62 protein-coding genes (2 of these 62 running past the window's edge) are annotated in these 54,274 nt (G+C 61.5%); 23 read left to right on the top strand and 39 right to left on the bottom strand.

The window, feature by feature from the left end; genetic code table 11:
• A protein-coding gene (locus AADW23_RS05080) for a DUF4175 domain-containing protein (protein ID WP_341863444.1) crosses the window boundary here: on the top strand, positions 1-352 show its 3' end. Its footprint begins 2,213 nt before the window's first position; the window shows 352 of its 2,565 coding nt (coding positions 2,214-2,565); the start codon falls outside the window, past its left edge; it ends in the stop codon at positions 350-352.
• A gap of 28 nt (positions 353-380) precedes the next feature.
• Here the strand turns inward: AADW23_RS05080 and AADW23_RS05075 are convergent, their stop codons facing one another.
• Positions 381-1,175 (bottom strand): zinc-ribbon domain-containing protein, encoded by a 795-nt coding sequence (locus AADW23_RS05075; protein WP_341863443.1) that lies wholly within the window; start codon positions 1,173-1,175, stop codon positions 381-383.
• Between the two features lie 242 nt (positions 1,176-1,417).
• Here AADW23_RS05075 and AADW23_RS05070 point away from each other — a divergent pair, with 242 nt between their 5' ends.
• Genes AADW23_RS05070 through AADW23_RS05050 form a run of 5 tightly spaced genes read left to right on the top strand, consistent with a single transcriptional unit; the run spans position 1,418 to position 4,527 of the window.
• Complete coding sequence (locus AADW23_RS05070) at positions 1,418-2,095, top strand: ATP-binding cassette domain-containing protein (RefSeq protein WP_341863442.1); 678 nt, start codon at positions 1,418-1,420, stop codon at positions 2,093-2,095.
• Positions 2,092-2,994 carry an FtsX-like permease family protein gene (locus AADW23_RS05065; protein ID WP_341863441.1) on the top strand — a complete coding sequence of 301 codons (903 nt, stop codon included), beginning with the start codon at positions 2,092-2,094 and terminating at the stop codon, positions 2,992-2,994. The genes AADW23_RS05070 and AADW23_RS05065 overlap by 4 nt, the downstream gene beginning before the upstream one ends.
• Positions 2,994-3,719 carry a lysophospholipid acyltransferase family protein gene (locus tag AADW23_RS05060; RefSeq protein WP_341864277.1) on the top strand — a complete coding sequence of 242 codons (726 nt, stop codon included), beginning with the start codon at positions 2,994-2,996 and terminating at the stop codon, positions 3,717-3,719. Before AADW23_RS05065 ends, AADW23_RS05060 begins: the two co-directional genes overlap by 1 nt.
• Positions 3,716-4,315 (top strand): pyridoxamine 5'-phosphate oxidase family protein, encoded by a 600-nt coding sequence (locus tag AADW23_RS05055; RefSeq protein WP_341863440.1) that lies wholly within the window; start codon positions 3,716-3,718, stop codon positions 4,313-4,315. Before AADW23_RS05060 ends, AADW23_RS05055 begins: the two co-directional genes overlap by 4 nt.
• Positions 4,312-4,527: a hypothetical protein gene (locus AADW23_RS05050; protein ID WP_341863439.1), complete on the top strand. Its 216-nt coding sequence runs from the start codon at positions 4,312-4,314 to the stop codon at positions 4,525-4,527. The genes AADW23_RS05055 and AADW23_RS05050 overlap by 4 nt, the downstream gene beginning before the upstream one ends.
• 5 nt (positions 4,528-4,532) lie before the next feature.
• Here AADW23_RS05050 and AADW23_RS05045 read toward each other — a convergent pair whose 3' ends face one another.
• The 8 genes from AADW23_RS05045 to def (AADW23_RS05010) form a co-directional block, all read right to left on the bottom strand.
• Positions 4,533-5,492 (bottom strand): acetyl-CoA carboxylase carboxyltransferase subunit alpha, encoded by a 960-nt coding sequence (locus AADW23_RS05045; protein WP_341863438.1) that lies wholly within the window; start codon positions 5,490-5,492, stop codon positions 4,533-4,535.
• 80 nt (positions 5,493-5,572) lie between these two features.
• Positions 5,573-6,754 carry a LytS/YhcK type 5TM receptor domain-containing protein gene (locus tag AADW23_RS05040; protein ID WP_341863437.1) on the bottom strand — a complete coding sequence of 394 codons (1,182 nt, stop codon included), beginning with the start codon at positions 6,752-6,754 and terminating at the stop codon, positions 5,573-5,575.
• Positions 6,755-6,825: 71 nt separating this feature from the next.
• Entirely contained in the window at positions 6,826-7,782 is a 957-nt protein-coding gene (locus AADW23_RS05035) for an L-malyl-CoA/beta-methylmalyl-CoA lyase (RefSeq protein ID WP_341863436.1), read from the bottom strand.
• Positions 7,783-7,915: 133 nt separating this feature from the next.
• Complete coding sequence (locus AADW23_RS05030) at positions 7,916-8,200, bottom strand: hypothetical protein (protein ID WP_341863435.1); 285 nt, start codon at positions 8,198-8,200, stop codon at positions 7,916-7,918.
• A 59-nt stretch (positions 8,201-8,259) separates the two neighbouring features.
• Positions 8,260-9,165: a methionyl-tRNA formyltransferase gene (gene fmt, locus AADW23_RS05025; protein ID WP_341863434.1), complete on the bottom strand. Its 906-nt coding sequence runs from the start codon at positions 9,163-9,165 to the stop codon at positions 8,260-8,262.
• The gene (def, locus tag AADW23_RS05020; protein ID WP_341863433.1) at positions 9,165-9,659 is read right to left on the bottom strand and encodes a peptide deformylase; all 495 of its coding nucleotides are present in this window, start codon (positions 9,657-9,659) and stop codon (positions 9,165-9,167) included. The genes fmt and def (AADW23_RS05020) overlap by 1 nt, the downstream gene beginning before the upstream one ends.
• Positions 9,649-10,134, bottom strand: a complete 486-nt coding sequence (gene def, locus AADW23_RS05015; protein ID WP_341863432.1) for a peptide deformylase — start codon at positions 10,132-10,134, stop codon at positions 9,649-9,651. The genes def (AADW23_RS05020) and def (AADW23_RS05015) overlap by 11 nt, the downstream gene beginning before the upstream one ends.
• Entirely contained in the window at positions 10,131-10,655 is a 525-nt protein-coding gene (gene def, locus AADW23_RS05010) for a peptide deformylase (protein ID WP_341863431.1), read from the bottom strand. The genes def (AADW23_RS05015) and def (AADW23_RS05010) overlap by 4 nt, the downstream gene beginning before the upstream one ends.
• Positions 10,656-10,834: 179 nt before the next feature.
• Between def (AADW23_RS05010) and AADW23_RS05005 the strand changes: the two genes are divergently transcribed.
• Positions 10,835-12,004 (top strand): MalY/PatB family protein, encoded by a 1,170-nt coding sequence (locus tag AADW23_RS05005; RefSeq protein WP_341863430.1) that lies wholly within the window; start codon positions 10,835-10,837, stop codon positions 12,002-12,004.
• Positions 12,005-12,091: 87 nt separating this feature from the next.
• Here AADW23_RS05005 and mobA read toward each other — a convergent pair whose 3' ends face one another.
• On the bottom strand, positions 12,092-12,682 hold the full coding sequence (gene mobA, locus AADW23_RS05000; protein ID WP_341863429.1) for a molybdenum cofactor guanylyltransferase MobA: 591 nt from the start codon (positions 12,680-12,682) through the stop codon (positions 12,092-12,094).
• A gap of 53 nt (positions 12,683-12,735) precedes the next feature.
• Between mobA and AADW23_RS04995 the strand changes: the two genes are divergently transcribed.
• Both AADW23_RS04995 and AADW23_RS04990 read left to right on the top strand, forming a co-directional pair.
• A complete protein-coding gene (locus AADW23_RS04995; RefSeq protein WP_341863428.1) occupies positions 12,736-13,461 on the top strand; it encodes an AzlC family ABC transporter permease in 726 nt (241 codons plus the stop codon).
• Positions 13,458-13,799, top strand: a complete 342-nt coding sequence (locus tag AADW23_RS04990; protein WP_341863427.1) for an AzlD domain-containing protein — start codon at positions 13,458-13,460, stop codon at positions 13,797-13,799. The genes AADW23_RS04995 and AADW23_RS04990 overlap by 4 nt, the downstream gene beginning before the upstream one ends.
• An 85-nt stretch (positions 13,800-13,884) precedes the next feature.
• Here AADW23_RS04990 and AADW23_RS04985 read toward each other — a convergent pair whose 3' ends face one another.
• Positions 13,885-14,367 carry an Lrp/AsnC family transcriptional regulator gene (locus AADW23_RS04985; protein ID WP_341863426.1) on the bottom strand — a complete coding sequence of 161 codons (483 nt, stop codon included), beginning with the start codon at positions 14,365-14,367 and terminating at the stop codon, positions 13,885-13,887.
• A gap of 121 nt (positions 14,368-14,488) precedes the next feature.
• Between AADW23_RS04985 and ald the strand changes: the two genes are divergently transcribed.
• Positions 14,489-15,607, top strand: a complete 1,119-nt coding sequence (gene ald / locus AADW23_RS04980) for an alanine dehydrogenase (protein WP_341863425.1) — start codon at positions 14,489-14,491, stop codon at positions 15,605-15,607.
• Positions 15,608-15,807: 200 nt separating this feature from the next.
• Here the strand turns inward: ald and mscL are convergent, their stop codons facing one another.
• Complete coding sequence (gene mscL, locus AADW23_RS04975; protein WP_341863424.1) at positions 15,808-16,239, bottom strand: large conductance mechanosensitive channel protein MscL; 432 nt, start codon at positions 16,237-16,239, stop codon at positions 15,808-15,810.
• A 158-nt stretch (positions 16,240-16,397) separates the two neighbouring features.
• Here mscL and AADW23_RS04970 point away from each other — a divergent pair, with 158 nt between their 5' ends.
• On the top strand, positions 16,398-17,099 hold the full coding sequence (locus AADW23_RS04970) for a glutathione S-transferase N-terminal domain-containing protein (RefSeq protein ID WP_341863423.1): 702 nt from the start codon (positions 16,398-16,400) through the stop codon (positions 17,097-17,099).
• Positions 17,100-17,170: 71 nt separating this feature from the next.
• Here the strand turns inward: AADW23_RS04970 and AADW23_RS04965 are convergent, their stop codons facing one another.
• From AADW23_RS04965 to pheS, 3 genes are all read right to left on the bottom strand, one after another.
• Positions 17,171-17,620, bottom strand: coding sequence for a YtoQ family protein (locus AADW23_RS04965; protein ID WP_341863422.1), 450 nt, complete (start codon positions 17,618-17,620; stop codon positions 17,171-17,173).
• A gap of 122 nt (positions 17,621-17,742) precedes the next feature.
• On the bottom strand, positions 17,743-20,145 hold the full coding sequence (pheT, locus tag AADW23_RS04960; protein WP_341863421.1) for a phenylalanine--tRNA ligase subunit beta: 2,403 nt from the start codon (positions 20,143-20,145) through the stop codon (positions 17,743-17,745).
• Positions 20,146-20,767: 622 nt separating this feature from the next.
• A complete protein-coding gene (gene pheS / locus AADW23_RS04955; protein ID WP_341864276.1) occupies positions 20,768-21,832 on the bottom strand; it encodes a phenylalanine--tRNA ligase subunit alpha in 1,065 nt (354 codons plus the stop codon).
• A gap of 554 nt (positions 21,833-22,386) precedes the next feature.
• Here pheS and AADW23_RS04950 point away from each other — a divergent pair.
• Both AADW23_RS04950 and AADW23_RS04945 read left to right on the top strand, forming a co-directional pair.
• The gene (locus tag AADW23_RS04950) at positions 22,387-23,217 is read left to right on the top strand and encodes an OmpA family protein (RefSeq protein WP_341863420.1); all 831 of its coding nucleotides are present in this window, start codon (positions 22,387-22,389) and stop codon (positions 23,215-23,217) included.
• Positions 23,218-23,235: 18 nt separating this feature from the next.
• Entirely contained in the window at positions 23,236-23,679 is a 444-nt protein-coding gene (locus AADW23_RS04945) for a hypothetical protein (RefSeq protein ID WP_341863419.1), read from the top strand.
• A 112-nt stretch (positions 23,680-23,791) separates the two neighbouring features.
• On the opposite strand, the gene rplT is transcribed toward AADW23_RS04945, so the two are convergent.
• The 4 genes from rplT to pyk all read right to left on the bottom strand — a co-directional run bounded on the left by rplT (position 23,792) and on the right by pyk (position 26,214).
• Positions 23,792-24,151 (bottom strand): 50S ribosomal protein L20, encoded by a 360-nt coding sequence (gene rplT, locus AADW23_RS04940; RefSeq protein WP_011453577.1) that lies wholly within the window; start codon positions 24,149-24,151, stop codon positions 23,792-23,794.
• Between the two features lie 12 nt (positions 24,152-24,163).
• Positions 24,164-24,364: a 50S ribosomal protein L35 gene (rpmI, locus tag AADW23_RS04935; RefSeq protein WP_341863418.1), complete on the bottom strand. Its 201-nt coding sequence runs from the start codon at positions 24,362-24,364 to the stop codon at positions 24,164-24,166.
• Positions 24,365-24,532: 168 nt separating this feature from the next.
• Complete coding sequence (locus tag AADW23_RS04930) at positions 24,533-24,769, bottom strand: hypothetical protein (RefSeq protein WP_341863417.1); 237 nt, start codon at positions 24,767-24,769, stop codon at positions 24,533-24,535.
• Positions 24,766-26,214 (bottom strand): pyruvate kinase, encoded by a 1,449-nt coding sequence (gene pyk / locus AADW23_RS04925; protein ID WP_341863416.1) that lies wholly within the window; start codon positions 26,212-26,214, stop codon positions 24,766-24,768. The genes AADW23_RS04930 and pyk overlap by 4 nt, the downstream gene beginning before the upstream one ends.
• 177 nt (positions 26,215-26,391) lie before the next feature.
• Here pyk and AADW23_RS04920 point away from each other — a divergent pair, with 177 nt between their 5' ends.
• On the top strand, positions 26,392-27,129 hold the full coding sequence (locus AADW23_RS04920) for an N-formylglutamate amidohydrolase (protein ID WP_341863415.1): 738 nt from the start codon (positions 26,392-26,394) through the stop codon (positions 27,127-27,129).
• 22 nt (positions 27,130-27,151) lie between these two features.
• Entirely contained in the window at positions 27,152-27,448 is a 297-nt protein-coding gene (locus AADW23_RS04915; RefSeq protein WP_341863414.1) for a DUF1244 domain-containing protein, read from the top strand.
• 75 nt (positions 27,449-27,523) lie between these two features.
• Here AADW23_RS04915 and yaaA read toward each other — a convergent pair whose 3' ends face one another.
• From yaaA to AADW23_RS04890, 5 genes are all read right to left on the bottom strand, one after another.
• Positions 27,524-28,300 (bottom strand): peroxide stress protein YaaA, encoded by a 777-nt coding sequence (gene yaaA, locus AADW23_RS04910; protein ID WP_341863413.1) that lies wholly within the window; start codon positions 28,298-28,300, stop codon positions 27,524-27,526.
• Between the two features lie 45 nt (positions 28,301-28,345).
• Entirely contained in the window at positions 28,346-30,403 is a 2,058-nt protein-coding gene (gene recQ / locus AADW23_RS04905) for a DNA helicase RecQ (protein ID WP_341863412.1), read from the bottom strand.
• A 103-nt stretch (positions 30,404-30,506) separates the two neighbouring features.
• A complete protein-coding gene (locus AADW23_RS04900; RefSeq protein ID WP_341863411.1) occupies positions 30,507-31,163 on the bottom strand; it encodes an HAD family phosphatase in 657 nt (218 codons plus the stop codon).
• A 1-nt stretch (position 31,164) separates the two neighbouring features.
• A complete protein-coding gene (gene rsmD / locus AADW23_RS04895) occupies positions 31,165-31,728 on the bottom strand; it encodes a 16S rRNA (guanine(966)-N(2))-methyltransferase RsmD (protein ID WP_341863410.1) in 564 nt (187 codons plus the stop codon).
• Positions 31,729-31,752: 24 nt separating this feature from the next.
• Positions 31,753-32,961, bottom strand: a complete 1,209-nt coding sequence (locus AADW23_RS04890; RefSeq protein WP_341863409.1) for an FAD-dependent oxidoreductase — start codon at positions 32,959-32,961, stop codon at positions 31,753-31,755.
• Between the two features lie 81 nt (positions 32,962-33,042).
• Between AADW23_RS04890 and AADW23_RS04885 the strand changes: the two genes are divergently transcribed.
• Positions 33,043-33,531 (top strand): peroxiredoxin, encoded by a 489-nt coding sequence (locus AADW23_RS04885; protein WP_341863408.1) that lies wholly within the window; start codon positions 33,043-33,045, stop codon positions 33,529-33,531.
• A 66-nt stretch (positions 33,532-33,597) separates the two neighbouring features.
• Here the strand turns inward: AADW23_RS04885 and AADW23_RS04880 are convergent, their stop codons facing one another.
• The 7 genes from AADW23_RS04880 to AADW23_RS04850 form a co-directional block, all read right to left on the bottom strand.
• Positions 33,598-34,446, bottom strand: coding sequence for a mechanosensitive ion channel family protein (locus tag AADW23_RS04880; protein ID WP_341863407.1), 849 nt, complete (start codon positions 34,444-34,446; stop codon positions 33,598-33,600).
• 15 nt (positions 34,447-34,461) lie between these two features.
• The gene (locus tag AADW23_RS04875; RefSeq protein WP_341863406.1) at positions 34,462-34,761 is read right to left on the bottom strand and encodes a 4a-hydroxytetrahydrobiopterin dehydratase; all 300 of its coding nucleotides are present in this window, start codon (positions 34,759-34,761) and stop codon (positions 34,462-34,464) included.
• Positions 34,758-35,939, bottom strand: a complete 1,182-nt coding sequence (locus AADW23_RS04870; protein WP_341863405.1) for a GNAT family N-acetyltransferase — start codon at positions 35,937-35,939, stop codon at positions 34,758-34,760. The genes AADW23_RS04875 and AADW23_RS04870 overlap by 4 nt, the downstream gene beginning before the upstream one ends.
• A 106-nt stretch (positions 35,940-36,045) precedes the next feature.
• On the bottom strand, positions 36,046-36,816 hold the full coding sequence (locus AADW23_RS04865) for a glycerophosphodiester phosphodiesterase family protein (protein ID WP_341863404.1): 771 nt from the start codon (positions 36,814-36,816) through the stop codon (positions 36,046-36,048).
• Positions 36,813-37,280 carry a RidA family protein gene (locus AADW23_RS04860; protein WP_341863403.1) on the bottom strand — a complete coding sequence of 156 codons (468 nt, stop codon included), beginning with the start codon at positions 37,278-37,280 and terminating at the stop codon, positions 36,813-36,815. Before AADW23_RS04860 ends, AADW23_RS04865 begins: the two co-directional genes overlap by 4 nt.
• Before the next feature lie 180 nt (positions 37,281-37,460).
• Positions 37,461-38,657 (bottom strand): HlyD family type I secretion periplasmic adaptor subunit, encoded by a 1,197-nt coding sequence (locus tag AADW23_RS04855; RefSeq protein ID WP_341863402.1) that lies wholly within the window; start codon positions 38,655-38,657, stop codon positions 37,461-37,463.
• A complete protein-coding gene (locus AADW23_RS04850; protein WP_341864275.1) occupies positions 38,654-40,372 on the bottom strand; it encodes a type I secretion system permease/ATPase in 1,719 nt (572 codons plus the stop codon). The genes AADW23_RS04855 and AADW23_RS04850 overlap by 4 nt, the downstream gene beginning before the upstream one ends.
• 173 nt (positions 40,373-40,545) lie before the next feature.
• On the opposite strand from AADW23_RS04850, the gene AADW23_RS04845 reads away from it, so the two are divergent.
• Together AADW23_RS04845 and AADW23_RS04840 are read left to right on the top strand one after the other, a co-directional pair.
• On the top strand, positions 40,546-41,373 hold the full coding sequence (locus AADW23_RS04845; protein WP_341863401.1) for a VacJ family lipoprotein: 828 nt from the start codon (positions 40,546-40,548) through the stop codon (positions 41,371-41,373).
• Positions 41,363-41,989: an ABC transporter substrate-binding protein gene (locus tag AADW23_RS04840; protein ID WP_341863400.1), complete on the top strand. Its 627-nt coding sequence runs from the start codon at positions 41,363-41,365 to the stop codon at positions 41,987-41,989. The genes AADW23_RS04845 and AADW23_RS04840 overlap by 11 nt, the downstream gene beginning before the upstream one ends.
• A gap of 66 nt (positions 41,990-42,055) precedes the next feature.
• On the opposite strand, the gene hspQ is transcribed toward AADW23_RS04840, so the two are convergent.
• Positions 42,056-42,382, bottom strand: coding sequence for a heat shock protein HspQ (hspQ, locus tag AADW23_RS04835; protein ID WP_341863399.1), 327 nt, complete (start codon positions 42,380-42,382; stop codon positions 42,056-42,058).
• Positions 42,383-42,470: 88 nt separating this feature from the next.
• Here hspQ and AADW23_RS04830 point away from each other — a divergent pair, with 88 nt between their 5' ends.
• Together AADW23_RS04830 and AADW23_RS04825 are read left to right on the top strand one after the other, a co-directional pair.
• Entirely contained in the window at positions 42,471-43,358 is an 888-nt protein-coding gene (locus tag AADW23_RS04830; protein ID WP_341863398.1) for an AEC family transporter, read from the top strand.
• A 92-nt stretch (positions 43,359-43,450) separates the two neighbouring features.
• Complete coding sequence (locus AADW23_RS04825) at positions 43,451-44,026, top strand: lytic transglycosylase (RefSeq protein WP_341863397.1); 576 nt, start codon at positions 43,451-43,453, stop codon at positions 44,024-44,026.
• Between the two features lie 31 nt (positions 44,027-44,057).
• On the opposite strand, the gene AADW23_RS04820 is transcribed toward AADW23_RS04825, so the two are convergent.
• The 5 genes from AADW23_RS04820 to AADW23_RS04800 all read right to left on the bottom strand — a co-directional run bounded on the left by AADW23_RS04820 (position 44,058) and on the right by AADW23_RS04800 (position 51,382).
• Complete coding sequence (locus AADW23_RS04820; protein ID WP_341863396.1) at positions 44,058-44,669, bottom strand: outer membrane lipoprotein carrier protein LolA; 612 nt, start codon at positions 44,667-44,669, stop codon at positions 44,058-44,060.
• A gap of 153 nt (positions 44,670-44,822) precedes the next feature.
• Positions 44,823-45,641, bottom strand: coding sequence for a universal stress protein (locus tag AADW23_RS04815; protein ID WP_341863395.1), 819 nt, complete (start codon positions 45,639-45,641; stop codon positions 44,823-44,825).
• Positions 45,642-45,823: 182 nt separating this feature from the next.
• A complete protein-coding gene (locus AADW23_RS04810; RefSeq protein WP_341863394.1) occupies positions 45,824-48,760 on the bottom strand; it encodes a DNA translocase FtsK 4TM domain-containing protein in 2,937 nt (978 codons plus the stop codon).
• A gap of 12 nt (positions 48,761-48,772) precedes the next feature.
• Entirely contained in the window at positions 48,773-49,954 is a 1,182-nt protein-coding gene (locus tag AADW23_RS04805) for an aminotransferase class I/II-fold pyridoxal phosphate-dependent enzyme (protein WP_341863393.1), read from the bottom strand.
• 105 nt (positions 49,955-50,059) lie between these two features.
• Positions 50,060-51,382, bottom strand: a complete 1,323-nt coding sequence (locus AADW23_RS04800; protein ID WP_341863392.1) for an amidase family protein — start codon at positions 51,380-51,382, stop codon at positions 50,060-50,062.
• Positions 51,383-51,430: 48 nt separating this feature from the next.
• On the opposite strand from AADW23_RS04800, the gene AADW23_RS04795 reads away from it, so the two are divergent.
• The 3 genes from AADW23_RS04795 (at position 51,431) to AADW23_RS04785 (ending at position 53,632) form a co-directional block, all read left to right on the top strand.
• On the top strand, positions 51,431-52,693 hold the full coding sequence (locus AADW23_RS04795) for an FAD-dependent monooxygenase (RefSeq protein WP_341863391.1): 1,263 nt from the start codon (positions 51,431-51,433) through the stop codon (positions 52,691-52,693).
• A gap of 79 nt (positions 52,694-52,772) precedes the next feature.
• Positions 52,773-53,207, top strand: coding sequence for a hypothetical protein (locus AADW23_RS04790; protein ID WP_341863390.1), 435 nt, complete (start codon positions 52,773-52,775; stop codon positions 53,205-53,207).
• Positions 53,204-53,632: a hypothetical protein gene (locus AADW23_RS04785; protein WP_341863389.1), complete on the top strand. Its 429-nt coding sequence runs from the start codon at positions 53,204-53,206 to the stop codon at positions 53,630-53,632. Before AADW23_RS04790 ends, AADW23_RS04785 begins: the two co-directional genes overlap by 4 nt.
• Here the strand turns inward: AADW23_RS04785 and AADW23_RS04780 are convergent.
• Together AADW23_RS04780 and AADW23_RS04775 are read right to left on the bottom strand one after the other, a co-directional pair.
• Positions 53,629-53,823, bottom strand: a complete 195-nt coding sequence (locus AADW23_RS04780) for a Trm112 family protein (protein ID WP_341863388.1) — start codon at positions 53,821-53,823, stop codon at positions 53,629-53,631. The two genes, AADW23_RS04785 and AADW23_RS04780, sit on opposite strands and share 4 nt — an antisense overlap.
• A protein-coding gene (locus AADW23_RS04775) for an LON peptidase substrate-binding domain-containing protein (RefSeq protein WP_341864274.1) crosses the window boundary here: on the bottom strand, positions 53,820-54,274 show its 3' portion. Its footprint extends 190 nt past the window's final position; only the last 455 of its 645 coding nucleotides appear in the window; its start codon lies beyond the right edge, outside the window — the gene reads right to left on this strand; it ends in the stop codon at positions 53,820-53,822. The genes AADW23_RS04780 and AADW23_RS04775 overlap by 4 nt, the downstream gene beginning before the upstream one ends.

Raw genomic sequence — 54,274 nt, 5'->3', positions numbered from 1 at the left:
GCTGGAACGCGGCGACATTGCCGAGGCGCTTGATCTGCAATCCGAAGCGATGGAAGCCCTGCGAGAAGGCATGACTCAACTGGGCGAGGCGTTGGCCCAGGAACAGGGCGCAGAGCCGGGACAGGGCCAAGCCGAAGGCAACCGCGCCGAAGGCCAGCCGCTGCAAGACCCACTGGGTCGCCAAGCCGGCAACAACGGCGCTTATGGGTCGGATGACAGCGGGCTAGGCGACGGTGAAGACGCGCAACAACGGGCGCGGGAATTGCTGGACCTGCTGCGCGATCGTGCGGCAGAGCAAGCCCGGCCAGAACTTGAACGGGATTACCTGCGCCGCTTGCTCGACCAGTTTTAAAGAGAGGCCCCTAGGCCCGTGAGAGGCCCTAGGCCCCTGCGTCACCCGCAAGGGACCGGGCCATATCATCCAACCAGAACCGGGCGCTGTTCACCGCCTCGACATAGCTATCGAGCACTTGGGCGACCTGCGGCACCGTCTCTTTGATCAATGGCGCGTAGACGTAGATGCCCGCAGCAATTGCCGCCAGAACAAGCACCAACAAAAAGCCCCGTCGGGCAGAGCCGCGACGGCGGCTTGGGCCTGCGATGGTATCCACATCGGTGGCGCTGGCCTCTTCTTCCCTACGGTCTCCGGTCGCCCTCAGGGTGGAGTTTATTTCCTCGATGTCGGGGAATTCCTCGCGCCGGGACGCGGCGGCGGCGCTGGCAACGGCGGCGCTGATCTGCTCGGTCTCAAAGGCGTCTTCAGCATTCTCAAGCTCTGCGATGCGGCGTTCCCGGTGGGACAGCTGATCTTCGGGCAGAGACATTTCTTCTTGCTGAGGGGCCATTTCAGGCGCGGCTTCGGCGCGGCGCAAACGGGCCTCCCGCTCCGCTTCTTCGCGTAGGATGTCGGAAACGCTGGCGTCCACGGGGCGCCGCTCTGGCTGCACGGGTTCTTCAGCGGCCTCACCGCCTACGGCAGGCGCTTCTTCCTCTTGCGGGGTATCTTCTACAGGTTCCTCGGGGGCTGCGGGCGCGACAGGCGCTTCCGGTACACGGCGGCCCGGCTGAAACCAGGTCTGCGAACAATTGGAACACTGCACATCGCGCCCACCGGGGGGAACCATGGCTTCATCAACTTCATATCGTGCGCTGCAATTGGGGCAGGTTAACCGCATGGGAACTGATCTCTGTTCTTGGGCGCGAAAATACGGGCCTTCAGGCAGCCGAGCCTTCGACTGATTGCGTTCTTCTACAGAAGGTTAACAACACAAAGGCATCTTTCCAATCCCCGTAAGATTCCACGGGTGCAAGCCGTTGCAACAACGACTCAGTCGCAAGCTAAGCGAATTGCCTGCGATTGCAGTGGGGCGGTAACAATGCGAAACAAGTCGCAAGCAAGGGTAAGGTGCTATTTCCAATGATCGAGATGCAAGACGCCGCCTATGGCTACGGGGCTGAGCCGCTTCTGTCGGGCCTTTCGCTGAACCTTGTGCCGGGCTCGTTTCACTTCCTGACGGGGCCTTCAGGCGCAGGGAAAACCACGTTTCTCAAGCTCTGCTACGCAGAGTTGCTGCCAACCGGCGGCAACATCAGCTTGTTCGGACATACGGCCACGGGCCTGACCCGCGACGGCATCGCCGATTTGCGACAGCGCATTGGAGTGGTGCATCAGGATTGTAAATTCCTCGACCATCTTCCCTTGATCGACAATCTCGCCCTGCCCCTGACGGTGACCGGAAAGGGCAATATGGTGCAGGAAAGCAATCTGACCGAGCTGATCGGTTGGGTCGGTCTTTCGGCCCGAGCCAACGCCACCCCGCCGGAGCTGTCAGGAGGGGAGCGTCAGCGGGCGGCCTTGGCCCGCGCGATCATCATGGACCCGGACCTGATCCTTGCCGATGAGCCGACGGGTAACGTCGATTGGGAAATGTCCCTGCGGTTGCTGAACCTACTGGTCGAGTTGAACAAGCTTGGCAAAACGGTGGTGATTGCCACCCATGATCTGGCGCTGATCCGTGCCGCCAAGCAAAGGGTGCAAGCCCGTGTGCTGCGCATTCAAGGCGGGCAGATCATCTCGGCGGGGGCGGACCTATGAGCTTGGGGGCAGATGTTTTCGCTTTGATCAGCAGGGATTCCCAAGCCGACCGGGTGGTGCCGCGCAGTGGGCAATCGGCACGGCTCACGCTGGCCACCTCTGCGGCGATGGCATTTCTGGCGGTGTTTGCCATGGCGCTTTCGATGGCATCGGGGCGCTTGGCCGATCGCTGGTCGGACGCCTTGGCGCAATCCTCTACCATTCGCATTTCCGCCCCAGAGGCCGAGTTGGAAGCGCAGACATGGGCGGTGCTGACAGTGTTGGAGCAAACACCGGGTATTGAAAGCGCGCGTGCCCTGTCTGATGAGGATCAGCAGGCGCTGCTGTCGCCCTGGTTCGGCCCCGACTTGCCGCTGGATGACCTTCCCATTCCGCGCCTGATCGAGATTATCGAAACCCCCGAGGGCTATGACCCAGACGGCCTGCGTCAACGCTTGGCCGCAGAAGCCCCGGGCGCCGTGCTGGACGACCACGACCGCTGGCGCCGCCCCCTGGCCGATGCTGCCAGCCGCTTGCGATTACTGGGGGGGCTGGCGCTGGTGCTGATCCTTGGGGCCACGGCGGCGATGGTCACCCTTGCCGCACAAGCGGCCCTGTCTGCCAATGAACAGGTCATTCGCGTCCTGCGCCTTGTGGGTGCGCGCGACAGCTACATCGCCCGCGCCTTTGTGCGCCGCTTCACCCTACGCGCCCTGACAGGGGCCGCGATGGGCACGGGCATCGGTGTGCTGGCGGTGCTGATCTTGCCCTCGGCCCGCGATACGGCGGCGATCCTGACGGGCCTCAGCTTTTCCGGCGCGGGGTGGCTCTGGCCCCTGCTGATTCCGATCCTTGCGGCCACGACGGCGTTTTTCGCCACACGCTTCGCCGCGTTCCGCACGTTGCGAGGGCTTCAATGATGCAAACGATCCGATCCTTTGTTCACATCGTGCAGATGTATGCGGCGATGGCAATCATTGCTGTGGTGTTCTTTCCCTGGGCCCTGTTCAGCGCCAAGGGCGCCCATGCCGCTTGCCACACCTATTGTGCTTGGGTGTTCTGGACGTTGAAATGGATGGTGGGCCTGGAGATCGAGGTCCGCGGCACGCCCCCCACCGACGAAGTTCTGGTCGCCGCAAAGCACCAGAGCTTTCTCGATGTCATGGCGATTTATCATGCGGTTCCGCGCGGCAAGTTCATTATGAAAAGCGAGCTGCGTTTCGCGCCCTTCATCGGCCAATACGCATTGCGCATCGGCTGTGTGCCGGTGAACCGAGGCAAGCGCGGTGCGGCGATCAAGAAGATGCTCGACGATGTGCGCAGCGGAAAGCAGAGGGGCGGGCAGTTGATTATCTACCCCCAAGGCACGCGTATCGCGCCCGGCGTGTCCGCCCCCTACAAGGCGGGCAGTGGCGCGCTTTATGGGCAGATGGGCCAGCCCTGCGTGCCGGTGGCAACGAACATCGGCGTCTTCTGGCCCAAGACCGGCATCACCCGGAAACCCGGCGTTGCGGTGGTCGAGTTCTTGCCTGCGATCGAGCCGGGCTTGGATCCGAAACCGTTTCTAAGGCGGCTGGAAACGGAGATTGAGACGGCCAGCGATGCGCTTCTGGATGAAGTGGGTTTCGCGCGGGGCACTCCGTGAAGATCGTGACAGACATCGCTGCGCTGGAAGCCCTCTATGATGCCGCGGTGCCGACATCCTTGCAGAAGGTCTGGCCGAAGCTGACGCCGCTCTATCGGCAATGGATCGAGGCCGCTCGCTTCGTCGTGCTGTCCACGGTCGGGCCTGAGGGCACCGATGCCAGCCCGCGCGGAGACGATGGCGCGGTGGTACGGATCGTGGACAATGAAACGCTGATGATGCCCGATTGGCGCGGCAACAACCGCATCGACAGCCTGCGCAACATTGTCCGCGATGGGCGCGTGTCGCTGATGTTCATGGTGCCGGGATCAGCCAACGTGGTTCGGGTAAATGGAACCGCGCTTTTGACCGATGATCTGGCGGTGACCCAGACGTTCGAGCAGCGCGGGAAACACCCCAAAACGGTGATCGTGGTCCAGACCCGCGAGGTCTATTTCCAATGCGCCAAGGCGATCATGCGGTCGGGCCTATGGACCCGCGACGATGCCGAGGGGCTGCCGAAAGCCGGTGATTTCATCACCGAAGTGGACCCGGGCTTTGACGGCAAAACTTACGACGCGGAATATCCCGTGAAAGCGCCGGAGCGGATGTGGTGAAGGCGCTGGCCTACCTCATGCTTCTCCTCGGCCTATGCCTAGGCCTCCTCGCAGCATTCGTGTTCTTCGCGGCCTGGAACGATTTCGGCGCGCGCGGGTGTCCAGGGGCTGATCAATGCGCGGATGCGGTCAGCGTGATGGTGCTGACCGGCTGCGCCATGGTGGCCGCCGTTGTTATGCTTTTTGCAGCCGTGGTGTTCGCCCGCCGCTAGACGGGTTAAGCGGCGAGCCCCTTGGAGCCAATGTCGAGAAACTTCTTGCGACGCTTGGCGATCAGGGCCGCACGATTTGCGCTGTCGATACCAGCCAGCAGACCTTCGATCGCTTTGCCGACATTCGCAATCGTGCCCTGCTTGTCGCGCTGTGCACCGCCAAGCGGCTCGTCAATGATCAGATCGCAAACGTTAAGCTGGCGCAGATCTTGAGCGGTCAGGCGCATCGCCTCGGCCGCTTCGCGCATTTTCTCGGAATCTTTCCACAGGATCGAAGCGCACCCTTCGGGCGTGATGACGGAGTATACCGAATGCTCCAGCATCGCGACTTTGTCTGCCGTGGCGAAAGCTACCGCGCCGCCCGATCCACCTTCTCCGATAATGACCGAAATCAGCGGCACGCCGATTTGCAGGCATTTTTCGGTCGAACGGGCAATCGCCTCGGACTGGCCACGTTCTTCCGCGCCTTTACCGGGATAGGCACCGGGGGTGTCCACCAGTGTGATGACCGGCAGGTTGAACCGGTCCGCAAGATCCATCAGCCGTACAGCCTTGCGGTAACCTTCGGGCCGAGCCATGCCGAAATTACGTTCAATCCGGGTCTTGGTATCGGAACCTTTTTCGTGACCAATGACGACAACGGGCGTGTCGTTGAACCGGGCAAGGCCGCCCATGATCGCTTGATCGTCAGCGAAATTCCGGTCACCGGCCAACGGCGTGTATTCCGTGAACAGCGCTTCGATGTAGTCCTTGCAATGGGGACGGTCGGCGTGACGCGCCACCTGGCATTTCCGCCAAGGGGTCAAATCCTTGTAGAGGTCACGCAGCATGTCCGACGCTTTTTTGTCGAGTGCGGCCGCTTGTTCTTCAACGTCCATCCCCTCTTCTCGGCGCGCCATAGCCCGCAGTTCTTCCGCTTTGCCTTCAATCTCGGCAAGGGGTTTTTCGAAGTCGAGGTAGTTCATTGCGCGTCCTGCTCCGTTTACGGTCCACGCAAGATATATGACGACGCAAGCGTCCAGATGCAACTCGGCACATGGGGTGCTTAGGGGACCGAGTGCTTCTTTCTGCGCATCAGGAATTCAGCTTTTGCAAACAGAAGGTCATTGCGTTCCTGATTGAAGCCGGGAGAGATGGAGGCTGGCGTTTCAGGACAGGCCTGCGCGTTGGGTTGTTTGGGGGCTTCGACGTCGGGGCCCCAAGCGACAATCGCCGACACCAGCGCTGATTCTATGAATTGCACGAAGTCGTGGGGATCGCTGAACTCGTGCATCGACACCGAGACCATATTGCCACAGGCGGCCGAAGGCGTGTCGCGCAATGCGAGGGTCAGATTTGCCTTCAGCCTGTTCCAATGAAGAACCTCGTTCGAGCTGAGTGGAACCAAGACCCGGCCATCCACACATAGCCCCGCCAAATCAGCGTGCTCAAATTGTGCCCCCAAGGATTGGCGATCCAAAGCCACCGGGGCTGGGTCACCAAAAAGCGCAATGACGTTCTGCAACGCCCCCCGGTCTGGCGCGATTGTCAGAAACCCAGCGAAGGTGCCAAGCGCTCGCGCTGTGTAGGCGTTGGTCATTTCCCGCACGAAGGCAACACTTAACAACAGCCCCGTCGCCGGATCATGGGTGGCCGAGGCATTAAGTCGCTTTTCCCATTTAATGTGGCGGTCTTCCCGATCCAGTAACGCGGCAAACAGGGGCACCGTCGCCAAATTGAGAACGAGCATCGGAATGGCACTGGATGTGAAGAAGTAGTGGGCCAAATGTTGCGGCAGGAAAACACCAGCGATCAAGTGGCTGGATGTCGCCAGCGCCAAGGCCAGATAACACCCAAAGCTTCGACGCTCTGCCTTTTTGGCCAACATTGACCACGCCAGACCCCCTGCCCCTGCCAAAATCATACCCCATAAGGCCGCTTCCATCCCGACGCCGCCGATATGAATCCGCATCATCATCGCCACCGCAAGGCAGGCCGCCAATCCGTGCCCCCCAAGAAACGCACCGGCAAGAGCAATGGGGATACTGCGCAAGTCCATGATAAAGCCATCAAAAGGCTCGATCGGGTTATTCATCTGCACGACCGCAATTGCGCCGAACATCGCGCCAAGGCTCGCCCGCGCGAGGAGGCCGTCTGCCAGTTTGCGGCGCACGATCCCGTATCCTTGCGCCAGAAGCCCGGTCAGGGCCAAGGTCGCAACAAGTTCAAAAATATCAGAAAAATTCATAACAGCCCCACAGCTTCTCCCACCCGGAAACTGTAAGCAGCGGAATCTTTCTCAGGCCTTAACGCCTCGCGTTAGCCCGCGATCATTTTAGCTTGTTTCACGATAACTTCGGCCTGCTTGATCGATGCGATATCCACCAGACGGCCCTTATATACCGTGGCTCCGGCGCCTTCGGCCTTGGCCTTCTCCATCGCGGCAAGAATCTCTTCTGCTTCAGCGACCGCCTCAACAGAAGGGGTGAAAACCTCGTTCGCCACCGCGATCTGCTTGGGATGGATGGCCCATTTTCCGACCATACCCAACGTGGCAGAGCGGCGAGCTTGGGCGCGGTAGCCCTCATCATCCGAGAAGTCGCCGAACGGGCCGTCCACAGGCAACACGCCGTGGGTGCGGCAGGCCGCGACAATTGCTGTCTGCGCCCAATGCCACGGATCGGACCAGTATTTTGCCCCCTCGTGAAGCATATAATACGACTCTTGCGTGCCGCCGATGCCGGTGGTCTGCATCCCCATCGACGCCGCGAAATCCGCGGCACCAAGGCTCATCGCTTGCATCCGGGGGGAGGCCGCGGCGATCTCTTCCACATGGGCAATGCCCGCCGCACTTTCGATGATCACCTCAAACCCGATGGGCTTGGTGCGCCCCTTGGCGGTTTCAATCGCCGTAACCAGTGCATCCACGGCGTAGATATCTGCCGCGCAGCCCACCTTAGGGATCATGATGATATCCAGGCGCGGGGTATCGGCCTCCAACAGTTCCACCACATCGCGATACCAATAGGGCGTGTCGAGCCCGTTGATCCGCACACTCAGGGTCTTGCTTCCCCAGTCCACGTCTTTGATCGCGTCGATAATATTGGCGCGCGCCACGGCCTTGTCATCGGGGGCGACGCTGTCTTCCAGATCAAGGTTGATTACATCCGCTTCCGAGGCCGCCATCTTCGCAAACAGCTTTGGGTTCGAGCCGGGCCCAAAGAGCTGGCAGCGGTTGGGGCGGGCGATGGGGGTGGGCTGGATGCGGAAGCTCATGGAAGTCCTCACGAAAGGAAATTGCGCGATGCGTTACGTGAGGGGTAGATTAGTGCGCGACGATACGCAAGTGCTGCACTGCGGCAAACGGCAGATTATGCTGCCCCAAGCCGCAGGAGCAGCGCCAAACGACCTAGCGGTTGCGCCAAGGCCGGTCGCGCGTGTCCTTGTTGCGCCGCTTGGAAGCGTACTCCGTGGGGATCAGCACAAGGGCAGCAGCCGAGCCGATCACCGCATCCAGACCGGGCGACCCAAGGGACAGCCCAAACAATGACCGTACGAAGAACAGCACCAAGACCGCGCCCCAAGCGATGAAGACAGAGGGCAAGATCCCGTTGTGGGTCCAGCCCCACTTCTCAAACAAGAAGGCCACGACGCCCGCGATCATCAATGATCCGAAGAATGAAAACAGAACCATAGGGTCCTCCTATAACCTGGGCCTCGGCCCCTATCCTGCACCCCGGGCCAAGGCCCGGTCTACGTAAAAACCGTGCCCGGCGCGATCCTTGCGCCCAAAAGCCAGTCCTTCGTATCCATCGCGCCCTTGCCTTCGGGTTGGACACGGGTGATTTCCACCGCCCCCTCTCCGCAGGCGATGGTCAGCCCATCCAGTACCGTACCTGCCGCGCCCGCGCCGTCCGCGACACGGCTTTGCAACAGCTTCAACCGCTTGCCGCCCGCCTTTGTCCAAGCGCCGGGAAAGGGCGACAGGCCAAGGATCTGCCTACTGATATGGGGGGCCGGACGGCTCCAATCCACCTTCGCTTCGGATTTATCAATCTTTGCGGCATAGGTGACGCCGTCCTCGGACTGCACCTCGGCGGTCAGGGCATCCAACTGATCCAAAGCCGTCACAATGGCGCTGGCACCAAGAGCGGATAGGCGGTCGTGTAACGCACCCGTTGTCTCTTCCGGCCCGATGGGGGTTTCCTGGCGCAGCAGAACCGGGCCAGTGTCCAGCCCTGCCTCCATCTGCATGATGCAAACGCCCGTATGGCTATCGCCCGCCATAATCGCGCGGTGGATCGGCGCGGCTCCGCGCCAACGGGGCAGCAGGGAGGCATGGATATTCAGACATCCCAGCCGGGGCGCATCCAGCACCGCTTGCGGCAGGATCAACCCATAGGCCACAACCACAGCCACATCGGCATTGAGCGCGGTGAAATCTGCCTGCGCCTCTGCCCCCTTCAACGACACCGGATGGCGCACAGGAAGCCCAAGCGCTTCGGCCCGCGCCTGCACCGGACTGGGGCGGTCTTTCTTGCCCCGCCCCGCTGGGCGCGGCGGTTGAGAGTATACGGCGGCAATATCATGGCCCGCATCAACCAAGGCATCCAGCACCGGAACTGAAAACTCGGGCGTACCCATAAAAACGATCCGCATCACGCGTCCTTCCGAGATTTCTTGACCAACATTTCCCGCCTCACACGGCTTAGGTGGTCAACGTACATTTTGCCCGCAAGATGGTCGATCTGATGCTGTACCGAGGTTGCCCAGAGGCCGACGAACTCCTGCCGCACCCGCATCCCCATATGGTCGGTGAAAGCCACCGTGACCCGCGCAGGGCGGGTGATCCGAGCGCTGACCCCGGGCAGGTTGGGGGAAGCCTCTGGGTAGGTGTTCAAATCGTCTGAGGCGCTTACAAGCTCTGGATCAGCCATGCGGATCGCCTGGCCACGGGTGTCGCTGGCGTCCACCACGGCGAGCCTTAACATCACACCAATCTGCGGCGCCGCAAGGCCGACGCCGGGCATGGCGTCCATGGTCTCGATCATGTCTTGCCAGATATCGCGGTGCGCATCGGTGACGGTGCCGACAGTTTCCGCCGCGGTGCGCAGGCGCTTGTCTGGATAGGGGATAAAAGGCCTAACCGGCATAGGTCGCCTCCAGGTCCGCGCGGGTCTCGGGCGATTGGTGATCGAAGATCACCCGGCCTTCAAGGTGGTCAAACTCGTGCTGGATGCAACGGCCAAGAATGCCCGTGAAGGTCGCCTCCTCGCGCGTGCCCTCTACCGTGTCCCACGCCAAGGTGATCGCGTCGGGCCGTGTCACAGCCATGGGAAGGTCAGGGATGGAAAGGCACTGCTCCTCCATCGTGCCGATGTCCTCGCCGCGCTGCCGTACCGTTGGATTGATGAATACGCGTGGATCATGCGTGCCTTCTTTCCAACTCACATCCACAACGAACACACGGGACAAAACGCCGATCTGTGGCGCGGCAAGTCCGCGACCGTTGGCGGCGTACATGGTGTCAAACAGGTCTTGGATCAATTCGGCCGGAGGCGCCCCTACGGGGGCGCACACCTCGGCCAATCGAGGGTCCGGCCACAGTAGAATGGGCCTGACGCTCACGCGCCGTCGCGCGCACGGTCGCGCTTCAACTTCACCATCTTGCGGGTGATCAACTGGCGCTTCAGCCCGCTCAAATAGTCGATGAACAGCTTCCCTTCGAGGTGGTCAATCTCGTGCTGCACGCAGGTCGCCCAGAGCCCATCAAAGGTCTCTTCCTGCTCTGCTCCGTTCAGGTCCATCCAGCGCACGGTCACGGCCTCAGGCCGCGTCACATCCGCATAGACATCTGGGATCGACAGACAGCCCTCGTCATAGGTGTTTGTCTCGTCCGATGCCGCCACGACCTGCGGGTTCACCATCACCAAAGGCCGAGGCACCGCGTCGTCCGCTTTCTCGCAATCCAACACGATCAACCGTGACCCGATGCCCACCTGTGGCGCGGCCAAGCCGATGCCCGGCGCCTCATACATCGTCGTCAGCATGTTGTCTGCCAATGCCCGCAACTTGTCCGAGATGTCATCTACGGGCGCGGCCACCTTTTTCAGGCGTGGGTCGGGATGGATCAAAATCGGAAGCTTCATGGCCGTTCGTTTAAGCGAAACCTCTCTGCCATGAAAGACCCCAGCATTCCTCGTTCTTCAAATATCCCCGCCGGAGGCTCCCTCCCTCTGCCCAAAGCGCCCCTCGCTCGCGGGAAGCCCTTGCAGCCCCCCCACCAAACGGTAGGTTCCACACCAGCACCTTCCAAGGAGATACCCCCATGTCATTTGACGAAATCATCGACCGCCGCGGCACCCATTGCGTAAAATGGGACATGATGGAGACCCTCTACGGCGTCTCAGCAGAAGATGGCATTTCGATGTGGGTCGCCGACATGGACTTCCGTCCACCCCAATGCGTCCAGGACGCCGTGGCCGACATGCACGAGCACGGCGTTTACGGCTATTTCGGGGACGACAGCAAATATCGCGCTGCGATCTGCTGGTGGATGCAGGAACGTCACAACTGGACCGTCGACCCCTCGCATATCTTCTCGACCCATGGGCTCGTGAACGGCACCGCCATGTGCCTTGATGCTTTCACCTCCGAAGGCGACGGCGTTGTCCTTTTCACCCCTGTTTACCACGCCTTCGCCAAGGTCATCACTGCCTCGAACCGTGACCTGTGCGAGCTGGAGATGCCCATCGTGGACGGGCGCCTTACCCTGGACTTCGACGCGTTTGATGCGCAGATGAAGGGCCACGAGAAAATGCTGGTCCTCTGCTCGCCCCATAACCCCGGCGGCCGCGTCTGGACCCGAGAGGAGCTGGAAGGCATCGCCGATTTCGCCAAGCGTCACGATTTGATTCTCGTCTCCGATGAAATCCACCACGATCTGACCATGCCCGGCCAGCAACATATCCCCATGGCCCACATCGACGGGATCGAAGACCGTTTGGTCATGATGACCGCCGCCACCAAGACCTTCAACATTGCCGGCAGCCATATTGGCAACGTCATCATTGCCGATGACAAACTGCGCGCAAAATTCGCCGGTCGCATGGCCGCCCTTGGGATGTCGCCGAACTCTTTCGGCCTGTTCATGGTTACCGCGGCCTATTCCCCGGACGGCGCGAAATGGCTGGATGAACTGCGCGAATACCTGGCAGAGAACGCCCGTGTCTTTGATGAAGGGATCAACGCAATCCCCGGCCTGCGCTCCATGGCGTTGGAGTCCACCTATCTGGCTTGGGTCGATTTCGACGGCACCGGAATGAGCAGGGAGGAATTCACCGCCCGCGTGCAGGACACCGCCAAGATCGCCGCCAACTATGGGCCAACATTTGGCAAGGGCGGCGATAGCTTCCTGCGCTTCAACATCGCCGCGCCGCGCTCGGTGATCAAGGAGGCCGTGGCGCGGATGCAGGCGGCGTTCAGCGACCTGCAATAGGCTTATCAGCCCTGAACACTCCCCAAGCCCCGCTGCTCTCACACTTGAGCGACGGGGCTTTTTCGTGCCTCAGGTCCGCCTTTCGGATCAGAGCGCCGGAGCCTCCGCGATCCAAGCCTCAGCCTGCGCCAAATCCTCGGGCGTGTTCACGTTGAAGAATGGTGGCGGGTTGGCGTCGGGGAAATCGACATAGGCCACTTGGTGTCCCATGGCCCAAGCGGTGACCTTTCGACCGCCTCCTTGCAAGAACGCCTCCAGACCTTGGGCCAGGGGCACGTCCCACAACGCCGTTGTGCCATGCACACCATCGGCTGTGCGGGCCATCGCAATGGGTGCCTTGGCTGCACTCAACCGCTTGCCAAGGTCGGTAGGCAAAAAGGGCGTATCGACGGCAACGGTCAACACCCGCGTGGCCCCTTGGCTCTGCGCCCAATGCATTGCCGCCAGAATGCCGCTCAGCGGGCCGAGGCCGGGCAAACTGTCTGCCACCACACGATAGCCATCAAAGGGCTCGGGCGCGTTCACGGCCAGAGACTTGACCTGCGGTGAAATACGATCTGCCACGTGCCGCCACAAAGGCTTCTGCGCCAAAAGCACATGGGCCTTGTCGCCGCCAATCCGCCGCCCCTGACCGCCGGCCAGAACCACCGCAGAGATATTTGCGCCACCTGATTGCATCCACCCCTCCGCGGGTCTACCGATAGGCCATTCATCTGACATTCTGGCGTACCATGGCGACTGACACCACCTCCATTCCGGCCCCCAAACTGCGCAGCACGTTCTGGCGTGGCGTCCGCGATTGTGGCCCGTTCATGTTTGTGGCTGGTCCCTTCGGGATGTTGTTCGGTGTCATCGCGACCGAGGCGGGCCTGGATCTGCTACAGGTCATGGGGTTCTCTGTGGTCATCATCGCAGGCGCGGCGCAATTCGCGGCGCTGCAACTGATGTTGGACGATGCGCCGACGGCGATCGTGATCTTGTCAGCGGTTGCCGTGAACCTGCGCATGGCGATGTATTCCGCGTCCCTTGCCCCCCACCTGGGGGCCGCCCCCCTGTGGCAGAGGGCGCTGATCGGCTACATGAACATCGACCAGACCTATGCGGTCTCGATGCTGAAGTATGAGGCCGAACCGGAAATGTCATTGCCTCGGAAGGTGCTATATTTCTTTGGCACCTGTGTGCCCATCGTGCCGGTTTGGTATGTGATGACGCTGATCGGCGCTTTGTTGGGCCAATCCATATCCACCGATTGGGGGCTAGAGTTTGCAGTCCCCGTCACCTTCATCGCCCTGGTTGCTCCAGCCCTGCGCACCCCTGCCCATATCGCTGCGGCAGGCGCTTCCGTGGGGCTGGCGCTGGCCTTTGCCGGGCTGCCCTATAACCTCGGGCTCATGCCCGCAGGCATCGGCGCCATGATCGTCGGCGCAGAAGTGGAACGCAGGATGGGCCCAAGATGACCCCAGAACTGAGCAACTGGAGCGCCGCAGAAATCTGGCTGATCATTGCCATTCTTGGCGTGGCGACCTTCACCATTCGGTTTTCGTTTCTGGGCCTTATCGGCGACCGAGAGCTTCCCGAGTGGCTTTTGCGCCACCTGCGCTACACCCCCGTTGCGATCCTGCCCGCCCTAGTGACGCCGCTGGTGGTTTGGCCCGGCTCTGCCGATGGCGCGTTGAGCGCCCCGCACCTTGTCGGGGCGATTGCGGCGATGGCGATCGGCTACTGGCGCAAGAGCCCGATCTGGGCGGTTGTCGCTGGCATGGCGGCGTTTCTGCTTGTGCGGGCTATTTTCTAGACCGCCTCCCCGCCCCGGGCCGAGGCCCGGTCTACACTAACGCGTCGCCGTCCCGGTCTACGTGGGTGAGCTGCCATGGCCCGATCTACACGGGCAACGCCGTTGTCTTGAACACCGTCTTCAACGCGAAACTCGATTGCATCTGCGCCACGCCGGGAAGCCGGGCCAGATGCTGGCGGTGGATGCGGGCAAAATCCTCGGAATCCCGGGCGACGACCTTCAGCATGTAGTCGGCAGACCCCGCCATCAGGTGGCATTCCAACACGTCTTCCACCCGCGCAACGGCCTTTTCGAAGGCGTCAAAGGTATCGTCTGATTGGCCCTGTAGCTTGATCTCTACAAACACCGTGGTAACCCGCCCCACGGCGCGGGGGGCCAGCAAAGCCACGTAGTCTCGGATCACGCCCGAGGCCTCTAACCGTTGCACCCGGCGGTGGCAGGCTGACGGCGACAGGTTCACCCGTTCGGACAATTCCGCGTGGGTCATTCGTCCTTGGCGCTGCAACGCTCTTAGGATTGCGATATCCAAGTCGTCCAACTCGATCTCTTTGGTGATTCCTCGTGCCATTGGCGTCCTTTTTGCAAGCTTCTTGCGTGTTATCGCTCACATTCGGGCGAAGTTTCAAAGCTTTTCCACCACGACAGGCGCACTCTGCGTCCACAAAAGCTCGTTTTGGGAGGAACAGCACATGCACATCGGATGCCCCACAGAAATCAAACCTCAAGAATTTCGCGTCGGGATCACCCCTGCTGCCGCGCGAGAGGCGGTGGACCACGGCCACCAGGTCACAATGCAGACCGGCGCGGGTCTTGGCGCGGGGTTCACCGATGACGATTACATCGCCGCGGGCGCTCAGATCGCGGCGACCGCCGAGGAAATTTTTTCCGGCGCCGAGATGGTGGTAAAGGTGAAGGAGCCGCAAGCGGCGGAACGCGCGATGCTGCGCAAGGGGCAGATCCTGTTCACCTACCTGCATCTTGCCCCCGACCCGGAGCAAACCGCTGACCTGTTGGAAAGCGGCGTCACCGCGATTGCCTATGAGACGGTGACGGACCGCAACGGCGGCCTGCCCCTGCTGGCCCCGATGTCCGAGGTCGCCGGGCGGTTAGCCCCGCAGGTCGGATCATGGGCGCTGCAAAAAGCCAACGGCGGACGGGGCGTCTTGATGGGCGGCGTCCCCGGCGTCGGCCCGGCCGAGGTGCTGGTGATCGGCGGCGGTGTCGTAGGCACGCAAGCCGCCCGTGTGGCCGCTGGCATGGGCGCGGATGTGACGGTGATGGACCGATCGCTGCCCCGCCTCAGCTGGCTCGATGACGTCTATCGTGGCGTGTTCAAAACCCGCTACGCCAGCGCCGACGCAACAGCTGACTTGATCACCCGCGCCGACATGGTCATCGGCGCCGTACTAATCCCCGGCGCCGCCGCCCCCAAGCTGGTCAGCAAGGCGCAACTGTCCACGATGAAACCCGGCGCGGTCATCGTTGACGTCGCCATCGACCAAGGCGGCTGTTTCGAGACCTCGAAGGCCACCACCCACCAGGATCCGATCTATGAGGTGGATGGCGTCGTCCACTATTGCGTCGCCAACATGCCGGGCGCGGTCGCCCGGACGTCAACCCTTGCGCTCGGCAACGCCACGATGCCCTTCATGCTGGCCTTGGCCGACAAGGGGTGGAAACAAGCCTGCGCCGATGATCCGCACTTGCTGGAAGGCCTGAACACCCATGAGGGCCAACTGACGAATTACCCCGTTGGCGTGGCTTTGGGACTTGATGTGTTGTCGCCGACGCGGGCAATCGAAGAATAGCAACGGAAACGGCCCGCCCCCTACAAGTGATCTCACCAATGAAACGGCTGTTGGCATGGTCAATTGACGCGATCACTGGGGGGGGGGGGGGCGAGCCACCGGCAAAGCTCCCCAATACTCAGACGCTGACGTTTCGGAGAGCAGTCACAAAGAAGGCCCGCTTATCGGCGGGCCTTTTCGAGACTTCAAACCAGATCGCGTTATGCGCGCTTCAGGCTGTCGCGGATTTCTATCAGGATATCCAACTCGCTCGGGCCGGTTTCGACCTCAGGCGCAACCTCATCGGGCTTTTCAGCCGCCGCTTTCACCCGGTTGACCATTTTCACCAGGATGAACACGACGAATGCGATGATCAGGAAGTTGATCACGGCCATGATGAACGAACCGTAAGCGAAGATCGAAGCGCCCGCCTCTCGTGCGGCTTCAAGCGATGCGCCCTCAGGCACTTCGCCACCCAGAACAGCGTAGTTGTTGGTGAAATCAACACCGCCCGACACGAGGCCGATGATCGGGTTGATAAGATCGCCCACCAAAGACGTGACGATTGCCGTGAATGCTGCGCCGATGATAATACCGACGGCCATGTCCATTACATTGCCCTTGGCAATGAAATCCTTGAATTCGTTAATCATGTGGTTGTCCCAACCTGGTTCGTTGCTGTTCGCAAGGGATGTTAGTTTCGTGCGCGAGCGCACAGCTCTCCCTCTCGCGGCCGAACATTCGCCGGGGTGGCGTTAATAAACAAGGGGACATATCTGCAAGAAGTTGCAAATCTGGAGAGCGAATTTCGATGACTTCAATTACCGACCACCCGATCAATTCCCGCTGGCCCGCTAAAGATCCGTCCGTGATCCAGCTTTATTCCTTCCCTACACCCAATGGGGTGAAAGTCTCCATTGCTTTGGAGGAAATGGGCCTCCCTTACGAGGTGCACCGCATCACCCTGTCCGATGCCGATGTGCGCAGCGATGCTTTCCTTGCCCTGAACCCCAACAACAAGATCCCTGCAATCATCGACCCCAACGGGCCCGACGGCACCCCGTTGGAACTATGGGAATCCGGCGCGATCCTCATCTATCTGGCCGAAAAAACAGGAAAACTTCTCGGCACTACTGCGTCGCAAAAGTACGAAATCATCAAATGGGTGATGTTCCAGATGGGGGGCTTGGGCCCCATGCTCGGGCAACTGGGATACTTCTCGAAATTCGCCGGCGCCGAGATCGAAGACCCCCGCCCCAGGGAACGCTTCGTGGTCGAGGCCAAACGCCTCCTGGCTGTCCTCGAAAAGCAGCTGGCCGACCGGGACTGGATCGTGGGCGATTTCTCCATTGCCGATATCGCCATCGCCCCTTGGTTGGCCGCGCTAGAGTTCTACGGCACCAAAGACGCCGTAGGTTGGAACGACCTTACCCACCTACCCGCCTACCTGGATCGGTTTCACGCGCGCGAAGCCGTCAAAGTGGGCCGGGTGACTCCCCCTCGGGAAGGCTGACACCGCACCAGAAAAAGGCGCGCGGGACCAACCCCGCGCGGCCGATACCTCTCGGCAATACAGCGCCGGAACTATCCCGGCAAAGCGCCCGTCAACACATAGCGCAAAATCTGCACCACTTGCTGCGGCTCTTCCGCAGTAGCCAACGCCGCCGCATGAACTTCTTTCAACGCGTGCTGATGCTCGGGCATCGACAAAACGATCACTGCCTTCCCCAACGCACTGGCATAGCCCGCGTCAAACGCCGCGTTCCACTGCTTGTACTTCTCTCCGAACCGTACAACGACCACATCGGCCGTCTCGATCCCGTGGCGCGTCCGAATGGCATTTACCTTGGCTCCCTTGTGATCGTGCCAATACTTGTCTGGCTCCTCCCCCAAGATCGCCACGCCGCAATCATCGCTCGCTCCATGATCCGTCACCGGACCCGAGAACGTTACGTCCAATGCCTCCGCCCCGGCGACGATCTGCTCTCTCCAATCAGTGTGTATCTCACCGGACAAATAGACTTTCAGTGTCACGCCCCACTCCTTCATCTTGGCCAATACAACTCAAACAACGCCGCCCCAAGCACACCGCCGGAGGCCCCAAATTTTCGTACGAAAATTTGCACCCCCCGTTGCCGAAAGCGACGCAACCTAACTCACCCGCGCAGCACGCCGCCCACGGCCTTGGACACCTTCGCCACGACCTTGTCCGCTGCTGCGTCAATTTCTTCCTCGGTGAGGGTCTTGTCCTTGGGTTGCATCCGTACGGCGATCGCGATGGACTTATTGCCATCCCCAAGCGATCCGCCAATGAACTCGTCAAACACGCTCACGTCGGCGATCAACGCTTTGTCTGCGCCTGCTGCCGCGTTTACCACGTCCAGTGCCGCCACATCCGCGGGAACGACAAACGCAAAATCGCGCTCAACCGATTGTAAATCCGACATCGTGACTGCGCCTCGACTCGCATTGGTGCTGCGTGGCATCGGCACGGCTTCCGGGAAGATCGAGAACGCCATTGCCGGGCCTTTTACATCCATCGCGTCCAGCACCTTGGGGTGGATTTCCCCAAATACCGCGAGCACCTTTTTCGGTCCCAGGCAAATCATCCCGTGGCGGCCCGGATGCCACTGCTCCCCCGCGCCACGCAAAATCTGCGCTTTGGCGGGCGCCCCGATGGCGGACAGAACCGCCTCGGCATCGGCTTTCACGTCAAATACATCGACCGCGCGGCGCGCCCCGTGGGGATCACGGGGGCCGGTGTGGCCGACCAACAGCCCCGTTGCGACCAAGTGCTGCTCTCCGGGTTCACCGCCCTGAAACGCCGCCCCCACTTCGAACAAAGCCACGTCCATCCGACCCCGTGCCTGATTGCGAGCCGCTGCCTGCAACAAGCCGGGAAGGACCGCGGGACGCATATGGGACATCTCGGACGAGATCGGGTTCTCGAGCATCACTTCATCGGCGCCGCCGCCAAACAGCTCTGCGCTGGCCTTGTCGATGAACGAATAGGTCACGCACTCATTGTAACCGAGCGCCGCGATAGTCCGCCGTGCCGCACGTTCGCGCTTTTGCATCGGGGTCAACACGGGCGCTGGCACGCCGGGTTCGCGCGACAAGGGCTGTGGCTCCAACTGTGACAGGGACGTGACGCGGGCGACCTCCTCAACCAGATCAGGCTCTCCGTGGACATCGCGTCGCCAGCTTGGCACGGCAACTTCCAACACATCGCTACCCGACACCTCAAAGCCCAACGCCTTCAAAATCCGCGCTTGCTCTGCTGCGGCCACTTCCATGCCGACCAGCGACTTCACCCGGTCCGGGCGCAGGGTGTAGCTGCGTGCTGTATCCAGCGCGGCCCCCGCTTCCACCACTTCCGAGGCTTCCCCGCCGCACAGGTCCAACACCATCTGCGTTGCCGCATGCAGGCCGGGGCGCGTGTATTCCGGGTCCGCCCCACGCTCAAACCGATACCGCGCGTCCGAGTTGATCTTCAACGCGCGGCCCGTGTAGGCAATCGCCACTGGGTCCCACCAAGCGCTTTCGAGGAAGACGTTCACCGTCTCCTCGGTGCATCCGGTCTCGGCCCCGCCCATGATGCCCGCGATGCTCTCCGCGCCATTATCGTCGCTGATCACCATCTGACCCGCGCCAAGCGTGTAGCTTTTGTCATCCAGCGCCACGATCTCTTCGCCGCCCGCCGCCTTGTGCACCCGCAAATTGCCCGAGACCTTGTCGGCATCGAACACGTGCAAAGGCCGGTTTTGGTCAAAGGTGAAATAGTTGGTGATGTCCACCAACGCGGAAATCGGGCGCAGACCAATCGCCCGCAAGCGATCCTGCAACCATGCGGGGCTTGGGCCGTTCTTCACGCCCTTGATCAACCGCCCGGTGAAATGCGGCGCACTCTCCAGGGTGTCTTCATCAATCGTCACCGTAATGGGCGACGCGAATGTGCCCGCCACTTCGACCGGATCGTTTGGCTTCAACGTGCCGACACCGCGTGCGGCCAGATCGCGAGCAATCCCGCGTACGCCAAGGGCGTCTTGCCGGTTCGGCGTGATCGCAATCTCGATCACCGGGTCGACTTTTGCGGGGTCATTCTCGGCCAGCCAATCGACGAACTTCTGCCCGACCTTGGCGTTTTCCAACTCGATGATGCCATTATGCTCGTCGCTCAGCAGCAGTTCTTTTTCCGAGGCCATCATCCCGAAGCTTTCCACACCGCGGATTTTGCCCACGCCGATGGTGATATCGAGGCCGGGGATATAATCGCCCGGCTTGGCCAGCACCACGTTGATCCCTGCCCGCGCGTTGGGTGCGCCGCAGATGATCTGTTGCACACCCTCGTCGGTTTCCACCTGACAAATGCGCAGACGATCGGCGTCGGGGTGCTGCTCTGCCGATTGGACATGGGCAATGGTGAAGCCCGCCAAGGCCGCCGCGCGGTCCTCCACGCCTTCGACCTCAAGCCCGAGGTCCGTGAGGGCATCGGTGATTTCAGTGACAGTCGCCTCGGTGTCGAGGTGATCTTTCAGCCAGGAGAGGGTGAATTTCATTGGTTAGGCTCCACGCGCTTGCTACTGCGTGTTCTAACGTTTGACTCAGCGAAGTCTACCTAGAAGGCAGACGGATGAACGCTATGAAAAGTCGCTCGGAAAGTGCGCTAGAGCAGCGATGACGGTCAGTATGAGCGCAACGGTGAGCACATACAGCGCGTACACAGTGAATCGGAGTATACGATCTCGAAAAAGAAGTTCATCAAGCGATTCACGAAAAAAGGTCCTGCTTATGGCATTGCTTCTTCCGACTGCATCAGGCTTGGTGAGAGCATAAGCTCTCGTTAGCAGAGCTTGCCCAACGCGCAATTGGCACCTCAAGCAAAACAGCGCTAACCCAAGGTAACCCAACAGTTCAATGGCAAAAGCACATTGAATTATGCCGCTTCCAGGACGAATAGCATAGAAGACGCCTGTAACACCGATCATCAACGAGACATGGCTGAGAATTGATGCCGCTTGAGCCTCTGTTCGAAGTAGCTCTCCGGAAATATACCCTTCGTTACCGCCAGAGGTACCTATTGAAAGCACGTTGCATTGTGCTTCCATTTTGATCTTTTCGCTCTTGGTCGCCTGATAGGGGGAGAAGAGCCCCAAGAACATTCGAAGGGGCAACACCCCCTCAAACCCCCGCATACGTCGTCGGCACCTGCAACGCGCCAAACCCGTAGTGCCGCAGCCACCGAAGGTCGCTGGCGAAGAAGTCGCGCAGATCGGGGATGCCGTATTTCAGCATGGCGATGCGGTCGATGCCCATCCCGAAGGCAAAGCCCTGAAACTCGGTCGGGTCGATGTTGCCGGCTTCCAGCACCTTGGGGTGGACCATGCCTGAACCCAAAATCTCCAGCCAATCGTCGCCCTCGCCGACCTTCACGGTGCCGCCCTCGAACGAACACTGAATATCGACCTCGGCGCCCGGTTCCACGAAAGGGAAGTGGGACGCGCGGAAGCGGGTTTTGACCTGAACGCCGAAGAAGGCGGAATAGAACTCCTCCAGCACCCATTTCAGGTTCGCCATGGAGATATCTTTGCCCAGAACCAGCCCCTCGACCTGATGGAACATCGGCGTGTGGGTCTGGTCGTAGTCGGCGCGATACACGCGACCGGGCGAGATGATGCGGCACGGCGCGCCATGTTCCTGCATGTAGCGGATTTGCACCGGGCTGGTGTGGGTGCGCAGCACGTGGGGCGGGCGGTCATCGCCCTCGGCACGGTGGGTATAGAACGTATCCATCTCAGCCCGCGCGGGGTGGTGGCCGGGGATGTTGAGCGCGTCAAAGTTGTAGAAGTCGGTTTCAATCTGCGGGCCTTCGGCAACCGAGAAACCCATGTCGGCGAAAATCGCGGTGACCTCTTCCATGACTTGCGACACAGGATGGATCGTGCCGTGGCGCTGGGGACGTGCGGGCAGGGTCACGTCCAGCCATTCGGCTTTCAGGCGCGCGTCCAGCGCGGCATCGGCAAGGCCCGCCTTCTTCGCCATGATTGCGGCGTTGACCTCATCCTTCAGGGCATTGAGCGCCGGGCCAGCAACCTGCCGTTCCTCGGGCGTCATTTTGCCGAGCTCTCGCATTTTGAGAGAGATCTCCCCCTTCTTGCCAAGGGCCGCGACGCGAAATTCCTCTAGGGTCGCCTCATCCGTGGCCCCACCGATGCGGCCAATCCAGCTGCTTCGCAAGTCGTCCAAGCCGTCCATTTTTTCGCGCTCCTGCCTCAGATTTCTGGGAAAATCCCTAAGCGGGGGGCGGCGGGAATGCAAGCTGGCGGCTGGGGCGTGCCTTATTCCCGCCACATTCTTCCAAAGCGCACTTTGGGAACAAATCGACCTGTATACCCGCAACGCAAATATCTGTTTTAAAACAAAAATAACGACACTTGTGCCAAGATCGAGAACAGGCACAAGGCGGCATTCCTGCAACAGATAGGCGGCGTCATCGGACGTAACCGTGTCAAATCATTGACTGAAATGGGGCTTAGCCTCAGTTTCGACCCCAAGTCGGGCATCAAAGCACCGGCAAATATTGGGCAGGTACACGTGAGCATGTTGGTCTTCAGACACTCGAGGGTGATCCCTCGATGCTTGGCTCCCCTTGTGGGGATTGTCGGTGCGGGACAGCGCCGAATACGCGCACTCCGGTGCGGCTGGGTCGCCATATCAACACCTTTCACCCGTGTATCCGTAGCGTATCCAGACGGCGCAACGCTCTTAGGCGCGTCGTCTACACAAACGGAGTATGTTTGATGGCGATCTTTAGAAAACGCATGCAGCAAGACATGGAACACGACGACGCCGGCCAACGCCTGGCCCACGCATCGCGTCGTGCAGATCATTATCGCAAGCTGGTCGCGACACCGTCGGTGTTGCTGGCAGCAGGCCTGTTCACCGTCTCCGGTGTGGCCGGTGGCTTCCTTGCGACGGGGCAAACACCGCGCCCGATGGCCGCCCTTGGATCGGCTGCCCCTATCGCACCTGTCGCCGCAATCCAGCCCGCCGTTGCCCCGCAGACGGCCCCCGTGGTGGAAGACGTAGCCGACGTGGCTGCACAAGAGCTGCCGCCGGTTCTGGAAACCGCCTTGGAGTTGTCCCAAGACGCCCCCGAGGAAGAAGAGCTGGTGTTCACCTCCCTCTCTGTTGACGCCGCGACAGGCCGCGAAGAGCGCCGCGCCGCAACGCGCCCCGTTCTGACCGAAGCCCAGGCCGAGATTTGCCGCGAGAACCTGCAGGGCGCCGCTGACCGTTTGTCGGTTCGCTTCTCGGCAGGGTCCACCAATGCCGCGTCGGAAGACATGGACGCCGCTTATTCGTTCGCGGAAGGCGTGGCATCGTGCTCGGGTATCCGGGTCATGGTGCGGGGCCACTCCGACGCCACCGGCGACGAGACTCAGAACCTGCTTCTGTCCTGGGAACGCGCTGAATCCGTGATCGAGGCGATTGCCGCTGCCGGTCACGACACCACCTATTATGAGCCCATCGGTTTCGGGTCCCGCCAGCTTCTGGCAGACACCCCCGCCGAGCAAGCCCAAGCCCTCAGCCGCCGCGTCGAATTCGCCGTTGTGGCCCTGCGCCAGTAACCTGAAAGGTAACGAACCATGTCCGTATTCATGAACTTGCTGCTGGTCCTTCTGTTGATCAGCTCTGCCGGTGTCGGCGGCTACCTTCTGGCCCGCGCCCATTTCACGGCCACGATCGCAAACCGCGTCATGGCTTACCAAGCCCGCCTTGCCCGGTCCCAACGGGACGCAAAGCAGGCTCACAAGGATGTCGCGCGGCTGGAAGCGGAAGTGGTGACATTGAACGAAGACCTCACCCGCACCCGCGAGCGGGTCGGCCGCTACGAGGGCGCTTTGTTTGAAGGCTACCCAAGCAGCGACATGGACCTGCAAGTGGCCAGCGAAGCCACAACGCAGCAACAGGCAGAAGCCTTTGTGCAGCGCGTCCAGGGCGCAAGCGACTTTGACCGTTCTGGCGACCAGGATATCGCCCCCGTAGCACAGCGCCGTGGTTTGGAGCAGATGAGCCGCGCCATCGCCTAACGATAAGTCCGGCGTGCCGTGAAAGCGGCCGCCGACACCACGACAAAGAAAAACCCCGCGGCGCCTTTCCGGTGCCGCGGGGTTTTTTGTTATCTCTCAGAGAAGGAAGCGCTTAAAGCGCTGCCTTCGCCTGATCTACGATTGCGCTGAACGCATCGGGCTCGTGCACGGCCAGATCGGCCAGAACCTTACGGTCCACCTCAATGCCAGCTTTCGCCAGACCGTTGATGAAGCGCGAGTATGTCAGAGCTTCGTCATGCTGACGCACGGCCGCGTTGATACGCTGGATCCACAGGGCGCGGAACTGGCGCTTGCGGTTCTTGCGGTCACGCGTGGCGTATTGGTTGGCCTTGTCGACGGCCTGTGTCGCGGTGCGGAAGTTCGTCGAACGCGCGCCATAGTAACCTTTGGCTGCGTCGATGACTTTCTTGTGGCGACGATGAGTGACGGTTCCACCTTTGGTACGGGACATATCCGGGCCTCCTTAGCGGTCGTATGGCATGTAGGATTTTGCGATCTTCTGGTCGGGGTCAGACAGAACCTGCATCCCCCGAGCATTGCGGAGGAACTTGTTGCTCCGCTTGATCATCCCGTGCTGTTTACCCGCTTGGGCGGCCATCACCTTACCGGTGCCTGTCACTTTGAAGCGCTTCTTCGCGCTCGATTTTGTCTTCATCTTCGGCATTTCCAACTCCTGTCTTGTTCGAGTGGTTCGGGCGCGCGTCGGCATGCCGTTTGTGGCCGGACGCACCGTAGGAAGCGGTCGTTTAGGACGAAGTCCGCTTTCGTGCAAGACCAAAGCCTTCTTCCCAAGGGCGAAACCAACTTTTTCGCCACATACCGCGAATGTGGCCTAGTTCAGAACCTGTGCCGCGACAGAGATAAAGGCGTCGGGGATATCCACCACCTGCAAACCGTCCGGTTCGTTCATATGCACATAGACGCCAAGGCCAATGGCGATAGCGAAAGAGATCAACGCAATGATCGGCCAGCGCTTCATCGTCCAGGCCGCAACAATGGACGAGAGCGACAAGATCCCGACCAAGGTTGCGATTACCAGAATGATATCAGCGCTGAGGGGAAGGGTCATTCCAGTTCGGACGCGAAAATCAGGCGCTCATCACAAGGGGCGATTCGCAGAATGTTGGTGGAGCCCGACTGCCCGAAAGGCACGCCCGCCGTCACCACGATCTGATCGTCCTGCTCTGCCAAGCCTTCCGACGTGGCGGCCCGGACTGCGTTGATAACCGCTTCCTTAAAGCGGCCAACGGCACCGACTTTCACGCAGTGGCAGCCCCAGGTCAGGCACATCCGCCGCGCGGTGGCTTGGCGCGATGTCAGGGCAAGGATCGGCACATTGGGACGCTCGCGTGCTGTCAGCGCCGCGGTGGAGCCGGATTCCGAGAAGCAGCAGATCAGCTTGATGTTCGTCGTCTCAGCAATTTCGCGGGCGGCGGACACGATGGCGTCTGCGACGGTCTCTTTCTTGCCGCCGCGGCTGGCTTCAATCACTTCGCGGTAGGTGGTATCATTTTCGACCTCAACCGCCACATTGTTCATCGTGGTCACGGCCTCAATCGGGAAGTCACCGGCCGCAGATTCAGCGCTGAGCATGATGGCGTCAGCACCTTCATAGATCGCCGCCGCCACGTCTGACACTTCGGCGCGGGTGGGCATTGGCGATTCGATCATGCTTTCCAGCATCTGGGTGGCCACAATCACCGGCTTGGCGGCATTGCGGCACTTGCGCACCAGACGCTTCTGGATCGGCGGCACGTTCTGCACCGGAAGCTCCACCCCCAGATCGCCGCGGGCGACCATGATGCCGTCAGAGGCATCGAGGATTTCACCGAAGTTAGTTACCGCCGAGGGCTTTTCGATCTTTGACAGGATTGCCGCGCGCCCCCTGGCAAGGTTACGCGCCTCTTCCACGTCTTCCTTGCGCTGCACAAACGACAAGGCCAGCCAATCGACGCCCAGTTCGCACACGAATTCGAGGTCTTTGCGGTCCTTCTCGGACAGCGCCGCCAAGGGCAGTACCACGTCAGGTACATTCACGCCCTTGCGGTTGGAAATCCGCCCGCCCGCAAGCACTTCGCAATCCGCAAAATCCTTGCCGCATTCAACCACTTTCACGCGGATTTTGCCGTCGTTGATCAGCAGATGCGCGCCCGGCTCCAGGGCGGCGAAGATTTCGGTATGGGGAAGCTGCACGCGGGTCGCGTCGCCGGGGGTATCATCAAGGTCCATGCGGAACGATCCGCCGACCTCAAGATCATAGCCTTCGTCATTGTCGAACACGCCGACGCGCAGCTTGGGGCCTTGAAGGTCCGCAAGGATGGCGATGGGCTGGCCCAGATCCGCTTCAATCTGACGGATGATCCCGTGACGGACCGCAATCTCCGCGTGATCGCCGTGAGACATGTTCAAACGAAACACGTCTGCGCCCGCCTCGTGCAGGGCTCGGATCATCTCGTAATCGTCTGACGCAGGGCCAAGCGTTGCTACAATCTTGACGTTACGGTCGCGTTTCATGGCTCTTTCGTCCTCTATCGTACGTTTAACGCCCCTGAACAGGCGATGTTTGCGCTATCATTCACGCTGTTGCCCCCTATTGAAGCAAAACGTGGCTTCAAACAACCGGCCAGAGCGCTGGCGTTTGGCCGCAGTCCGTCTTACCCGTGGGATCTCGCAAGTTTGGATGAAGATTGAATGACCGACGCAGTAGAGATTTTCGGGGCAGAACGCGGCGGGCGGTGGGTTGTGACCTGCGACCACGCCAGCAACCGGGTGCCCGACGACGTGGCGGGGGGGGACCTTGGCCTTCCGCCCGAAGATATGGCCCGCCACATCGCCTATGATGTGGGCGCTTTGGGGGTGGCAAAAGCGATGGGCGAGGCGCTGTCTGCCCCGGTTGTGGCGTCGCGATTTTCTCGGTTGGTGATCGACCCGAACCGGGGTGAGGATGATCCGACACTATTGATGCAAATTTACGACGGCTCGATCATTCCTGCCAATCGCGGCGCCTCTGAGGCCGAACTCCAGCGACGCCTTGAACGCTTTCATCGCCCCTATCACGCGGCCCTGACAGATGTGATCGCCGCACGCGACGCGCCGTTGATCGTGTCGATCCACAGCTTTACGCCACAACTGCGGGGGCGTGAGCCTCGGCCTTGGCATGTGGCCGTGCTCTATGCGGGCGACACGCGACTGGCTTATCCGTTTCTGGCACGGCTCCGCGACGAAGATGACCTGTGCGTGGGGGACAATGAGCCCTACGTCGGCCACCTTCCCGGCGACGCGCTGGACCGCCATGCCGTGAAACCGGGGCACGTGCATGTGCTGATCGAAGTGCGCAACGATCTTATTGAAACAGAAAAAGATCAGGTTGCCTGGGGCGCACGCTTGGCCACGCTTCTTGAAGCCACCGCGCGCAGTGCCGATCTGTGACCGAAAGAACAGGAGTGATGATATGAGCGAGCCCACCACCACCGAACTGGAAGCCGCTGCCTTCCGCCGTCTTCTTGCACATCTGGACAGCCGCAAGGACGTGCAGAACATCGACATGATGAACCTGACGGGTTTCTGCCGAAACTGCCTGAGCCGTTGGTATCAGGAAGAGGCCGCAGAGCGCGGCGTCGAGATGGATAAGGATGCCGCGAGGGAAATTGTGTACGGGATGCCGTTTGCCGAGTGGAAGGCAAAGTACCAGCTCGACGCCACTGATGCGCAAAAGGCCGCGTTTGAGGTGAATAAGCCCGATCACTGAAGGCGGGGAAAGCGGGGGATTTCATCCCCCGGCCCCCCTGAGAGTTGTAAGGCCAAGATGAAGGAGCGGCTGCGCTCAGGCGGCTTTCTGGGCGGCTTCCGTGCGCAGGAAGGCGGGCTTTTCCGGAGTGCTCAATTCGGGGACATGGGTGTAGCCGCCCGTGTCGAAGTCAAGAATTTGGGAGGCGGCGTCGAGGCGGCGTTCCTGAATGAAACGCGCCATCGCGCCACGGGCTTTTTTGGCGAAGAAGCTGACGATTTTGGGTCCGCCGGGTTTTTCCTCATAGAACTGCGGGGTGATGATGTTGAGTTTGAGGGCTTTTTCATCGACCGCAGAGAAGTATTCGACTGAGGCACAGTTGATGAGTGTATCGGTTTGCACGGCTTGGGCCTGGGTGTTGAGAGCCTCGGAGAGGCGGGGCCCCCAGTAGGCGTAGAGAGAGGGGCCTTTGCGGGTTTTCAGACGGCTGCCCATTTCCAGCCGGTAGGGCTTGATCGCATCGAGCGGGCGCAGCAGGCCGTAGAGGCCGGACAGGATGCGCAGGTGGTCTTGGGCGTAGGTGAGCGTTTCAGCGTCGAGGCTCGTGGCCTCTAGCCCCGTGTAAGTATCGCCCGCGAAGGCCAGAGCGGCAGGGCGGGTTTCCTCGGCATCGGTCTCGAACGCCTTGAAGCGATCGGCGTTGAGTTTGGCGAGATCGGCGCTGATGTCCATCAGTTTGCGCAGGTCCGCTTGGCTGAGACGTTTGGCGGCACGCGCCAGGGTCACGGCGTCATCCATGAAATCAGGCGTCGTGGTTTGTACATCGCGAGCGGCCCAATCGAGGCGCTTGGCGGGGGAAATCACGGTAAGCATGGGCGGGTCTCCTTTGGAGCAATTGATATAGGCGACGGGGGGCCTTTATCCAACCTCTCGCAGGACATCGAGGAAGGCATCCCCAAAGCGGTCGATCTGTTTTTCCCCCATGCCTGCGATGCGCGAGAGGTCATGGACCGAGGCGGGCTTGCGTTCGGCTATCTTGCGCAGGGTGGAATGGTTCACCGACAGGTATTTACCCGTCCCGTCGTCGCCGCGCATCAGGTCTTGTTGGACCTCCATCAGCCGATCAAACACATCGCCCGCGTCTCGGCCCGCAAGAGCCCGGCGGGCGGGGTGGACGGGCTCGGGGGTGTCGCCGGTGATGACCTGTAGAAACGCGGTGCCATAGCGGTCCAGTTTGGTGGCCCCGACGCCGGAAATCCGGGCCATTTCATCGAGGGTTGCGGGGCGCTTTTCGGCCATCTCGATCAGGGTCTTATCGGTGAAAATCACGTAGGCGGGCACGCGGGCCTCCTCGGCCAGGGCGCGGCGTTTGGCTTTGAGAGCGGACATGAGTGGCGCGTCTTCCTCACTCACCAGCATCTTCACGGCGGGGCGGCGCGGCGCCTTAGCAATGGTGTCTTTGCGCAGGGTGATGCTTTCCTCGCCACGCAAAATCGGGCGGGCGGCCTGGGTCATGCGGAAGGCGCCGTGACGTTCGGGATCGGGGCGCACAAGGTCGCGGCCCATCATCTGGCGGAACACGGCCTGCCAGCCGCGTTTGTCGAATTCGGTGCCGATGCCGTAGGTGGACAGGCGATCATGGCCGCGCTGTTTGATCCTTTCGTTCTGCGCCCCAAGCAGCACGTCAATCAGGTGACCCGCGCCGAAATATTCGCCCGTGCGCAACATCACCGACAGCGCCTTTTGCACGGCAACCGAGGCATCGAACAGCTCGGGCGGCTTGGCGCAGAGGTCGCAATTGCCGCAATCCTCGGACGCATCGCCGAAGTAGGACAGCAACACCTTGCGGCGGCACCCTTGCGCTTCAGCCAAGCCAAGCAGCGCGTTGAGGCGGGCGTGATCGGCGGTCTTGCGTTCCGGCGGGGCGAGTCCCTCGTCCACCTGCTGACGGCGGAAACGAATATCATCGGGGCCGTAAAGCGTGAGCGTATCAGCGGGGGCGCCGTCGCGGCCCGCGCGGCCGATTTCCTGATAATAGCCTTCGATCGACTTGGGCAGATCTGCGTGAGCGACCCAACGGATATCGGGTTTGTCGACGCCCATCCCGAAAGCCACCGTGGCGCAAACGATCAGGCCGTCTTCTTGGTTGAACCGAGTCTCGACAATGCGGCGATCCTCGGCTTCCATCCCGCCGTGGTAGTGGCAGGCGCTGTGGCCTTCGTCGCGCAGGGCGCGGGCCAGCGTTTCCGTCTTGGCGCGGGTGCCGCAATAGACGATGCCGGACTGCCCCTTCCGGGCGGCGGCGAAAGACAGGATCTGCTGGCGCGGCTGGTTCTTGACCTCGAACGCCAACGTCAGGTTGGGGCGATCGAACCCGTGCAGGAAAACGTCAGGCTCGGCGTCAAAAAGACGCTCACAAATCTCGGCGCGGGTTTCGGCATCGGCGGTGGCTGTGAAGGCGGCGAGTGGCACGTTGAGGGCCCGCCGCAACGCACCTAAGCGCAGGTAATCAGGGCGAAAATCATGGCCCCATTGACTGACGCAATGGGCCTCATCCACGGCGATCATCGACACGCCAGCACGCGATAGCATCCGCTCGGTGCCCGACGAAGCCAGCCTTTCGGGTGCGAGGTACAGAAGCTTCAGCGTCCCGGCCTCTAGCCCCGCCCACACGGCATCGGTTTCCTCGGGCGTGTTTCCGGACGTCAAAGCCCCCGCCTCAACCCCCGCTTCGCGCAGGCCCCGCACTTGGTCGCGCATCAGCGCGATCAGGGGAGAGATCACCACAGTCACGCCGTCGCGCATCAGCGCAGGCAATTGGAAACAAAGGGACTTACCGCCCCCCGTGGGCATGATCGCCAGCACATCCTTGCCCGAGGCCACAGCCTCTACGATCTCTGCCTGACCGGGGCGGAAATCATCAAAGCCGAAGGTGGCTTTCAGAAGGGCAGATGTGTCGGGGTGTTCGACCAACATCGTTAGGGGCAGCCTGTCGATTTTTATATAAATGCTCGGTTCAGGCTGAACGTCCCATATTGAGATTCGGTAAACAAGACCCGGAGCGGCAAGATATTGTGGATTACTCTTCCAACCCGAGCAGGGCTGGTAGGTTATCCATGGAACGGAAGACCTGTGCGCCGACCTCTTCCAGTGCCTTGCCCCCTTCAGGCGCGTAGCCGAAGCAGCGCATCCCGGCCCGTTTCGCGCCCAATGCACCCGAGCTGCTGTCTTCGATCACCACCGCCCGCCCCGGCGCGACGCCCATGTATTTTGCGGCGACAAAAAACAGCTCGGGGTCCGGTTTGGACACCCCAAGGGTGTGCGCCGAAAAGCGTTTGCCCTTAAACCGTTGCGCCATACCGGTGTTGCCCAGGGTGATGTCCATTTTCTCATCTGATCCGTTGGAGGCGACGCAATACGGCACCCCTGCCGCATCAAGCGCATCCAGCACCGACACCACGCCGGGGATCGGGTCGACACCTTCGCGCAATCGGGCGTAGGTGGCGGCGTAAATGCTATCGATCCATTCGCGGTCCGTGCCCGGCATCGCGCTCCCCATGGCGCGCACCTTGGCGGCCACTTGGGTCATGCTTTTGCCGACGAACATGCCCATAACCTCGGCCAAGGATTTGTTGATCCCCATGCCGTCCAGCGCATCTTTAATGGTCTGGTTCGACAGCGGCTCACTATCCACCAGAACGCCATCGCAATCGAAAATTACCAACTCCGGAGGCATGCTATTCCCTGTCGTTTTTCAGCAGCGAAACTGTGGTGCCACCGTAGCGCCGTTGATCAAGCAGCAAGAAACCGGCGGGAATGATCGGCGGGGCGCTTTCTTCCCATACAACCGCTGCGCCGGGGGCGAGCCAATCTGTCTGCCGAAGGGTTTCCAACGCGGCCTCTCCCAAGCGCTGCCCATAGGGCGGATCGAGGAACACCAGATCGGCGGGCACCTTGGCCGGTCCCAGATCGGCCACGTCGGTGCGGAACACCTTGGTGATGCCCTGCGCGGAACACAAGGCAATGTTTTCGCGCAAGAGCGCCCGAGAGGCCGCGCCGCTATCCACGAAAGTCGCCTGAACCGCGCCCCTGCTAAGAGCCTCCAGCCCCAACGCGCCGGTGCCCGCAAACAGGTCGAGCACGCGGGCATCGCGCACCAGATCGCCATTGCGGCCATTGGTCAGCAGATTGAACAGGCTCTCGCGCACCCGGTCCGTGGTCGGGCGCAAATGCGCCGCCGCATCGCCCGAGCCCACATCGGCCAGCTTCTTGCCGCGCAACCGGCCGCCCACGATTCTCACTGGTCGGGTCTCATTGGTCCGCCCTCATGCCTTGAGCAGCGGCTTCAGGTCGCTTTCGGGGTCCGCGATGATCTCAGCGGCGGGGGATTTTCCGGCCTCGATCAGGCGCTTGCCAATCATATAGCCGCGTGGATCGTTCATGGCATCGACGGCCAGCAACGTGTCGCCCGCGTAATACCAATGGGACCGCATGGTGCCACCATCGCGCACGACAACGCGGTCAAAACCCGAGTTCAGCCCGCCGATTTGCAGTTTTACGTCGTATTGATCCGACCAGAACCATGGGTGAGGCACGTAATCCTCATCGGCGCCCAAGATGTTTTTGGCCACCGCTTCGGCCTGATCAATCGCGTTTTGAACGCTTTCCAGCCGAATGCGATTGCCCCGAAACGGAAGCGAGGCGCAATCGCCCGCGGCCCATATGCTCGGGTCCGAGGTGCGCCCCTGAATGTCGGTGGCAATGCCGTTATCCAGCTTGACGCCTGCCATCTGAGCCGGGCCATCGTTGGGGATGATCCCGATCCCGGCAAGCACCAGATCGCAGGGGATATCTTCGCCGTTGGCAAGGCGCGCGCCGACCACGCGGCCATTGTCGCCGTTCAGGCTTTCCAACCCCACGCCTTCCAGAATGCGCACGCCGTTGGCGGTGTGAAGGTCGCGGAAATAATCGGCGGTTTCCGGGGCCGCGACGCGGCCAAGGATACGCGGCGATGCCTCGATCAGGGTGACGTCCATGCCACGCTTACGGGCAACGGCGGCAGCCTCCAGGCCGATGTATCCGCCGCCCACGATCAAGGCACGGCGCCCCTCGGTCACCTCAGGCTCCATCGTGTCGACATCGGCCAGGGTCCGCACCACATGGACACCGCCCAGATCCCCTCCAATGGCCGCAGGCAAGCGGCGCGGGGTAGAGCCTGTGGCAAGAACCAGCGCATCATAGGGCAGCGCTTCGCCGCCCACCGTCACAGTCTTGGCAGATGCATCAATCGCGTCCACGCTGGCCCCCAAACGCAGGGTTATATCGTTGTCGGCATACCACGCCACTGGCCGCAGGAAGAGCCTCTCCAGCGCCATTTCGCCAAGCAAATAAGCCTTGGACAGCGGGGGGCGTTGATAGGGGGGCACCGGTTCATCCCCGATCAGCGTGATCGCCCCGTCAAAGCCTTCGGCCCGCAGTTTCGCCACGCAAGACGCACCCGCCTGCCCCGCCCCGATGACGATAATCTTGTCCATGACAACTTTTCCCTGCTGGCCCTCAACACCGCAGACCCTATATGCGAGAACATGAAACGTTCAACCATGGGAGACGTACTAATGACACTTTCCACAGGCGATACACTGCCCGATGCGACCGTTCTGCGCCTGGGCGCCGAAGGCCCCGAGCAAGTTCAGATGGACACGCTGACCAAGGGTCGCAAAGTTGCGATCTTCGGCCTTCCAGGCGCTTACACCGGCACGTGCTCCACGGCCCATGTGCCAAGCTTCATTCGGTCTATGGATGGGTTCAAGGCCAAAGGCGTGGATGAGGTTATCTGCGTTTCCGTCAACGACCCCTTCGTGATGGATGCCTGGGGCAAAGACACAGGCGCAACCGATGCGGGTATCACGATGCTTGGCGATGCGTCGACAGAGTTCACCAAGGCCATCGGCATGAACTGGACCGCGGAAGCCGCAGGTCTGATCGAGCGGTCGCTCCGTTACGCGCTCTATGCGGAAGACGGTGTCGTGAAGGTGCTTCACGTCGAAGAAGGCCCCGGCGTTTGCGAGGTCTCCGGCGGTGAAGCGCTTCTGGCCGCGATCTAAGACACACAAAGGCCCGCGTCAGAGTTCATCTGGCGCGGGCCTTCTCATCAGCGTTGGCGGGCGGCGTCAGCCTTCCTGCACAATCGTCCTTGTGGGGAACGGAATGTCGATCCCGTTTTCATCAAACGCCTCTTTCATCTTGCGTTTGATATCGGCCTGATAGTCCCAGTAATCGCCCTGATTGACCCACGCGCGCACCAGAAAGTCCACGCTGGACGCATTTAGGTTGTTCACCTGCACCCATGGGGCGGGCTCTGCGTGGGTGCGCAGATCGGCCTTCAAGACCTCTCGGATAATCGCTTCGGCATCGGCAAGGTTCACGCCGTAGCCCACGCCAAACTCCCACTGCGCCCGGCGGGTGCTGTAGCCCGAGTAATTCTTGATCTCACTCCCCCAAACGTCAGAATTGGGCACGAAAACCTGCACATTCCCGATCGACGCCAGCTCGGTCATGTTGAGCGAGATATTTTTCACGGTCCCGGATTCTCCACCGACCTCGACAAAGTCGCCGATCTTGATGGGGCGAAACATGATTATCATGATCCCCGCCGCCACATTGGACAGCGCGCCTTGCAAGGCCAAGCCAATGGCCAAGCCCGCCGCACCCAACGCCGCCACCACCGAGGTTGTCTGCACACCAAACGTATTCAACACAAACAGCGCGGCGAATATCAGGATCACATAGCGTGCCATGGTTCCTAAAAACGCGAAAAGCGTCACATCGAGGTGCGCGTGCCGTTCTCCAAGGGATGCGATGCGACGATTGACCCAGCTGGCCAGAATAAACGCGGCCAACAAGATCGCGAGGGCGGCCACCACATTGCCAAGGATGCTCGCCATAAATTCGACGGTAAAGATATCGCCAACGGTCGTGTCGGCGGCGATTTCATAGTTCAGGATGTCTTCGAGTGTCATGTCGTTCCGTTATTCTTAGCCCAACAGGGCATCTAGTTTAGAGGCCATCGCGATATCACGCGGAGAAAGGCCATTTACGTCGTGGCTGGTCAAGGTCACCTCTACTGTCTTGTAGACATTCGACCATTCAGGGTGGTGATCCATCTGTTCCGCTACCATGGCCGCGCGGGTCATCCAGGCGAAGGCTTCCGAGAAGTTCTTGAAAGTGAAGGTCTTGCTGATTGCATCGCGGCCGTCCACCAGCGCCCACCCTCGGGATTGCACCTCGGCCAAACCCGCTTCGCGGGCCTCTGCTGTCAGGGCTTTATCGGTCATTCCTGTTCCTCTACCTGTGCCGCCTTGAAGGGGCCATAGCTCGTCAAAACCTCGATCTCTTCATCAATCGCGTTTCTCTCGGCTTCCAGATATTCGCCGATGGCCTTGGCGAAACCTGCGTCCCCGACCCAGTGCAGAGAATGGGTTGCCACGGGCATGTAACCCCGTGCCAGCTTATGAGTTCCCTGCGCCCCCGCTTCCACCCGTGACAGGCCCTGCGCAATGGCGAAATCAATAGCGCGGTAGTAGCACAGCTCAAAGTGCAGATAGGGATGATCTTCGATACAGCCCCAGTAACGCCCGTATAGCGTATCCGCCCCGATAAAGTTCAGCGCCCCCGCAACGGGCCGACCATCGCGAAGGGCGAGACACAAGAGCATGTCGTCGGCCATCGTCTGATGGGCCATGTCGAAGAATGCGCGGGTCAGGTAGGGCGTCCCCCATTTGCGCGCGCCAGTGTCTTGGTAGAAATGCCAGAAGGCATCCCAATGCTCGGGTTTGATCTGATCTCCGGTGAGGCTGACGATCTCTCCACCGAAATCCTGTGCGCGGGCGCGCTCCTTGCGGATGTTCTTGCGTTTGCGTGACGACAGATTGCCAAGGAAATCGTCGAAATCCGCGTAGCCGTCGTTGATCCAATGAAACTGCTGCGACACGCGGCGCATCAGGCCGATGCGTTCGCCTGCAATCGCCTCATCCTCGGTGCAGAAGGTGATGTGGATCGACGACAGCTCATTATCCGCAGCGATCTGCACAGCGCCTTGGATCAGCGCGGACATGCCGGTTGTGTCGTGGCCGGGACGGGTCAAAAAACGGCGGCCCGTGGCAGGGGTGAAGGGGGCAGCAATCTGGAGCTTGGGGTAATAGTGCCCGCCCGCTTTTTCATAGGCGTGGGCCCAATTGTGATCGAAGATGTATTCACCCTGACTATGGCCCTTGGCATACATCGGCGCGCAAGCGATCACGAGATCACCTTGCCGGGCGACCAGATAGCGCGGTTGCCAGCCCGTTCCCTGCCCCACGCTGCCCGATTGCTCCAACGCATTCAGAAAACGGTAGGTGGTGAAGGGATCACGGGGGCGACCGTCTTCAGGGCAGGCGCAGGCATCCCAATCCTCAGCCGCAATCTGCGACAGAGAGGTCAGAACTTCGATGCTGATCTGGGTATCACCGTCCACGCTGCAAGCTCCATTATGGGTCAGATCAAAGATGGGGTCTTGGGCGCGACGGTCAATCCTTTGCCGTTGCCGGGCGCACGATGCCCCGGCGATTGGGTTTACGGCATCACGGGCGGTTGGCGGGAATGTAGCCTTCAAACGTGATGTTGTCGGCGACGCGACGCGCCTCAACCTCTTGCTCGGGCGAGCGGACGGTCCAGCACAGGATCGGCACGCCCCTGGCCTTCAGCTCTGCCACACGTGGCGCTGCAAGATCGGCCCGGTTGTGGCTGATGAAACTGGCCCCGACCGTATCAAAGGCCCCGATTTCACGCAGGGCTTTCAGGGTGTCGGGCGACAGGTCCGGCCATTCCGTTTCGTTGTAGCCGTCCGTCACGATCCCCCGCGCGACGCTTGGGGCGCGTTTGGCCATGTTGGCAACCATATGCGGGTTGAAGGACATGACCGCCACGGGACCGACGTAGCCCTCCAGCGCGGCGGCGACCGCGCGCTCAAGCTCATCGGGGGCCGCGCCTGTGCCGCCAGATTGGTCCTTCAGCTCGATCAACAGAGGCACCTTGCCGTCAACGATTTTCAACACGTCGGGCAGGGTCGGCACCGTTTCGGTCGATCCGGTGAGGGTCACGTTCACCAGATCACGGGCCGCCCAGCCGCGGATCGGGCCGCTTTCGGGCGTCAGGCGATCCAGCCGTTCATCGTGAAACACCATTGCCGCCCCGTCCGAGGTCAACTGAACATCCACCTCGATTCCATACCCGGCAGCCACAGCCGCCCTTACGGCGCCTGCGCTGTTTTCAATCACGCCGCTTTCCCGATCATGGAGACCACGGTGGGTAAGCGGTTGGCCAAGGAAGGCGGCGGGAAGCTGCGGTGTCATGGCTTGATCTGGAAGATGCCTTCGATTTCTACCGCAACGTTGAACGGCAACGCGCCCGCGCTGACCGCCGAGCGAGAGTGACGCCCGGCATCGCCGAGGGCCTCCACGAGGAAATCCGAACAGCCGTTCACAACCTTCGGCTGATCGCCGAATTCTGGGGTGGAGTTCACAAAGCCGGTCAGCTTCACCACACGGACCAACCGATCAAGATCGCCGCCACACGCCGCTTTCACTTGACCCAGAAGGTTGATCGCGCAAACCCGCGCCGCGGCTGCGCCTTCCTCTACTGTCAAGTCAGCGCCGATCTTGCCAGTGATCATTTCACCGTTTTCCATGGAGATCTGGCCCGAGACAAACAGAGTCTCTCCCACCTGCACAAAAGGCACGTAATTGGCGGCAGGGGCCGCCGCATTGCCCAAAGTGACACCCAATTCCGCGAGCCGTGCTTCAAAATTTCCGCTCATGTCCGAGCCTCCGCAAGTATGTGAATTTAGCGCGACCCTAAGTCGGCTGGCGCGGCAAGGAAAGACCGCTTTAGCTTTCTCGCATCGCGCGAGAGAAATAGGCAGCGAAGGGTTCCAGCAGATAGGTCAGCGGTGTGCGATCTTCGGTGCGGATAAATGCCGTGACGGGCATGCCGGGGATCAGCACACGCCCCCCAGAAGCTGCGCTTGATCGTCAGGCATGGTGATTTCGGTGCGGTAGAAGCTGCTACCGCTGGCCTCATCCACGAAGGCATCGGCCGAGACTTGGGCGACTTGTCCGATAACATCGGGCATAGTGCGTTGGTCAAACGCGGGGAAGCGAAGGGAAACCGACTGCCCCTCGAACACCTGGTCGACATCAATGGCGGGCACGCGGGCCGAGATCACCAAGGGGCGGCCTTCGGGCACGATATAGGCGAAAGGGTCCGCCGGGCGCAGGACCGACCCGGCCCCGAAAATGGTCAACCCATGGATCGTGCCCGCCACGGGCGCACGCAGTTCCAGCCGCGAGATGCGCCGTTCAAGATTGGCGGCGCGTTCGTTTAATTCCTGTTCCACGACGCGGATTTCACGCAGCTCTGCAATCGCTTGTTCGCGGCGACTGGTGGTGATCTGTAAAATCGCCAGTTCGGTCTCAATGATCCGCTCTGCCGCTTCGGCACGGCCTGCGATGGTTTGGCCCAATTGCCCGCGCAATTGCACCAACTCCTGGCGCAGCCGCACGACGGGTTCCACCGTGCCAGAGCCGCGATCCAGCAGGTCTTCCCGGCGCGAAAGCTCCTCGGTGACGAGGACGATTTGTTCCTCCAACGCCGCTTCCTGGGCGCGCATGGCATCGACCTGCGTGCCGATCTGCGTAATCCGCCCGCGCAATTGCTGTTCCTCCCGCAAGAGGGTGTCGGCACGGGCGGCAAAGAGGTTTTGCTGGCCCCTCAGCACATCAGCGATATCAGGGTTCAAGACACCAAAAGCGCGGAGGCGTTCGTCGTACGCGAACGCACCGGCGCCGTCGCGCTCTGCGGTCAATCTGGCGCGGCGCGCCCCCGTTTCCGCAAGCCGCGCAAGGGCGACCGTCAATTCAGTCGTGGCCTCGGCCGCATCAAGGCGGACAAGGACCTGCCCTTCGGCCACCCGGTCCCCTTCATCAACCAGCAATTGCGCCATAACGCCCCCTTCGGGGTGCTGGATCGCTTGCCTATTTCGGTCCACCTCGATCTGACCCGAGGCGACAACGGCCCCCGACAGCGTGCTGGACACAGACCAGCTGCCAAAGCCTGCGACCAAAACGAACAGCGCAAAGAGGCCGAGACCCATGGGAGCGCGGACGGACCACGCGGAACGATTAACCGGGGTCATGTCAAATCCCCCGGAGACTGGCCTTTGGTGACACGCTGCACCTCGGCGCTGTTGTGCAGGACCTTGGCCAGCACCTCATCGCGGGGGCCAAACGCCTGCACGACGCCGCCATTCAGAACCAACAGCTTATCGCATTGCTGGATGGCATTGGGCCGGTGCGCCATGATCAGTACGCTGTGGCCGGCCTCTTTCATGCCCTGCACGGCGATGTTCAGAGCTTCTGACCCCTCATGATCCAGCGCCGAATTCGGCTCATCCAGCACCAACAGCACCGGATCGCCATAAAGCGCACGGGCCAGCCCGACGCGCTGCACCTGCCCGCCGGACAGGCGCGGGCCGGTGCCGGATACGTCGGTGTCATAGCCGTTGGGAAGCGCGCGGATCATGGTGTCGGCGGCGGCGGCGATGGCGGCTGAGGTCACGGCGCAGGCCTTGGGCGACGGATCGAGGCGGGCGATGTTTTCTGCGACAGAACCGTCAAACAGGCTAACCGATTGCGGCAGATAACCGATCAACTTGCCCAGAGTGTCCGGGTCGTATTGGTCCAACGTCGCGCGGTCCAACCGGATCGAGCCGCCAGAGATGGGCCAGACACCGGTGATGGCGCGCGCCAAGGTGGATTTGCCCGAGCCCGACGGGCCGATGATGCCAATCGCCTCGCCCGGTTCCAAGCGGAAAGACACGCCACGCAAGGAAGGCTTCACCTCTCCCGGCGGGGCGACGGTCAGGCCAGCCACCGTCAGCGCGGCCTTGGGGCGCGGCAGCGACAGCCGCGGGAGGGAATCGCCCTCGGCCAGCAACAAGGCGCCCAAGCGATGCCAGCCCCGCAAAGCCTCCTGAATGATCGGCCATTGTCCAATCGCCATATCAATCGGTGCAAGGGCGCGGCCCATCAGGATCGAGCCCGCAATCATCGCGCCCGCCTGCATTTCACCCCGCAGAACCAGCAGGGCGGCAAGGCCTAGGATCGCCGATTGCACGAACAGGCGCAGGGTCTTGGACAGGGTCGCAAAGCCCCCCGCGCGGTCAGCCACCTGCATGCTGACATCCAGCGCCCGCGCCCGTTGGTTGTGCCACCGCGCAAAGGCCGCGCCCTGCATCCCGAGTGAGCGGATCACCTCGGCCGATGATTGCATTTCCGCCGCCATCCGGTCCGCCGCCCGGCCCGTTTCCGATGCCTCCGCCAAAGGCCGCGCCGTGCTGACACGGTTGGCGAGCGTCACCAACACCAGCGCAAACGCGGCCCCCAGCGCGAACCACCCCAACCAGCCATGGAACGTGAAGATCGCCAGAATAAACAAAGGCGTAAACGGCAAATCAAACACCGCCATGAACACCGGAGAGGACATGACTCGCTGGACCGAGGCCAAATCCGCCAGCGCCGTCTGCGCCTGCCCCGTGCGCTGCGCCCGGTCCAAAGCGGCGCGAAAAACACGCGCATCGAAAGTTTCCTGCAACCGCGCCCCAAACCGAGCCGCAACGCGGGCGCGGGCGTAATCCAAGACACCCATAATCAAAAAAAGGAACGCCACCAGTACCGACAGCGCCAGAAGTGTTTCCTCACTCCCCGATCCCAACACGCGCTCATAGACCTGCAACATGAACAGGGGGCCGGTCAGCATCAGGACGTTTACGAACAAGCTGAACAACGCCACGGACCACAGAATCCAGCCATTGCGTCGGCGAAACTCTGCCAGCTCATCAATTGCAATCATGTGCATCGGGTTGGCGGCCTTTTGTGGTGTTTTTCCAGCCACACGCCGCCTTGACAGGCAGCCCCTCCCTGCCGATGTAACAAGGGTGTGGTGCGCCGAATTATTACCCTATACCCTTTACGAAGTGTGTAGGCGGACAAAGTCGCCAGACATGCTGCCTTGGGGGGATCTACGTGCGCTTCTTACCTTCGCGATTTTTCGGCCAATGCAGCGCTTTTGCGCTGGTCGTTCTGGTATCCGCTTGCGGCCCGGCAACCTTGCCGCCCGGCGATCAGATCGCCGATGCCGATGAGGCCCGAAACCGCGCCGCCCATGATCTTAACCTATCCCTCGACCGGGCCCTTCTGGGCCCCGCCTCGGATGCCTACGGATCAGGCGTGCCGGAACCCGTGCGGGTTGGGTTCTCTAACTTTGCGTCCAACCTCAATCAGCCCGGTTATGTGCTCAACAACCTGCTGCAATTGCGCCTTGGCGATGCGGCGCAGAACACGCTGCGGTTTGCGCTGAACACCACCGTTGGCGTGGCGGGTCTGTTTGATGTGGCTTCTGCCCTTGGCGTCCACGAGGCCGATACGGACTTTGGCGAAACGCTGCACATCTACGGTGTCGGCGAGGGCGATTACGTGGTGCACCCGTTCTTTGGCCCCTCCACCACCCGCGATACCGTCGGCATGGTCGTGGACTACGCGATGAACCCGCTACGCCACTACATCGACACGCCAGAAAGCACCTACCTGACGGCCACGAGCGTCGCCTCCGGGCTGAATTCGCGCTACGAATTTGACGGAACGATCGACTCCATTCTCTATGAAAGCGCCGACAGTTATGCGCAGTTACGCTCTCTCTACCTGCAACAGCGCCGGTATGAATTGGGCGGCTCCAGCGCCGATTATGAAGATCCCTACGCAGACGCAGATCCAGCCGCCGCGGCCCAAGCAGTTGCCGCAGACCCAAATTATGACCCTTATTCGGACCCGTATTTTGATCCCTATGCCCAATAAAATCGTCTCCCTCCGCTCTCGCTTTGGCCGTCGTGCCTTTTTGTCCACCGCTGTTGCCGGGGCGGCTGTGCCGTTCCTGCCCGGCCAAGCCCGCGCGTTGAACGCGAACCAGGCCCAGGCCTTGGTGGAAGCCGCCGTGGCGGATGTGAACCGTGTCATCGCCTCGGGCGGGTCGGAAGCGCGGATCCTGCGGGACATGGAGCGGATCCTGTCCACCTACGCAGACGTGCCCACGATTGCCCGTTCGGTGCTTGGCCCCTCGGCACGCTCCGCCAGCAACGCGCAGATGCGCGCGTTCACCGAGGCGTTCCAGGATTACTTCTCGGCCAAATACGGCCGCCGTTTCCGCGAGTTCATTGGCGGATCAATCACCGTGAACTCTGCCCGCCCGGTACGCTCATTCTTTGAGGTCATCAGCACCGTGAACATGCGCAACGAAGCGCCGTTCGAACTGCGTTGGCTGGTGTCAGACGGTTCGGGCCGGCCGCTGTTCTTCAACCTCATCATCGAGGGTGTGAACCTGATGATCTCGGAACGCACAGAAATCGGCGCGATGTTGGAAGCGCGGGGCGGCAATATTGATGCCCTGACGCAGCATCTTCGAACACTCGGTTAAATCACGCCGTACAGTCGTGTGTATGGCGGGCTTTAGCCCGCCGACCCGTGCCACGACGGCCCGCACCTAGTTCAGCTGATATTCCAACGGGTAATGGCCGTTTCGGAATTCCCCGAACAGATCGGGAAGGTCCGGGTGGCTCACCGGCTCGCCGGTATCGTCGGGCACAAGGTTCTGCTCCGACACATAGGCGACGTAGTAAGTTTGGTCGTTCTCGGCCAACAGGTGGTAGAACGGCTGGTCCTTCAGGGGGCGCGCCTCTTCCGGGATCGCTTCGTACCATTCCTCGGAATTTGAAAATTCCGCATCAATATCAAAAACAACCCCGCGAAACGGGTGCTTCTTGTGACGGACAATCTGTCCGATATTGTATTTGGCTTGTGTCTCAAGCATGGATTGCCCCCAGAACTTACTGAAATTTATTACCGAACCGACACCGGGTTTGTCCATCCCGACGCGCCGTTCCACAGGGAAACAGTCTGTGAACCTAGCTTTCGCCGTCCTCGAAATCACCGCGCCCGTCTTTGTTTTGGGGCTCGCTGGTTTCGTTTGGGTCCGCCGCGGATTCGACTACCCGACCCAGTTCGTGACCCGTCTTGCCATGACCCTTGCGGTGCCCTGCTTGATATTCACGGCGCTGATCAACGCCGACATTGAACCGAGCGCCCTTGCGGCCCTCAGCCTCGCGGCGGGCTTGTGTTACGCCATCGCTACCGCCGCTGCCTTTGCCATTGTTCGCCTGTTTCGCCTTAATATGCAGGCCTATCTGGCCCCGCTGACCTTCGGGAACACCGGCAACCTCGGCCTGCCGTTGGCGCTGTTTGCCTTCGGCGATACCGGGCTGGGGCTCGCGATCGTGGTTTTCGCGGTCATGGCGATTATCATGTTCACCGTGGGCCTCTGGATGGTCGCCGGGGTGCAGAATCCCCTTCGCGTGTTGAAAGAGCCAATCCTTTGGGCCTCGATCCTGGGGGTCCTGGCCCTGGTCGTCGGCTGGCAACCGCCTACGGTGGCGTTGAATGCACTGACGTTGATTGGCCAAATGGGCATCCCGCTTATGCTGTTGACCCTCGGGGCCGCTGTGGCCCGCCTGAAACCCGCCCGTGTGGTTACCGCGTTCGGCCTTTCGGCGATCAAGCTGTCGGTGGGCCTTTCCGCCGGCATTGGCGTGGGCCTTGCCGTGGGCCTGTCCGGTGTGCCGCTGGCCGTGTTGATCCTGCAAATGGCAACGCCCGTGGGCGTCACCTCTTACCTCATGGCCGAGCGGTATCAGACCGACCCCGACGCCAGCGCCAGCCTTGTGGTGACCTCTACGCTTCTGGCGATCGTTGCGCTTCCGATCACGCTTTCGTTTCTTCTGCCCGGATAAGGTAATCCACCAGTTTTCCCGTATGGATTTTTGGTGTATAGTCAGGGTTAACGCGCCGAAAAAATGGCGCAACCCAGAGGCAGAGCAGGCCAATGTATAGACGAACTCTTTTGATAGGCCTTACGGCCTCTCTCGCGGCGTGTGGGTCGCGGGAATTTGATTCCCCCCGTAACCTCGATGACGCCTGTGCCCTCGCGGACGAGCGCCCCCATTACATGCGGGCCATGCGCCGGGCCGAGCGGAACTGGAACGTCCCCGTGCACGTACAAATGGCCGTGATCCATCAGGAAAGCCGATTTGACGGCGATATCCGCCCCCCCTACCGCTATGCCTTGGGCGTGATCCCCATGGGGCGCCAAAGCTCGGCCATCGGCTATTCCCAGGCGCTGGACGGCACGTGGGATGAATACGTCGACGCGACCGGGAACCGAGGTGCCAACCGCACCGACATCCGCGACGCCACCGACTTCATGGGCTGGTACATGAACCTGACGCTGGAGCGGAACAACATTCCCCTCACCGATGCGCGCCGCCAATACCTTGCCTACCACGAGGGGCACACGGGCTACGCGCGGGGCAGCTACAACTCCAAGCCATGGCTCATCGCTGTGGCCGCCCGTGTGGAAGCGCGCGCAGAGCGCTACCGGGCGCAGTTGGCAACCTGCTAGGTTGCCGGATCTGCCAGCGCAGGCGGGGGTCTCAGCCCCCGTTGCGCGCGTTGATCTCCTGCGGGATCGAAAAGTAGCCTGCGGGAATGCGCCCGCCTTGCCGAAGCGCACCCAGGATCACTGTCGTCTGAGCCCCGCCCTCATCGGTGATGACCCATTGGCGCAGTTCAATCGGGTTCGGCGTGAATACCAGCGCGATTGAGCCGACGTTGGGGCGTTGCGGATCACGGGCCACCACACGGGTCGCGGTGCCGTCAAAGGTGTGATCTGTGACCATCCCCGATTGGCCGAGGTTCACGTTACGCTCCAAGATGATGCGAAGGGGCGTTTCAGACAGCGGATATTGCTCGGGCGGGCCCGAGGCGCGACCATCGAAAATTGCCACCTGGCTGCCACCCGCCATGACCAGCAGATCATCGCCATCATAATCAAAGCGCACCCGTCCGGGGCGATGGATATAGACCGTCCCCGTTGACACGGTGCCGTCCGAGTTGATCTGCGTAAAAGGGCTTTCCGCCGTTTGCATCGCGTTGAGATACGCGGACAAATCCGCCAAGGGGATCGCATTGGCAAAAGCCGCAGAGGCGCCCGCAAGGGTGAAGGCGGCGGTGGCACCCAGAAGGTTCCGGCGTGTGATCGACATAAATTATGCTCCGATTCGAAAGACTTGCCCTGAATATAGGGATGCCGCCGCCGCTATGCGATAACAGCGTGCCGTCACATATTATCAACACCCCGCGACCGCGGAAAACAGCCTACTCTTGGTGGCCGGAACTTCCCTTCGCGGACCGCCCCTTTAGTGAGACATCAAGACCGGCACCTGTGTCTTTGCCATCACATCCGTCGTGACGCCGCCAAACACGTCATGGGAGAACTTCGAGTGCTCGTAAGCGCCCATCACGATCAGATCGGCCCCGATATCTGTCGCGGCTTGCAAGATGGTGGCCCCGATACTGCCGGATTTCTTCTGCGGTTGATGAACCGCATTGATCCCGTGCCGTTGCAGATTGGCAATCAACCGATCCGTGCCCGGTGGCACTGTTTTTCCAACCGTCAGAACCGTCACCTTGCCCTTGCTCTCCAGCATCGGCATCGCATCCCCAATCGCCCTTGCCGCGGCGCGTTTGCCATCCCAGGCGACAGCCACATGGGTCGACAGGCCCGGCGCATCATAGGACTTCGGCACGACCAACACGGGCCGTCCCGATTGCAGGGCGATCATATCAGGGCTCGCGGCCATGTGCCTGTCAGCATAGTCATCCGTAGGAGGAGCCGTGATAACCATGTCAAACGTCCGCGCGTAACTGGCGACCGAGCCGCCGTCCTGTTCGACTATGTCAGTAAAATCAGCGGCGTCAGAGCGGCCATTCTGCGCAACCAGATCAAGGAACACATCCTTCGCCCGCTGCACGCCCGCCGCTTCATTCTGCCGGATCATTTCCAAGACCTCCCCTGGAATTTGCCCGCCCAACACCCGCATGACCGGGGGGCGTCCGTGGCCGACAATTCCCGTCAGCCAAGCGTCATGTTCGGTGGCGATCTTTAGCGCGTGGCGAAGCGGGCTTTGCGACGAATCCCAGCCGGAATACGCGATCAATAGGTTCTTGATGGACATGGGACGTTTCCCTTTCACTCTGCCGTCGCAAGATCACCGGCGATCTCGCGTGTTCACAAAGGATGTATCACAGGGAAAGGTAGAACCGCTTTGTCTCAGATCAACTCGCGGCAGCCATGCCGCGAGGACCGATCGTCGTAGGCGATCGGGAGGAGCCGTCTGAGGCGCTTTTGTCCTGCAACTCAGTCCTGCTCAGGCACCAAGATTTCGCGCTTACCCACATGGTTGGCCGAGGACACGAGGCTGTTTTCCTCCATCTGCTCCACCAAACGCGCCGCCTTATTGTAGCCGATGCCCAACTTGCGCTGGATGTAAGAGGTCGAACACTTGCGATCTTTCACCACAATTGCCACCGCCTGATCGTAAAGCGCATCTTCTCCGCCCGTATTGCCGCCCGTATTCAGGCCCAACACCGCATCAATGTCGCTTTCCTTGTCGTCATCGGGTCCGTCCAGGACGCTCGACGCATAATCCGGCGGCCCGAAGGATTTCAGGTGGCGGACGATCTCCTCGACCTCCTCATCGGAACAGAACGGCCCGTGGACGCGGGTGATCTTCGCGCCGCCCGCCATGTAAAGCATGTCGCCCATACCCAGAAGCTGCTCGGCCCCCATCTCTCCCAGGATCGTGCGGCTATCGACCTTGGAGGTCACGTGGAAGCTGATCCGCGTGGGGAAGTTCGCCTTGATCGTGCCGGTAATCACATCCACCGACGGACGCTGCGTGGCCATGATGATGTGGATGCCAGAGGCCCGCGCCATCTGCGCAAGGCGCTGGATGCAGGCCTCGATCTCCTTGCCCGCGACCATCATCAGGTCGGCCATCTCATCGACGATCACGACGATGAACGGCATTTTCTCGGGCATGTATTCTTCCGTCTCGAACACGGGATCGCCCGTCTCGTCGTCGAAGCCGGTCTGGTAGGTGCGCGAGAACATCTCGCCCTTGTCCAGCGCATCCTTCACGCGGCTGTTGTAGCCGTCGATGTTTCGCACGCCCATCTTGGACATCTTGCGGTAACGCTCTTCCATCTCGCCCACGGTCCACTTCAGCGCCACGACGGCCTTCTTGGGGTCCGTCACAACGGGCGAAAGCAGGTGGGGAATGCCGTCATAAACGCTGAGTTCCAGCATCTTCGGGTCGATCATGATCATCCGGCAATCTTCCGGCTTCAGCTTATAAAGCAGCGACAGGATCATCGTGTTGATTGCCACCGATTTACCGGACCCCGTCGTACCCGCGATCAGCAGGTGAGGCATCTTGGCGAGGTTGGCGATAATCGGATCACCGCCGATATCCTTACCCAGCGCCAGCGGCAGGCTGGCGTTGCCGTCGCCGAAATCACGGTGGCTGAGCATTTCACGCAGCACCACCATTTCGCGGTTCTGGTTCGGCAATTCGATCCCGATAACCGTGCGGCCCGGCACCGTGGAAACACGGGCAGACAGCGCCGACATGGACCGGGCGATATCGTCGGCCAAGCCGATCACGCGCGATGCCTTGAGGCCCGGCGCGGGTTCAAGTTCATACATCGTCACAACGGGACCGGGGCGCACGCTGACGATCTCGCCTTTCACGCCGTAGTCATCCAACACGTTTTCCAGCATCCGGGCGTTCGCCTCCAGCGCCTCATCGGACAGGTGGTGGCGCTCGATCGTGGTGGGGCTGGTCAGCAGCGTCAGCGGCGGGAATTCATAAGGCTCCGGCTCGGACAGGGGCAAGGAGGGCTGGCTATCGGCCTTGGCTTGGCGCGATTGCGCGGGGGCCTTGCGCGACGGTTGCTGCACGACCCGGCGCGGCTCTTCCTGCGCGGCAGGAACGGCGCGACGCTGGATACCCGGTTGCACTTGTGGCGCGGCAGCAGGGATGGGGGCCGGTTGCGGCTCGGGGCGGTGCAACTCAACAGGCTCAACCTCGGCCATGGGAGCTTCGGGCGCTTCAACCGGGGCCTGCGCCGCGGCAGCCGTCAAGGGAGGCTCTTTCCGGTTCAGGCTTGGAATGCGCGAAGGCGTGCCCGGCGTCACACGAGCACGGGCCGCGATATCGGCAATGGTGTTGCCGGTTTTGGGCGCTTCTTGTGGGCTACGGCGCGCCCGGATCGCATCCGAAATACGCGAGCGTACACGGTCGGGCCCCACGGGCTCTTCCTGTAGGTCTTCCACCAACATGGGATCGGCATCGGGCAGCGGCCCTTCAAGCGTGGGTTCAGGCTCCCGGCGCAGACCGGGCATCCGAGAGAACAACCCTTGCGGCGCAGCGGCAGGTGCAGGCGCGGCGGCGGGTTCCCCATAGGCGGGGTCGGCGGCAGCACTCAGGACCGGCTCAACCGGGACATCAGCACGGTGAACACGGGGCTGCCCCGTGGTGGTGTACGATGGATCAACGGCCAAGGGCGCAGCCTGCGCGGCCAAAGCTGCACGACGCGCGGCACGGCGATCTTGCAAGGCAACCGCAGTGGCCCCTGCCCCACGGCCAAGCCCGCGCATCGTTGCCATTACCGCCGTTCCCGTGGCGATCATGCCCACCAGCAGGAACCGCAGGGTCAAACCAAGCTCTCGTTGAGTGACGCCCAGAACGAACAGGACCATCGCTGCCGCCAATAGAAACGCAAGGAAAGCGGCCACTTTGATGCCGATCTGCGGCGGCATGGGCAACGCGCTGAGCACTGCGCCAAGGATCGTATCGCCGAAAAGGCCACCGGCCCCAAAGGAATGCGACCAGCCCACAGGCGGCACATGGCTGGCGGCATAAATCGCGGCCACGGCAATGGCGATCGGCAGAAACAAGACGCGGCCCAAGGCGCGTTCTTGCCCGCGATGCAGGATGAAGCGCGCACCCCATGCAAGGGCTGCCATGGGCAGAACCCAGGCGGCGAATCCCATGATCATCATCAAGACGGCAGCGATCGACGCGCCCCCGCGCCCCAAAAGGTTTTCCGGCGCGGCATCGGTGGCAGCCATCCAATTGGGGTCTTCGGGCACGTAACTCCACAGCAACGCCGCCAAGGCAAGGCCAAGCCCCACAAGCGCCATGCCACACATTTCTCGGCCGCGTCGGGCGAGGATTTCGTGCATATATCCGTCCAAAAGCGGCTCTCGCTGGCGGGTCTGATAGGCCATTATCGTGCCTCCTCAATCATACAGCGTCTTGCGGATCAGCATGAGCCCGCGACGCATTTCTTCTTTTTCAGCAACCATCGCGACGCGGATCTTGTCATGGCCCGGCGTCACGCCGTCCACTTCGCGCGCAAGGTAGGAGCCGGGCAGAACCTTCACACCCGTCTCTTGCCACAGCTTCACCGTGGCCTGTTCGGCATCTTGCACCGGAAGCCACAGAAAGAACCCGGCTTCGGGGCCTTTGTAGCCCTGCACATCCCCAAAAACCTCATCGGCGATGGCGTATTTTTCTTGGTAAAGGGCGCGGTTCTCCACCACGTGATCTTCGTCGCGCCATACGGCCTCGGCCACGGCCTGAAGCGGCAGGGGCAACGGCGCACCGGAGTAGGCCCGCAATTGTTTAAGCCGCGCGATGTTCTGCGGCCCCCCGGCACAAAAACCCGACCGCAAGCCCGGCAGGTTGGAGCGTTTTGACAGCGAGTGGAAGATCAGAACCCGTTCAGGGTCAGCACCCATCTTTTGGGCAACCTGAAGCGCCCCTGTGGGGGCATCATCTCGGTAAATCTCGGAATAGCATTCGTCGGCGAAAATCTTGAAGTCGTGCTTTTCGGCCAGCGCTATCAGGGCTTCCCAATAGGCCTCGGATGCGACAGCGCCCTGCGGGTTCGCCGGAGAGCAGATATAGGCAATCGCCGTGCGGTCCAGAATGGCCGGATCAACGGCATGAAAATCGGGCAGGTCGCCGGTCGCCGCGGTGGCGGGCAGGTACATCGGCTCTGCGCCCACTGAAAGGGCGGCCACGGCGTAGACCTGATAAAACGGGTTCGGGGTCAGAACGACAGGCTGTTGGCCGTTCTTCTGTTCAGGGCACAGCGCCATGCAGGCGTTATAGAGCCCTTCGCGCGTGCCATTGAGCGCAAGGATTTGTGTCACCGGGTCCACATCGACGCCATAGCGTTGGCCCAACCAATCGGCCTGCGCCGTGCGCAACGCCAAGGTGCCATCGTTTTCTGGATATTTCGCAAAACCCTGGATGCTGTCGGCCAACACCTTGTCGATCCAGGCGGGAAACGCATGGCGAGGCTCACCAATGGTCATCAAAATAGGGTCGCCGCCCGGCTCCATGCCGTCCAACAACGTCCGCAAACGCGGAAACGCATATTCAGGGAGGTTCGAAAACCGCTCCGGAAAAACCATAACTGCCTCATTTTCGGGGTCATTAACGCCCCGTTAGCCATGATGATAGCGAACGGGGCGGCGCTGGTCCAGAAAAACAGCCGTGTTTCCAGAGGGGTGTGGCGGTTAGGCCAATGCGCCCTCTGCCGCTTTCGCCAAACGCAGCAAACGTGCGTCGTCACCGGGGGGGCACATCAGCATGATCCCCGTCGACGGCACGCCCGTGGGCAAGGTCACAGCGCAAACGCCCATGAGGTTCCCGACACGGGTATTGCGCAGGGTCAAAAGGTTCTCGGTCACGAAATAATCGTTGTCACTGTCGAGCCGCGCGACGTTGGGTGGCAGGTTCGCGGCCGAGGGGATCAGCACCGCGTCATAGCCCGCCGTTGCCGCATAGTACTGCTTCCGCAGCACGCGCAGGCGCTGCCACAACGCGACGAAATCGGCGGCCAGAACATCTGCGCCTTGGCGGAAACGGGCGCGAATGCGGTGGTCCATCTTCTCTGGATCAGCCTCAATCACCTTGCCCCAAGTCCCGTAAGCCTCGGCCGTATAGAGCGACAGGGTGGTTTCCATCGCCTCGTTCACCGCCGGAACATCCGCGGTCTCGATGGTCGCGCCCGCGCCAGATAGCCGCTCGACCGCCGATTGGAATGCCGCACCGGGGGCGTCGCGCACATCGGTGGCATAGGGGTTCAGCACCAGCATCCGCGTGCCCTTGAGCGTGGCCTCGGCCAGGTCCGGCGCAGCGGTGTTGCCCATGACGGCGAACAGCTCGGCGCAATCTTCTACCGTGCGGCACAGCGGCCCGGCGGTGTCGAAGCTGGCCGCAAGGGGCACGACGCCCTCTAACGACAAAGCGTTATGGGTCGGCTTGAAGCCCACCAGGTCGTTCCACGCAGACGGCAAGCGGATGGAGCCGCCAGTGTCCGATCCGATGCCCGCCGCCGCCATGCCAAAAGCCACCGACGTCGCCGCCCCCGAGGATGATCCGCCGGGCGCAAGCTCTGGGTCATGAACGTTGGGCGGTGTCGCGGTTGAGGGGTTCACCCCAAGGCCCGAAAACGCCAGTTCCGTCATATGGGTTTTGCCAAGACACACGAGGCCCGCACGGGTGGCGTTTGCCAGCACCTTGGCATCGCGCTTGGGGACGCGACCTTCCAGAAGCTTGCTGCCCGCCTCGGTCACGGTGCCTGCCGTGTCGAACAGGTCTTTCCAGCTGATCGGCACGCCGTCCAGCAACCCGCGCCGAATGCCTTGCTTGGCACGATCGTGGGCGGCAATCGCCTCGGCCAAGGCGCGGTCGCGGGTTTGGCGTGCGTAGATACGGCTGCCAAAGGGGAGTTCCTTGGCGGCCTCCAGGTAGGCTTCCGTGATCGCAACGGGGTCCACCTCGCCCGCCCCGATGCCCCGCCCAATCTCGCTTGCGCTTTTTGTCAGCCAATCCATCACGTCCCCCCCATTTGTCGCCGATGGACGCTAACGACGACGCGCCACATGGACAATCCCCCACCGCGCACCATAGTTCAGGGTATGGAACAACGCGATGCAGATATTCTGATTGTTGGCGGGGGGTTAAACGGCCCCTGCCTTGCCCTCGCCTGCGCCTCTGCGGGCCTTTCCAGCATTGTCTTAGATGCTTTGCCCACCCCCACCCGGGAAGACGCGGGCTTTGACGGGCGCGCCTATGCGCTGGCCTTGGCGTCGGTGCGGATGCTGGATGCTTTGGGCATCTGGAACAGCGTGGAGGACCACGCGCAACCGATGCTGGAGATCAAAGCCTCGGACGGGCGGGCGGGCGAAGGGGCCGCGCCGTTCTTTCTGCATTTCGACCATGCCGAAATCGAAGAAGGCCCCATGGGGCACATGCTGGAAGATCGCTACCTCCGCCGCGCCTTGCTGGACGCGATGGCGGCCGAGCCGCTGATCACCCACCGCGCGGGCGCGCGGGTTGTGGCCCAGAATACCAGCGGTGTCGCCCGGGTCACGCTAGAGGACGGAGAAGTCTTGCGCGGCGGCCTGCTGGTAGGGGCCGATGGCAAACGGTCGGGCGTGGCAGAACGCGCCGGGATCAAGCGCACGGGCTGGGACTATGGCCAAACCGCGCTGGTGTGCGCCGTCGATCATGCCCTGCCCCACAACGGCATTGCGCATCAGTTCTTCATGCCCGGCGGCCCCTTGGCGATCCTGCCGCTGCCGGGAAACCGGTCCTCCATCGTGTGGTCCGAAACCGAGCCACGGGCCTCTGCGCTGGCCCGTGCCGATGATGGGAAGTTCATGGCCGCCCTGCGCCCGGCTTTCGGCGACTTTCTGGGCGATATCAGCCTTTCGGGCGCGCGCTTCAGCTATCCGCTAACCCTGTCGCTGGCGCAGTCTTTCGTGGCGGAACGGTTGGCCCTTGTGGGCGATGCGGCTCATGGGGTTCACCCGATTGCGGGGCAAGGGCTGAACCTTGGGCTGCGCGATGTCAGCGCCTTGGCCGAAACCCTAGCCGACGCCAAACGGCGCGGAGAGGACTTTGCCCGCCGCGATGTGCTGGACCGCTACCAGCAGTGGCGGCGCTTCGACACCGCGGGGCTGGCCGTGGCGACAGATACCGTTAACCGCCTGTTCTCGAACGATAACCCATTACTGCGGGCAGCGCGTGACATTGGAATGGGGGCGATTGGAGCCTTCCCTGATCTGCGCCGCCGTTTCATCCGAGAGGCTGCTGGCCTCAACGGTGACCTCCCCCGTCTGATGCAGGGGCGGGCGCTGTAAGGCGCGGGGAATCCTCCGCTTTGGCACGGGCGGCCCATCCGATAGGATAGGGTCAACCCAGGCCACCAAAGGACACATCATGACGGGACCAAAGCTCACATCAATGATCGTATTTGGCACGTTGAGCCTGCTGTTTGGCGCGCTGTTCTCCGTTGGCCTGAACGGGGTCGGGACAGCGTTTTTGGTGGGCGTGATCGTGGCCGGGGCGACTTGCGCATTCATCTGGTTTGCAAAGACAGGCCGCCAAGCCTTTGCGCGGGGCTTCATCGGCCTTGGCGCGGTGTTTTTGATCGTCCCCGTTGCGGCGCTTTCAGGCTTAGGCGACCAACTGGTGGAGACCTCGACCGCTGTGATGGAGAACGGCGGGACCTTCACCGATGAGGATGCGAGCATGCTGTTCTTATCCACGCTTTTCGCCTCGGCGGGGCTGCTTTTCGGCATGTTCGCGGGCTTCATCCTTGTGCTGATCGGCGGCCTGATGCACCGCAACAAACCCGCAGGGACCGCACCATGAAGGCCCGCAACGGACCTGCCATTTTGATCGTCTTCTGCCTTCTGTGCTTTGCCGTCTGCTGGTTCACGATCACTGCGCTGACCACGCCGGGGCGGGCCATTGGCAGCGGGATCGTGGCCGCTGCGGCTGCCGGGATTTTCATCTGGTTTGCCACCACCACCCGCCACGCCATCGCGCGCGGGTTGATCGTGTTGGGGGCCACCGCCTTTGCCGCCCCCATCGCCGCGCTTCAAGCCGTGTCCAATGATCTTATCTTCTCGGCCTTCAACGAGGACGCTAGCCCAGAGCGCTATGTCACGTTCGACGCTGTCATGCAGATCGCTTGGCTCAACGCCATGATTGGCTTCTTCGCCGCCGTCGTGTTGTTGATTATCGGCGGGATCATGCACCGCCCGACGCGTGAAAAGGGCGGCACCGCGCCCTAATCCAGCTTGCGGGCTTCTTCTTCCAACATGATCGGAATGCCGCCCCGGATCGGATAGGCAAGATGTGCCGCCTTGGACACCAGTTCCTGCCGTTCCGCGTCATAGCTAAGCGGCGCTTGGGTCATCGGACAGACCAGCGCCTCTAGCATCCGGCGATCGATGGGGGGCCGGGCTTTCTTTTCGTCGTTCATTGCATCCGCTCCGCATCACTGCCTGCGGCCAAGGCAAATTCAAGCAATGTCACTAGAGTTTCACGCCGGGTGGACAGCGATGGTGCCTCTAGCAAGGCCTGCTTTTCCTCGGGATCAAACGGACACAGCATGGAGAGAGAGTTTATCAGCAACTCGTCCTCGGCATCCTTCAGGCTGTCCCAATCGGTCGACAGGTCGTGGGCTTCAAAATAGCGGTTGAGAAGCGCCAGAAATGGGTCGCGATCAAAAGCGCTGTCGGTTTCGGCGGGGCCGAGATCGGCCTCGAACCCATCCCAGGTTACATCGCAACGGCGATAGGGCATGAAGCCCGAAACCTCTTGAGTGATGCGGAACCGCGACACGCCCCCAAGGGTAATCATGTAGCGCCCATCCTCGGTTTCCGAGAATTGGGTCAATCGGCCGGCACATCCAATATGATGCAGCTTCTCCT

This window comes from Gymnodinialimonas sp. 57CJ19 (assembly GCF_038396845.1).
GTDB lineage: Bacteria > Pseudomonadota > Alphaproteobacteria > Rhodobacterales > Rhodobacteraceae > Gymnodinialimonas.
Note: the sequence above shows the minus strand (reverse complement) of the source record. Positions and strands in the feature narration are given on the sequence as shown.

Excerpts from the sequence above, each read along its gene's own strand:
- AADW23_RS04840 (WP_341863400.1), top strand. The coding sequence starts at position 41,363 with ATGCCCAATAAAATCGTCTCCCTCCGCTCTCGCTTTGGCCGTCGTGCC.
- AADW23_RS04860 (WP_341863403.1), bottom strand. The coding sequence starts at position 37,280 with ATGAGCGGAAATTTTGAAGCACGGCTCGCGGAATTGGGTGTCACTTTG.
- AADW23_RS05005 (WP_341863430.1), top strand. The coding sequence starts at position 10,835 with ATGTCATTTGACGAAATCATCGACCGCCGCGGCACCCATTGCGTAAAA.
- AADW23_RS04985 (WP_341863426.1), bottom strand. The coding sequence starts at position 14,367 with ATGGCACGAGGAATCACCAAAGAGATCGAGTTGGACGACTTGGATATC.
- AADW23_RS04900 (WP_341863411.1), bottom strand. The coding sequence starts at position 31,163 with ATGCCTCCGGAGTTGGTAATTTTCGATTGCGATGGCGTTCTGGTGGAT.
- AADW23_RS04875 (WP_341863406.1), bottom strand. The coding sequence starts at position 34,761 with ATGACCGATAAAGCCCTGACAGCAGAGGCCCGCGAAGCGGGTTTGGCC.
- def (WP_341863433.1), bottom strand. The coding sequence starts at position 9,659 with ATGCCGGTTAGGCCTTTTATCCCCTATCCAGACAAGCGCCTGCGCACC.
- AADW23_RS04970 (WP_341863423.1), top strand. The coding sequence starts at position 16,398 with ATGACTTCAATTACCGACCACCCGATCAATTCCCGCTGGCCCGCTAAA.
- AADW23_RS04790 (WP_341863390.1), top strand. The coding sequence starts at position 52,773 with ATGACGGGACCAAAGCTCACATCAATGATCGTATTTGGCACGTTGAGC.
- yaaA (WP_341863413.1), bottom strand. The coding sequence starts at position 28,300 with ATGCTTACCGTGATTTCCCCCGCCAAGCGCCTCGATTGGGCCGCTCGC.
- AADW23_RS04880 (WP_341863407.1), bottom strand. The coding sequence starts at position 34,446 with ATGACACTCGAAGACATCCTGAACTATGAAATCGCCGCCGACACGACC.
- AADW23_RS04785 (WP_341863389.1), top strand. The coding sequence starts at position 53,204 with ATGAAGGCCCGCAACGGACCTGCCATTTTGATCGTCTTCTGCCTTCTG.
- AADW23_RS04920 (WP_341863415.1), top strand. The coding sequence starts at position 26,392 with ATGACCGACGCAGTAGAGATTTTCGGGGCAGAACGCGGCGGGCGGTGG.
- AADW23_RS04930 (WP_341863417.1), bottom strand. The coding sequence starts at position 24,769 with ATGACCCTTCCCCTCAGCGCTGATATCATTCTGGTAATCGCAACCTTG.
- AADW23_RS04945 (WP_341863419.1), top strand. The coding sequence starts at position 23,236 with ATGTCCGTATTCATGAACTTGCTGCTGGTCCTTCTGTTGATCAGCTCT.
- AADW23_RS04820 (WP_341863396.1), bottom strand. The coding sequence starts at position 44,669 with ATGTCGATCACACGCCGGAACCTTCTGGGTGCCACCGCCGCCTTCACC.
- ald (WP_341863425.1), top strand. The coding sequence starts at position 14,489 with ATGCACATCGGATGCCCCACAGAAATCAAACCTCAAGAATTTCGCGTC.
- AADW23_RS04825 (WP_341863397.1), top strand. The coding sequence starts at position 43,451 with ATGTATAGACGAACTCTTTTGATAGGCCTTACGGCCTCTCTCGCGGCG.
- AADW23_RS05045 (WP_341863438.1), bottom strand. The coding sequence starts at position 5,492 with ATGAACTACCTCGACTTCGAAAAACCCCTTGCCGAGATTGAAGGCAAA.
- recQ (WP_341863412.1), bottom strand. The coding sequence starts at position 30,403 with ATGTTGGTCGAACACCCCGACACATCTGCCCTTCTGAAAGCCACCTTC.
- AADW23_RS05035 (WP_341863436.1), bottom strand. The coding sequence starts at position 7,782 with ATGAGCTTCCGCATCCAGCCCACCCCCATCGCCCGCCCCAACCGCTGC.
- def (WP_341863431.1), bottom strand. The coding sequence starts at position 10,655 with ATGAAGCTTCCGATTTTGATCCATCCCGACCCACGCCTGAAAAAGGTG.
- AADW23_RS04950 (WP_341863420.1), top strand. The coding sequence starts at position 22,387 with ATGGCGATCTTTAGAAAACGCATGCAGCAAGACATGGAACACGACGAC.
- AADW23_RS05030 (WP_341863435.1), bottom strand. The coding sequence starts at position 8,200 with ATGGTTCTGTTTTCATTCTTCGGATCATTGATGATCGCGGGCGTCGTG.
- AADW23_RS04890 (WP_341863409.1), bottom strand. The coding sequence starts at position 32,961 with ATGGACAAGATTATCGTCATCGGGGCGGGGCAGGCGGGTGCGTCTTGC.
- mobA (WP_341863429.1), bottom strand. The coding sequence starts at position 12,682 with ATGCAATCAGGTGGCGCAAATATCTCTGCGGTGGTTCTGGCCGGCGGT.
- pheT (WP_341863421.1), bottom strand. The coding sequence starts at position 20,145 with ATGAAATTCACCCTCTCCTGGCTGAAAGATCACCTCGACACCGAGGCG.
- rplT (WP_011453577.1), bottom strand. The coding sequence starts at position 24,151 with ATGTCCCGTACCAAAGGTGGAACCGTCACTCATCGTCGCCACAAGAAA.
- fmt (WP_341863434.1), bottom strand. The coding sequence starts at position 9,165 with ATGCGGATCGTTTTTATGGGTACGCCCGAGTTTTCAGTTCCGGTGCTG.
- pyk (WP_341863416.1), bottom strand. The coding sequence starts at position 26,214 with ATGAAACGCGACCGTAACGTCAAGATTGTAGCAACGCTTGGCCCTGCG.
- AADW23_RS05070 (WP_341863442.1), top strand. The coding sequence starts at position 1,418 with ATGATCGAGATGCAAGACGCCGCCTATGGCTACGGGGCTGAGCCGCTT.
- AADW23_RS04990 (WP_341863427.1), top strand. The coding sequence starts at position 13,458 with ATGACCCCAGAACTGAGCAACTGGAGCGCCGCAGAAATCTGGCTGATC.
- rpmI (WP_341863418.1), bottom strand. The coding sequence starts at position 24,364 with ATGCCGAAGATGAAGACAAAATCGAGCGCGAAGAAGCGCTTCAAAGTG.
- AADW23_RS04995 (WP_341863428.1), top strand. The coding sequence starts at position 12,736 with ATGGCGACTGACACCACCTCCATTCCGGCCCCCAAACTGCGCAGCACG.
- AADW23_RS05040 (WP_341863437.1), bottom strand. The coding sequence starts at position 6,754 with ATGAATTTTTCTGATATTTTTGAACTTGTTGCGACCTTGGCCCTGACC.
- AADW23_RS04815 (WP_341863395.1), bottom strand. The coding sequence starts at position 45,641 with ATGTCCATCAAGAACCTATTGATCGCGTATTCCGGCTGGGATTCGTCG.
- AADW23_RS04800 (WP_341863392.1), bottom strand. The coding sequence starts at position 51,382 with ATGGATTGGCTGACAAAAAGCGCAAGCGAGATTGGGCGGGGCATCGGG.
- AADW23_RS04915 (WP_341863414.1), top strand. The coding sequence starts at position 27,152 with ATGAGCGAGCCCACCACCACCGAACTGGAAGCCGCTGCCTTCCGCCGT.
- hspQ (WP_341863399.1), bottom strand. The coding sequence starts at position 42,382 with ATGCTTGAGACACAAGCCAAATACAATATCGGACAGATTGTCCGTCAC.
- AADW23_RS04850 (WP_341864275.1), bottom strand. The coding sequence starts at position 40,372 with ATGATTGCAATTGATGAGCTGGCAGAGTTTCGCCGACGCAATGGCTGG.
- AADW23_RS04865 (WP_341863404.1), bottom strand. The coding sequence starts at position 36,816 with ATGACACCGCAGCTTCCCGCCGCCTTCCTTGGCCAACCGCTTACCCAC.
- AADW23_RS04885 (WP_341863408.1), top strand. The coding sequence starts at position 33,043 with ATGACACTTTCCACAGGCGATACACTGCCCGATGCGACCGTTCTGCGC.
- AADW23_RS04780 (WP_341863388.1), bottom strand. The coding sequence starts at position 53,823 with ATGAACGACGAAAAGAAAGCCCGGCCCCCCATCGATCGCCGGATGCTA.
- AADW23_RS04855 (WP_341863402.1), bottom strand. The coding sequence starts at position 38,657 with ATGACCCCGGTTAATCGTTCCGCGTGGTCCGTCCGCGCTCCCATGGGT.
- AADW23_RS04795 (WP_341863391.1), top strand. The coding sequence starts at position 51,431 with ATGGACAATCCCCCACCGCGCACCATAGTTCAGGGTATGGAACAACGC.
- AADW23_RS04810 (WP_341863394.1), bottom strand. The coding sequence starts at position 48,760 with ATGGCCTATCAGACCCGCCAGCGAGAGCCGCTTTTGGACGGATATATG.
- mscL (WP_341863424.1), bottom strand. The coding sequence starts at position 16,239 with ATGATTAACGAATTCAAGGATTTCATTGCCAAGGGCAATGTAATGGAC.
- AADW23_RS04805 (WP_341863393.1), bottom strand. The coding sequence starts at position 49,954 with ATGGTTTTTCCGGAGCGGTTTTCGAACCTCCCTGAATATGCGTTTCCG.
- AADW23_RS05065 (WP_341863441.1), top strand. The coding sequence starts at position 2,092 with ATGAGCTTGGGGGCAGATGTTTTCGCTTTGATCAGCAGGGATTCCCAA.
- AADW23_RS05060 (WP_341864277.1), top strand. The coding sequence starts at position 2,994 with ATGCAAACGATCCGATCCTTTGTTCACATCGTGCAGATGTATGCGGCG.
- AADW23_RS05075 (WP_341863443.1), bottom strand. The coding sequence starts at position 1,175 with ATGCGGTTAACCTGCCCCAATTGCAGCGCACGATATGAAGTTGATGAA.